At 42.6% G+C, this 57,671-nt stretch carries 53 protein-coding genes (1 of these 53 running past the window's edge); 29 read left to right on the top strand and 24 right to left on the bottom strand.

Features of this window, described 5'->3' with window-relative positions:
• On the bottom strand, positions 1–1,225 hold the 5' portion of the coding sequence (locus R7F67_RS15980; RefSeq protein ID WP_213877351.1) for an MATE family efflux transporter. The gene continues 161 nt to the left of window position 1, outside the view; only the first 1,225 of its 1,386 coding nucleotides appear in the window; the start codon lies at positions 1,223–1,225; its stop codon lies off the left edge, out of view.
• Between the two features lie 120 nt (positions 1,226–1,345).
• Between R7F67_RS15980 and R7F67_RS15975 the strand changes: the two genes are divergently transcribed.
• From R7F67_RS15975 to R7F67_RS15965, 3 genes are all read left to right on the top strand, one after another.
• A complete protein-coding gene (locus R7F67_RS15975) occupies positions 1,346–2,203 on the top strand; it encodes an AraC family transcriptional regulator (protein ID WP_005388028.1) in 858 nt (285 codons plus the stop codon).
• Positions 2,204–2,358: 155 nt separating this feature from the next.
• Positions 2,359–3,546 (top strand): aromatic amino acid transaminase, encoded by a 1,188-nt coding sequence (locus R7F67_RS15970; protein WP_047101084.1) that lies wholly within the window; start codon positions 2,359–2,361, stop codon positions 3,544–3,546.
• A gap of 11 nt (positions 3,547–3,557) precedes the next feature.
• A complete protein-coding gene (locus R7F67_RS15965) occupies positions 3,558–4,241 on the top strand; it encodes an ATP-dependent zinc protease (protein WP_005388032.1) in 684 nt (227 codons plus the stop codon).
• A gap of 130 nt (positions 4,242–4,371) precedes the next feature.
• Here R7F67_RS15965 and R7F67_RS15960 read toward each other — a convergent pair whose 3' ends face one another.
• A complete protein-coding gene (locus tag R7F67_RS15960; protein ID WP_017634623.1) occupies positions 4,372–4,908 on the bottom strand; it encodes a hypothetical protein in 537 nt (178 codons plus the stop codon).
• Positions 4,909–5,062: 154 nt separating this feature from the next.
• Entirely contained in the window at positions 5,063–5,437 is a 375-nt protein-coding gene (locus R7F67_RS15955) for a NirD/YgiW/YdeI family stress tolerance protein (protein WP_318057269.1), read from the bottom strand.
• Positions 5,438–5,592: 155 nt separating this feature from the next.
• Here R7F67_RS15955 and R7F67_RS15950 point away from each other — a divergent pair, with 155 nt between their 5' ends.
• The 4 genes from R7F67_RS15950 to modC all read left to right on the top strand — a co-directional run bounded on the left by R7F67_RS15950 (position 5,593) and on the right by modC (position 9,689).
• Positions 5,593–7,044 carry a cobyric acid synthase gene (locus R7F67_RS15950; protein ID WP_017820165.1) on the top strand — a complete coding sequence of 484 codons (1,452 nt, stop codon included), beginning with the start codon at positions 5,593–5,595 and terminating at the stop codon, positions 7,042–7,044.
• Positions 7,045–7,113: 69 nt separating this feature from the next.
• On the top strand, positions 7,114–7,869 hold the full coding sequence (gene modA, locus R7F67_RS15945; protein ID WP_258475399.1) for a molybdate ABC transporter substrate-binding protein: 756 nt from the start codon (positions 7,114–7,116) through the stop codon (positions 7,867–7,869).
• Positions 7,870–7,896: 27 nt separating this feature from the next.
• Positions 7,897–8,586 carry a molybdate ABC transporter permease subunit gene (gene modB, locus R7F67_RS15940; RefSeq protein WP_064376841.1) on the top strand — a complete coding sequence of 230 codons (690 nt, stop codon included), beginning with the start codon at positions 7,897–7,899 and terminating at the stop codon, positions 8,584–8,586.
• Complete coding sequence (gene modC, locus R7F67_RS15935; RefSeq protein ID WP_054575980.1) at positions 8,583–9,689, top strand: molybdenum ABC transporter ATP-binding protein ModC; 1,107 nt, start codon at positions 8,583–8,585, stop codon at positions 9,687–9,689. Before modB ends, modC begins: the two co-directional genes overlap by 4 nt.
• Before the next feature lie 76 nt (positions 9,690–9,765).
• Here modC and R7F67_RS15930 read toward each other — a convergent pair whose 3' ends face one another.
• On the bottom strand, positions 9,766–10,203 hold the full coding sequence (locus R7F67_RS15930) for a DUF3069 domain-containing protein (protein WP_005376232.1): 438 nt from the start codon (positions 10,201–10,203) through the stop codon (positions 9,766–9,768).
• 273 nt (positions 10,204–10,476) lie between these two features.
• Between R7F67_RS15930 and R7F67_RS15925 the strand changes: the two genes are divergently transcribed.
• Positions 10,477–11,436: a diguanylate cyclase gene (locus R7F67_RS15925; protein WP_213899942.1), complete on the top strand. Its 960-nt coding sequence runs from the start codon at positions 10,477–10,479 to the stop codon at positions 11,434–11,436.
• A 251-nt stretch (positions 11,437–11,687) separates the two neighbouring features.
• On the opposite strand, the gene R7F67_RS15920 is transcribed toward R7F67_RS15925, so the two are convergent.
• Entirely contained in the window at positions 11,688–12,923 is a 1,236-nt protein-coding gene (locus tag R7F67_RS15920; protein WP_318057268.1) for a GGDEF domain-containing protein, read from the bottom strand.
• 253 nt (positions 12,924–13,176) lie between these two features.
• On the opposite strand from R7F67_RS15920, the gene R7F67_RS15915 reads away from it, so the two are divergent.
• The 10 genes from R7F67_RS15915 to R7F67_RS15870 all read left to right on the top strand — a co-directional run bounded on the left by R7F67_RS15915 (position 13,177) and on the right by R7F67_RS15870 (position 23,022).
• Positions 13,177–13,545 (top strand): late competence development ComFB family protein, encoded by a 369-nt coding sequence (locus R7F67_RS15915; protein ID WP_005376241.1) that lies wholly within the window; start codon positions 13,177–13,179, stop codon positions 13,543–13,545.
• A gap of 41 nt (positions 13,546–13,586) precedes the next feature.
• Complete coding sequence (locus R7F67_RS15910; protein ID WP_005376244.1) at positions 13,587–13,868, top strand: HlyU family transcriptional regulator; 282 nt, start codon at positions 13,587–13,589, stop codon at positions 13,866–13,868.
• Between the two features lie 434 nt (positions 13,869–14,302).
• Positions 14,303–15,859 (top strand): Re/Si-specific NAD(P)(+) transhydrogenase subunit alpha, encoded by a 1,557-nt coding sequence (locus R7F67_RS15905; protein WP_053307698.1) that lies wholly within the window; start codon positions 14,303–14,305, stop codon positions 15,857–15,859.
• 8 nt (positions 15,860–15,867) lie between these two features.
• The gene (gene pntB, locus R7F67_RS15900) at positions 15,868–17,244 is read left to right on the top strand and encodes a Re/Si-specific NAD(P)(+) transhydrogenase subunit beta (RefSeq protein WP_005376248.1); all 1,377 of its coding nucleotides are present in this window, start codon (positions 15,868–15,870) and stop codon (positions 17,242–17,244) included.
• A 155-nt stretch (positions 17,245–17,399) separates the two neighbouring features.
• On the top strand, positions 17,400–18,854 hold the full coding sequence (gene vxrA, locus R7F67_RS15895; RefSeq protein WP_025767766.1) for a sensor histidine kinase VxrA: 1,455 nt from the start codon (positions 17,400–17,402) through the stop codon (positions 18,852–18,854).
• Positions 18,829–19,491 (top strand): response regulator transcription factor VxrB, encoded by a 663-nt coding sequence (gene vxrB / locus R7F67_RS15890; RefSeq protein WP_005376251.1) that lies wholly within the window; start codon positions 18,829–18,831, stop codon positions 19,489–19,491. The genes vxrA and vxrB overlap by 26 nt, the downstream gene beginning before the upstream one ends.
• 6 nt (positions 19,492–19,497) lie before the next feature.
• Positions 19,498–20,379, top strand: coding sequence for a DUF2861 family protein (locus R7F67_RS15885; protein WP_005388048.1), 882 nt, complete (start codon positions 19,498–19,500; stop codon positions 20,377–20,379).
• Positions 20,380–20,439: 60 nt separating this feature from the next.
• Positions 20,440–21,561, top strand: coding sequence for a conjugal transfer protein TraF (locus tag R7F67_RS15880; RefSeq protein WP_064354789.1), 1,122 nt, complete (start codon positions 20,440–20,442; stop codon positions 21,559–21,561).
• A gap of 41 nt (positions 21,562–21,602) precedes the next feature.
• A complete protein-coding gene (locus R7F67_RS15875; protein ID WP_005376257.1) occupies positions 21,603–21,764 on the top strand; it encodes a YoaH family protein in 162 nt (53 codons plus the stop codon).
• An 868-nt stretch (positions 21,765–22,632) separates the two neighbouring features.
• Positions 22,633–23,022, top strand: a complete 390-nt coding sequence (locus tag R7F67_RS15870) for a universal stress protein (protein ID WP_017634770.1) — start codon at positions 22,633–22,635, stop codon at positions 23,020–23,022.
• 91 nt (positions 23,023–23,113) lie between these two features.
• Here the strand turns inward: R7F67_RS15870 and R7F67_RS15865 are convergent, their stop codons facing one another.
• The 6 genes from R7F67_RS15865 to R7F67_RS15840 form a co-directional block, all read right to left on the bottom strand.
• Complete coding sequence (locus R7F67_RS15865) at positions 23,114–23,326, bottom strand: hypothetical protein (RefSeq protein WP_005376260.1); 213 nt, start codon at positions 23,324–23,326, stop codon at positions 23,114–23,116.
• Between the two features lie 296 nt (positions 23,327–23,622).
• Complete coding sequence (locus R7F67_RS15860) at positions 23,623–24,462, bottom strand: LysR family transcriptional regulator (RefSeq protein WP_025998628.1); 840 nt, start codon at positions 24,460–24,462, stop codon at positions 23,623–23,625.
• Positions 24,463–25,582: 1,120 nt separating this feature from the next.
• The gene (gene yciH / locus R7F67_RS15855) at positions 25,583–25,894 is read right to left on the bottom strand and encodes a stress response translation initiation inhibitor YciH (protein ID WP_005376292.1); all 312 of its coding nucleotides are present in this window, start codon (positions 25,892–25,894) and stop codon (positions 25,583–25,585) included.
• A 1-nt stretch (position 25,895) separates the two neighbouring features.
• Entirely contained in the window at positions 25,896–26,282 is a 387-nt protein-coding gene (locus R7F67_RS15850; protein WP_005376294.1) for a DUF3319 domain-containing protein, read from the bottom strand.
• A 128-nt stretch (positions 26,283–26,410) separates the two neighbouring features.
• Positions 26,411–27,400 carry a D-alanine--D-alanine ligase gene (locus R7F67_RS15845; RefSeq protein ID WP_017821896.1) on the bottom strand — a complete coding sequence of 330 codons (990 nt, stop codon included), beginning with the start codon at positions 27,398–27,400 and terminating at the stop codon, positions 26,411–26,413.
• A 149-nt stretch (positions 27,401–27,549) separates the two neighbouring features.
• Positions 27,550–28,119, bottom strand: a complete 570-nt coding sequence (locus tag R7F67_RS15840) for an SPOR domain-containing protein (protein ID WP_005390018.1) — start codon at positions 28,117–28,119, stop codon at positions 27,550–27,552.
• 236 nt (positions 28,120–28,355) lie between these two features.
• On the opposite strand from R7F67_RS15840, the gene R7F67_RS15835 reads away from it, so the two are divergent.
• Positions 28,356–30,989 (top strand): bifunctional acetate--CoA ligase family protein/GNAT family N-acetyltransferase, encoded by a 2,634-nt coding sequence (locus R7F67_RS15835; RefSeq protein ID WP_017634151.1) that lies wholly within the window; start codon positions 28,356–28,358, stop codon positions 30,987–30,989.
• Between the two features lie 77 nt (positions 30,990–31,066).
• Here the strand turns inward: R7F67_RS15835 and R7F67_RS15830 are convergent, their stop codons facing one another.
• Positions 31,067–31,954 carry a LysR family transcriptional regulator gene (locus tag R7F67_RS15830; protein WP_017634152.1) on the bottom strand — a complete coding sequence of 296 codons (888 nt, stop codon included), beginning with the start codon at positions 31,952–31,954 and terminating at the stop codon, positions 31,067–31,069.
• 231 nt (positions 31,955–32,185) lie between these two features.
• On the opposite strand from R7F67_RS15830, the gene R7F67_RS15825 reads away from it, so the two are divergent.
• Positions 32,186–34,324, top strand: a complete 2,139-nt coding sequence (locus R7F67_RS15825) for a TonB-dependent hemoglobin/transferrin/lactoferrin family receptor (protein ID WP_053303617.1) — start codon at positions 32,186–32,188, stop codon at positions 34,322–34,324.
• A 334-nt stretch (positions 34,325–34,658) separates the two neighbouring features.
• Here the strand turns inward: R7F67_RS15825 and galE are convergent, their stop codons facing one another.
• Both galE and R7F67_RS15815 read right to left on the bottom strand, forming a co-directional pair.
• Positions 34,659–35,675: a UDP-glucose 4-epimerase GalE gene (galE, locus tag R7F67_RS15820; RefSeq protein WP_005386320.1), complete on the bottom strand. Its 1,017-nt coding sequence runs from the start codon at positions 35,673–35,675 to the stop codon at positions 34,659–34,661.
• A gap of 54 nt (positions 35,676–35,729) precedes the next feature.
• Entirely contained in the window at positions 35,730–37,688 is a 1,959-nt protein-coding gene (locus R7F67_RS15815; protein ID WP_054575990.1) for a diguanylate cyclase domain-containing protein, read from the bottom strand.
• Positions 37,689–38,007: 319 nt separating this feature from the next.
• Between R7F67_RS15815 and R7F67_RS15810 the strand changes: the two genes are divergently transcribed.
• The 3 genes from R7F67_RS15810 to R7F67_RS15800 are packed head-to-tail and all read left to right on the top strand — an operon-like array spanning position 38,008 to position 40,378.
• Positions 38,008–38,763 carry a 5-oxoprolinase subunit PxpA gene (locus tag R7F67_RS15810; RefSeq protein WP_005386314.1) on the top strand — a complete coding sequence of 252 codons (756 nt, stop codon included), beginning with the start codon at positions 38,008–38,010 and terminating at the stop codon, positions 38,761–38,763.
• On the top strand, positions 38,763–39,446 hold the full coding sequence (locus R7F67_RS15805; RefSeq protein WP_053303615.1) for a 5-oxoprolinase subunit B family protein: 684 nt from the start codon (positions 38,763–38,765) through the stop codon (positions 39,444–39,446). The genes R7F67_RS15810 and R7F67_RS15805 overlap by 1 nt, the downstream gene beginning before the upstream one ends.
• Complete coding sequence (locus R7F67_RS15800) at positions 39,443–40,378, top strand: biotin-dependent carboxyltransferase family protein (protein WP_005376316.1); 936 nt, start codon at positions 39,443–39,445, stop codon at positions 40,376–40,378. The genes R7F67_RS15805 and R7F67_RS15800 overlap by 4 nt, the downstream gene beginning before the upstream one ends.
• 28 nt (positions 40,379–40,406) lie before the next feature.
• Here R7F67_RS15800 and R7F67_RS15795 read toward each other — a convergent pair whose 3' ends face one another.
• From R7F67_RS15795 to R7F67_RS15785, 3 genes are all read right to left on the bottom strand, one after another.
• Positions 40,407–41,846, bottom strand: a complete 1,440-nt coding sequence (locus R7F67_RS15795; protein ID WP_033907074.1) for an FAD-dependent oxidoreductase — start codon at positions 41,844–41,846, stop codon at positions 40,407–40,409.
• 352 nt (positions 41,847–42,198) lie between these two features.
• Positions 42,199–44,655: an ABC transporter permease gene (locus R7F67_RS15790; protein WP_318057267.1), complete on the bottom strand. Its 2,457-nt coding sequence runs from the start codon at positions 44,653–44,655 to the stop codon at positions 42,199–42,201.
• Entirely contained in the window at positions 44,655–45,347 is a 693-nt protein-coding gene (locus tag R7F67_RS15785; RefSeq protein WP_005376323.1) for an ABC transporter ATP-binding protein, read from the bottom strand. Before R7F67_RS15785 ends, R7F67_RS15790 begins: the two co-directional genes overlap by 1 nt.
• On the opposite strand from R7F67_RS15785, the gene tesA reads away from it, so the two are divergent.
• The 4 genes from tesA (at position 45,346) to R7F67_RS15765 (ending at position 51,051) form a co-directional block, all read left to right on the top strand.
• Positions 45,346–45,948, top strand: a complete 603-nt coding sequence (tesA, locus tag R7F67_RS15780; protein WP_171342935.1) for a multifunctional acyl-CoA thioesterase I/protease I/lysophospholipase L1 — start codon at positions 45,346–45,348, stop codon at positions 45,946–45,948. The genes R7F67_RS15785 and tesA overlap by 2 nt on opposite strands.
• An 82-nt stretch (positions 45,949–46,030) precedes the next feature.
• Positions 46,031–47,230 (top strand): enoyl-ACP reductase FabV, encoded by a 1,200-nt coding sequence (gene fabV / locus R7F67_RS15775; protein ID WP_171342934.1) that lies wholly within the window; start codon positions 46,031–46,033, stop codon positions 47,228–47,230.
• A 180-nt stretch (positions 47,231–47,410) separates the two neighbouring features.
• Positions 47,411–49,324: a sensor domain-containing phosphodiesterase gene (locus R7F67_RS15770; RefSeq protein WP_017821934.1), complete on the top strand. Its 1,914-nt coding sequence runs from the start codon at positions 47,411–47,413 to the stop codon at positions 49,322–49,324.
• Between the two features lie 71 nt (positions 49,325–49,395).
• Positions 49,396–51,051, top strand: coding sequence for an ABC-ATPase domain-containing protein (locus tag R7F67_RS15765; protein WP_213895335.1), 1,656 nt, complete (start codon positions 49,396–49,398; stop codon positions 51,049–51,051).
• A gap of 79 nt (positions 51,052–51,130) precedes the next feature.
• On the opposite strand, the gene R7F67_RS15760 is transcribed toward R7F67_RS15765, so the two are convergent.
• Both R7F67_RS15760 and R7F67_RS15755 read right to left on the bottom strand, forming a co-directional pair.
• On the bottom strand, positions 51,131–51,751 hold the full coding sequence (locus R7F67_RS15760; protein ID WP_005386286.1) for a DNA-J related domain-containing protein: 621 nt from the start codon (positions 51,749–51,751) through the stop codon (positions 51,131–51,133).
• A 128-nt stretch (positions 51,752–51,879) separates the two neighbouring features.
• Entirely contained in the window at positions 51,880–52,719 is an 840-nt protein-coding gene (locus R7F67_RS15755; RefSeq protein WP_005376329.1) for an isopenicillin N synthase family dioxygenase, read from the bottom strand.
• Between the two features lie 242 nt (positions 52,720–52,961).
• Between R7F67_RS15755 and R7F67_RS15750 the strand changes: the two genes are divergently transcribed.
• On the top strand, positions 52,962–53,558 hold the full coding sequence (locus R7F67_RS15750; protein WP_005376330.1) for a DUF2238 domain-containing protein: 597 nt from the start codon (positions 52,962–52,964) through the stop codon (positions 53,556–53,558).
• Here the strand turns inward: R7F67_RS15750 and cutA are convergent.
• From cutA to R7F67_RS15725, 5 genes are all read right to left on the bottom strand, one after another.
• Positions 53,520–53,852 carry a divalent-cation tolerance protein CutA gene (gene cutA / locus R7F67_RS15745; RefSeq protein ID WP_005376332.1) on the bottom strand — a complete coding sequence of 111 codons (333 nt, stop codon included), beginning with the start codon at positions 53,850–53,852 and terminating at the stop codon, positions 53,520–53,522. The two genes, R7F67_RS15750 and cutA, sit on opposite strands and share 39 nt — an antisense overlap.
• Before the next feature lie 14 nt (positions 53,853–53,866).
• Positions 53,867–54,118 carry a hypothetical protein gene (locus R7F67_RS15740; RefSeq protein WP_005376334.1) on the bottom strand — a complete coding sequence of 84 codons (252 nt, stop codon included), beginning with the start codon at positions 54,116–54,118 and terminating at the stop codon, positions 53,867–53,869.
• Positions 54,102–55,811 carry an SgrR family transcriptional regulator gene (locus tag R7F67_RS15735; RefSeq protein WP_053307684.1) on the bottom strand — a complete coding sequence of 570 codons (1,710 nt, stop codon included), beginning with the start codon at positions 55,809–55,811 and terminating at the stop codon, positions 54,102–54,104. Before R7F67_RS15735 ends, R7F67_RS15740 begins: the two co-directional genes overlap by 17 nt.
• Positions 55,812–55,890: 79 nt before the next feature.
• Positions 55,891–56,124 carry a DUF3389 domain-containing protein gene (locus R7F67_RS15730; protein ID WP_005376338.1) on the bottom strand — a complete coding sequence of 78 codons (234 nt, stop codon included), beginning with the start codon at positions 56,122–56,124 and terminating at the stop codon, positions 55,891–55,893.
• Between the two features lie 6 nt (positions 56,125–56,130).
• Complete coding sequence (locus R7F67_RS15725) at positions 56,131–56,565, bottom strand: hotdog fold thioesterase (RefSeq protein WP_005376340.1); 435 nt, start codon at positions 56,563–56,565, stop codon at positions 56,131–56,133.
• 201 nt (positions 56,566–56,766) lie between these two features.
• On the opposite strand from R7F67_RS15725, the gene R7F67_RS15720 reads away from it, so the two are divergent.
• Positions 56,767–57,555: a M48 family metallopeptidase gene (locus R7F67_RS15720; RefSeq protein ID WP_017634168.1), complete on the top strand. Its 789-nt coding sequence runs from the start codon at positions 56,767–56,769 to the stop codon at positions 57,553–57,555.
• Positions 57,556–57,671: the final 116 nt, after the last annotated feature.

The raw sequence follows: 57,671 nt of genomic DNA, 5'->3' as shown, positions 1-57,671 counted from the left end.
GGGGGATGCCAATAGCCCACTGACCGAACGTGTCGATGAAAATGCTATAGCGAATATCAGCGCCACTCTTTAGTACGCCGCCAATCCCAACCATGTTAAACACCCTCAAAATCATACCTAGCGCCATGACTAAACATACGTTAAGTGCCATGTCTGCATCGGTTAACGGGCTCAGTACCAATAGGTGATGAATCATGGGCGAGCTCAACCACACTAGGAAAAACAGTAAGGTGGCTAAGATTGCGCTGGTTAACACATACCACCACGCTGTTTTCTCGACTCGGTCATAATGTTTTGCACCAATATCATTCCCAAGAAGAACGGATGCAGCGACCGCAAATCCCATAAAGGTTGAAATCAGTACCCCTTCAATCGGTGATAAGAATGAGATGATCGCCAGTTCTGAAACGCCCAATTGACCATAGATGATGCTGTAAACGATCAATCCACCAGTCCAAAGCGCATCGTGGACCAACATGGGTAAAGAAACCTTAAAGTACTTTTTTCGATACTGTTTTAAGCGGCCTTGTACCCAATCGAACTTAGTCGGAATTAGGTAAGCATATCGTTTGTAGAAAAAATAAATCAAGACGGCGGTTTGGAAAAATCGAGAAACAAAACTACCTACGGCTGCACCAAATACGCCCCATTGAGGGAAACCAAATAAACCAAAAATCAAAACATAATTAAGCGCGACGTTAACGACAATGGCGGAGATACTAACGTTGGTTGCCAGTTTGGTTTGGCCCACGGAGCGCAATACCGCTTCAATCGGTACTACTATCGCCGTAGCAATGAGGCTAAAGCCCGTAACCACAAGATAATCACGTGCATAAGTGACGTATTCAGGATCGTCTGACATAAAAGAGACGATCTCTTCATCAAAAATCGCATAAAGAACGATAAACGGCAGCGTCACCAAAATGGAAATAAACCAAGATTGCGCCAACGTTCTGCGAATTCCGGCTAGGTTTCCTGAGCCGTAGTATTGAGAAGCAAGTACGGTAACTGCACCGCATAGGCCAAAGACAACCGCTAGGTTGAAGAAAAAGATACGATTTCCAACTCCAACTGCTGCCGTTGCAGATTCACCGAGTAGGCTTACCATGAAAATATCCACGACGCCGAGCAAAGCAAAAAGCATGGACTGAAGTGAAACAGGTAGGCCAATCGTAATCAGTTTTTGCCAAAATACTTTATCGATGTATTCGCGTGTTAAGAGCATCGCATTTCTCCTTAAAGATTAATGCGAGTAGTTTATCCTCATGATTTGGCGGTGTATTTTTCAAAGGAATCCAAAACCTTTGTAAAACTCTCTATTAACGCACATGTGAGCCAATAAATCATGGAAGATAAACAAGAACGCTACGCGATTTCAGAAAAAACTTATCAAGAGTTTATTGATCACAGTCGAGTATTAGCACTTGAGGAGAGAGGCATTGTGCAGTGCGGCATTGCCACTTGTCGTGACTTCTTCTCTGTTTATCGTAAAAACCAAAAGAAACACATGCTGCTCTATACGGTGCGTGGTAAAGGGTGGCTAGAGAGTGGGACTTATCGATACGATTTGGAACCGGGCTCGTTGATTACAGTACCCGCAGGTGTTGAAAACGGTTTTGGTATAGAAGAAGAACCTTGGCAGATCGCGTGGCTTTTTCTTGCTCCTGATAGAGAGTGGCCGATATTAGAATGTGATGTTCGCTATCAGCTTTCATCTACACCTGAAGTGATGTATGCATGTATCCAAACACTACTACGCAGCATTCACCTTCCAATCGATTATGGTGGTGCGGTAGGTGAGCATAGTGTGGCTCAGTTAGAGCTGATGTTAAACATGCCGCCCTCAGAGTCGATATCACGCAGCCAATTGAGGCTTCGGCGTGTATTTGACCTTGTCCAACGTCAGCTCCATAAGGATTGGAGCGTTGAGCAGGTGGCGGCTCTATATCCATGTTCGGAGCCTCATTTGCATCGACTGACTCAAAAGCAGTTTGGTCGAAGCCCAATGGCACATTTAACGCGTATGCGCATGGAATATGCTGCTAGGTTACTTCGTTCAACAGAATGGCCAATTCAGCATATTGGAGAAATAGTCGGATATCCGACCAGCGCAAACTTTAGTACACGTTTTAAAGCGTGGTCGACCATGACACCAAGAGAGTTTAGAAAAAACGGTAGAGTGGATTGGTACGACGAGGAGTGAATCGTTCTTTTTCTGAACGATAGAGCGCACAAAACTCACCGTAAGCCAGAATTTTGTTCTCTAATTGATGAAATAAGTGAAAAATCATTTCGTCATTTTTTGCGATGGTGTTAACGTGAGGTTCGGTACTTGAATTTCAAAGGGTTATGACTTTCATGTTTTCTAATCTCCCAACTCCCGTATTAGATCCTATTTTATCTCTATCCGTTGCATACCGTAACGATGAACGTCCAAACAAGGTTGACCTTGGCATTGGCGTATACAAAAACAGCGCAGGCGAAACGCCGATTATGAAAGCCATTCAAATGGCGCAGGATGTCGTTGTTGAAACTCAAAAAACCAAGTCTTATGTTGGTCTTGCGGGTTGCGAAGAATTTAATAAAAGCATGATCGATTTGCTGCTGACGGGAACGTCTGCAATGGATCGTGTTGCAGCAATTCAAACGCCAGGTGCAAGTGGTGCGCTGCGTATGCTCGGTGATCTGATGAAGATCGCACAGCCAGATACGACGGTTTGGATTTCCAACCCAAGCTACGTAAACCACAAGCCAGTAATGGAAGCAGCAGGCCTTAAAGTTAAGTTCTACCACTATTTCTCTTCGGAAACGAAACAAGTAGACACCGAAAAAATGATGGATGATCTTGCGAAAGCTGGGCCTTCAGATGTGGTACTTCTTCATGGTTGTTGCCACAACCCAACTGGTGCGGATATTGACTTCTCTGCTTGGCAAGCCATTACAGAATTGTCGCAGAAGAACGGTTTCATCCCATTTGTGGACATTGCTTACCAAGGCTTCGGTGATGGCCTAGAAGAAGACGCAAAAGGCCTTCGTTTTATGGCAGATAACGTTGAAGAGATGTTGATTACTACTTCATGTTCGAAGAACTTTGGTCTGTACCGTGAACGAACTGGTGCAGCGATTGTGGTTGGTAAGAACATGCATGATGTAACCAATGCAAAAGGTAAACTCCTCACTCTAGCTCGCTCGACTTACACGATGCCACCCGACCATGGTGCAGCTTTAGTTAAGACCATTCTGCAAGATGACAATCTCACTTCCGTTTGGAAGCAAGAATTGAGTGAAATGCAACATCGTTTGGTTAGCCTTCGTCAAAGTTTGTGTAACGAGTTGAGAAACAACCATAATACAGATCAATTTGATTTCATTGAGGGTCACAAAGGCATGTTTACTGTGCTAGGCTTTAGTGGAAACCAAATGGCGCAACTGCGTGAAGATTATGGCATTTATGGTGTTGGCGATGGTCGAATTAACATTGCCGGACTTACCGAAACTCATATTCCATACGTAGCGGACGCAATTAAGAAAGTATCTCAAGCTTAATTGGAGTGTGGATGAAAAACTGGAAACTGATTCTGCCGCTTATGATGAGCGGCAGTTTAATTGCTTGTACGTCAACTCAAACGACGCAGGAACCTGTTGAGCCAGAGTCGCCAAAGGTCGAAGAGCCCGTTAAAGTCGAGCCAGAAGTGAAACCTGATGTAGATCCAAAGCCAGAGGTGGAGCCCAAACCAGAAGCGAAACCTGAGAAAAAGCCGGAACCAAAGCCTAAGAAGCCAGTCAAGGTCACAAAAACACCCGATGGCATGTTAATTCTTGGTTCTGAAGAATGGGTTTATGTTCCTGAAATTGACCAGACTTTCAAGGCTAGAGTCGATACAGGTGCGACAACATCATCAATTAGTGCGACTGACATTGTTCCGTTTGAGCGTGATGGTAAAGACTGGGTTAAATTTAAGATAGATTTAGGTGACAAAGACACCAAAGAATTTAAAGTACCCGTTGAGCGCTGGGCTAAAGTTAAGCAGTCTTCGTCAGAAGAGGTGGATAAACGAGCGGTGGTAAAAGCCTACATTACCGTTGGGGATCACAAAGAAAAGACAGAGTTTACGTTAGCGGATCGCGGACATATGACGTTTCCAATTTTGCTTGGTCGAAGCTTTTTTAGAGATATTGCCGTTGTAGATGTATCGAAAAAATATGTGCAAGATAAACCTAAAAAAACCGCTAAAAACTGATGTATTAAAGCTAGTTTCTGCTACAAGCTAATAATTCTTGATTAGCAAAAAAATGGCCTCCAAAATTGGAGGCCATTTTTATTGAATCATATGCTTGCTTGTGATGCCCTGGTAGTCATAGTCATGTCCACTAAAATGCAAAACGAGCAGACATTACAATTTGCTGGCCATAGACACCATTATTTTTAAAATCTGCACCAAGCGATAGTTGCTGAGTTGAGTGGAATCGTGCGCCTAGATTGTAAATGGTATTCGAATCGTCATTATCTATGATTTGGCCGATACGGCCATGTAGCTCAACATTTTGCATAAACCAAATACGAGTGCCAATATTCACTTCCGTGCGCCACTCGTCGCCGACTTTATCACTGCCGTTCTCTTTAATGTTGTGTACCAACATTTGGCCATAAATATCTGCAAATTGGCCTGCTGGCCCATTAAAGCCTATACCGCCAGCAATGTCCCAGTCTCCGCTGAATTCACTGTCTGCGCGAGCAATGAAATGGGTATTCTCTGTAAAGTAGGTATTGAACTCGCCACCAAATGTACCAGGGCTAGTGCCCATGCGAAATTCCATCGTGTTGTAGTTGAAATTATTTGCATGTGCGGAAAGTGGCAAAATAGCACACAAACCAAAGGCTGCAACCTTTAGAGCTTTACCTAGCATGGTGTCTCCGGGCAAGATGAATAAAATGAACAAAAAATTGGTCTGCAAAAAGCAGACCAAGATTGATAAAGCTATCATTTTAAGTGCTTGCCGTCACTATTTAGCTGTAATCGTCACTACATCATGTTGATATGTACAGCAATCGGGGTTTGTTTTACATGACCACGAGTTGTTCGACTTCAATCTCTGGTTTGTTCCCGCCTTCAAATTCGCCAAACAGACGGACTTTAGTCGTGTGATCAATCGGAGTATTTAGCTGAATATCGTCATCGAGTTCGACCATCACTTCACCGGAACCATCGCTAAAGACAAACTTATCCGCGCGAACTTGACGCAATAAGTTACCTTCAACGACCACATCTTTTTCAGTAAACATATTGGAGTCGTTTAGCAAGGCATCCAATTTTTCCACAGTGATAGGACCGTTAAACTGCAAGTTTGATTGGTTTTGAGCGTTATCTTTCGCGAACGCGATAGAAGGAGCAATAACTAAGGCGGCGATTGTTGCGATAATTGTATTCTTTTTCATGTTACATCCTCATCGGTTTGTTTTGATGGGTTCATTAAAACAGGGCTTGTTTGAACCAATGATGATTTCAACATTCATATTCTATTCATTTGCTTGAGTAAGTGGGGACGATGACGTTATGATTGTTCATCTTCCTCTATTCCTTACAAATGTTCATGAAATCAGCGATCCCATCTTTAATGGTTCAAGGCACCACTTCGGATGCCGGAAAAAGTGTCCTTGTGGCAGGTTTATGCCGTGTATTAGCAAGAAAAGGGATAAATGTTGCCCCATTTAAGCCACAAAACATGGCACTAAATAGTGCGGTAACCAAAGATGGCGGTGAAATAGGTCGAGCACAGGCCGTTCAGGCACAGGCGTGTAATATTGAGCCAACTGTACATATGAATCCGGTTTTAATTAAACCTAACAGTGATACAGGTGCTCAGATCATTTTGCAGGGTAAGGCGATTTCCAATATGGATGCGGCTGGCTTTCATGATTACAAGAAAGTGGCGATGGATACGGTGTTAGATTCCTTCTCTCGTCTGACTCAAGAATTTGATTCGATCATTATCGAGGGCGCGGGGAGTCCTGCTGAAATCAATTTACGAGAAGGCGATATTGCAAACATGGGTTTTGCTGAGGCCGCTGATGTACCAGTGATCATTGTTGCTGATATTGATCGTGGTGGAGTGTTTGCACATTTGTACGGAACACTTGCGCTACTTTCTGAATCTGAACAAGCGCGAGTAAAAGGATTTGTTATCAACCGTTTTCGAGGTGATATTCGTTTATTGCAATCGGGCCTCGATTGGCTAGAAGAAAAAACAGGTAAACCTGTACTTGGTGTACTTCCTTTTCTCCATGGTTTGAATTTAGAAGCAGAAGACGCGATCACTGCGCAGCAAGAGTTGCACTCTGAGGTAAAACTGAATGTTGTTGTGCCTGTTTTAACCCGGATTAGTAATCATACTGATTTTGATGTGCTGCGATTGAATCCAGACATCAATCTACGTTATGTAGGTAAAGGCGAAAAAATAGATAAAGCCGACCTGGTTATTTTGCCTGGGACCAAATCAGTGAGAGACGATCTGGATTATCTAAGAAGCCAGGGGTGGGATAAAGATATCTTGCGTCATATTCGTCTTGGTGGAAAAGTGATTGGTATCTGTGGCGGCTACCAGATGCTTGGAAACTTGATTGATGATCCAAACGGCGTCGAAGGCCAACCAGGTCAAAGAGAAGGACTTGGCTTGCTTGATATCACTACGACACTAACTAACAGCAAACAGCTTACAAACACACAAGCACAGCTTTCTCTTAACGGCAAAACAGCCAATGTAAAGGGTTATGAAATCCACGTAGGGCGAAGTGAAGTACGGGGCCTGCAACCTCTTACATTCAGTTCCGGTGAAGCGGAGGGGGCGATCAGCGAGTGTGGCCAAATCATGGGAACCTACCTTCACGGGTTCTTTGACGAGGCAGATGTCTTAAGCCTGGTATCAGAATGGGTAAACGGCACCCAAATCAAACAACAAGACTTTGAAGAGTTAAAGGAGCAAGGCATTAATCGCATCGCAGATGCGATAGAACAACATGTGCGCCTTGATTTTTTGTTTAAATAGCCCATTAACTGATTGAACTTTATATTTAAATAACCTGTTCTTTCGCTTGCCTTGTATTGGAGTATCTCTATGAAAGCATGGAAACAGTATGCTTGCCTTACGGTAGTATTAAGCATTTCATTTTCAGCAAACGCAGCAACGAACCTAAAAGTGTATGCAGCCTCTTCTATGACGAATGCGATTAACGAGATCGCGCAAAACTTTGAAGAAAAGTATGACGTTTCTATCACTCCCGTTTATGGTGGTTCTTCTTCTATCGCTCGACAAATTATCAATGGCGCACCAGCGGATGTACTCATTTCTGCGAACACGAAATGGATGGATTATTTGGTCGATAAAGACGTCATTTATCGTGACAATGTCACAAATCTAGTGCGCAATAGCTTAGTGTTAATTGCTCCTCAGTCTTCAGAATTAACCTCATTTAACTTTTCTGATGCAAAGGCATGGGAGAAGGCATTGCATGGAAATCGTCTTGCGTTAGGCAATCCGACGTCAGTACCTGCTGGTATGTACGCTAAAGAGTCATTGACTACACTGGGTGTATGGAAAGCGGTTCAAACTCACGTCGCACCAGCAAAGAATGTGCGCTTAGCTTTGGCGTTGGTTGAACGTGGAGAAGCGCCTTTAGGTGTGGTCTACAAAACCGATGCTCAGTTAACTGATAAAGTCAAAATTGTCGGCGAATTTGCGAGTGATACGCATGCGGCTATTGTTTACCCGGCTGCAATTGTGAATGATTCTACTGAGTCGGAGCAGTTCTTCCAGTACCTAAAATCGGACGAAGCCGCACGCGTTTTTGCTCAATATGGCTTTCAGCAATAAACCGGCCTTCAATTATAGGAACGAAGCGTGACAGAACTGGAATACCAAGCCTTAATGTTAAGCCTCAAAGTAGGCGCGTACGCAGTACTTTGGCTGATTCCTCTCGGCGTTTTTCTTGCTTGGCTACTTTCTCGAAAAACGTTCTTTGGTAAATCGATTCTCGATAGCTTAATTCATTTACCACTGGTATTGCCGCCAGTGGTAATCGGCTATTTATTGTTGATTTCTTTAGGACGACAAGGGTTCCTTGGAAAGTGGCTCTATGAAAACTTAGGGGTAGTATTTAGCTTTAATTGGAAAGGGGCAGTAGTCGCTTGTATTGTCGTGGCTTTGCCTTTGATGGTTCGTTCAGTACGCTTAAGCTTAGATAGCGTCGACCCTAAATTGGAGCACGCAGCCTCTACGTTAGGCGCTTCTCCTTTAAAAGTGTTTCTCACCGTCACGTTACCACTGACCATTCCCGGAATTATTACGGGCACGATGCTGTCATTTGCTCGTAGTCTTGGCGAATTCGGGGCGACGATCAGTTTCGTCTCTAACATTCCGGGTGAGACCCAAACGATTCCGCTGGCAATGTACAACTTTATTGAAACGCCAGGTGCAGAAATGCAGGCGGCTCGTCTGTGTATCATTTCTATCGCGTTAGCCTTGTCTACATTAATGATCTCGGAATGGCTAAATCGTAAAGCGGCAAGTAGATTGGGTGCGAAGCAATGACGATTAAAGTCCAATTTAAACAAATGCTTGGTGAGACTGACTTCGACATCAAACTTAAGTTACCCTGTAACGGAATTAGTGCCTTGTTTGGACGATCTGGTGCAGGTAAAACGACGTTGATTAACATCATCAGCGGATTGGTCACTCCAAGGCAAGGGTATGTTGCGGTTGGTGAGCATGTTTTGTTTGACAGTGAACAGGGAATCAACCTACCAACGCACAAGCGTGGTATTGGTTATGTGTTTCAGGATTCACGTTTGTTTCCTCACTATTCGGTTCAAGGCAATTTGTTATATGGCGTTAAAGAAAAAGATGACGAGTATTTTGATGCAGTCACCGAACTCTTGTCTATCAAACCGTTACTAAAGCGCTTTCCGGTATCACTTTCTGGTGGTGAAAAGCAACGTGTTGCGATTGCGCGCGCATTGCTATCTAAGCCCAATTTGCTTTTGATGGATGAGCCACTTGCCTCACTCGATATGCCAAGAAAGCGTGAGGTAATGCCTTTTCTCGAGGAGTTGTCGGAGAAGGTAAATATCCCTATTATCTATGTCACACACAGTCTCCAGGAAATTTTAAGGCTTGCTCAGCACCTTGCAATTATTGACCAAGGTAAAATTTCGAGTTCAGGTAAGCTTGAGGAAGTGTGGGCTTCTCATGCTATGCGTCCATGGCAATCTTTCTCAGATCAAAGCAGCTTATTTGAAGGCCGGATTGCTGAACATCATGAACGTTATGCACTGACTTGTATCAACCTTGCACCTAATGTATTCCTGTGGGTGCAAAAGATTGACGGAACACCAGACACGCCAATACGCTTGCAAGTGCGTGCCAACGACGTTTCTATCACGCTCGAGCAGCCCAAGGCGACGTCGATTCGAAATATTCTGCCTGCTATTGTCGATTCCATCGAAGTGTTTAACGCAGCCGATGACAAACAGAGTATTAATGTATCACTCAAGCTAGACGAGAAATGTTATTTGTGGGCAACGATCACACCGTGGGCCCTTGACGATCTCAACCTAAAAGTTGGTAGCCGTGTTTTTGCGCAAATTAAAGGTGTCAGTGTGACACAAAAAGATATGGCACTAGCGCCTCATTAACCGTTTAGACTGATTTACGCTTCATGATCAAAAAAGGCCGCAAAGTGCGGCCTTTGTTACTAGAAGAATGTCGGAATTACTTCGCGAATACTTCTTTGAATTCACGCTTAAGAAGTGGGTCACGACGTGCTTTCTTAAGTTGCTTAACCATGTCTTTCACACAGTTGTGAAGCACATTATCAAGTAGTTGAGCACGGTATTCTTCTTTATCTTCATCTGTCATGTTTTCTGGCAGATTAAGAGTCGGAAACTCTTCCATCACATTAATACCAGCGAATGCTTGGCCTACAGAAACTAGAGCATGAAACTGTTCAAAGTTGTCTAGAATGTTCTGTGCACTTGCTGGCATTTCGTCCCATGATTCACGTACCGCTTCTTCAGACACTTCATGGATAGAGGTAACCATTTCGAACATTTGCTCTGGAACTTCGTCAAATTCGATAACTTTACGTAGCTCTGGAGAAATGCTGGCTAGATCGATTTTTTTGCTTTCGCTGTTAGTTGCTTCTGACATGGTGTGTCTCTCATTACAAAAAGGCGGGAATATTAATACCAAATGCATCAAATAGCTATACCCATTAGTCCGCAAGATGACCAAAGTGAATGAGTTTGTTGAACTTCTGCTCACAGGCCATGATTAGATAGGGTAACGTTCAGTCTAATTGCTTTATGCAATGGATTCCGTGATATTCAAACAAAAATATAGCACTTAATTATGAGTCGAATGCAACAACTCTATGAGTATGGTATATGTTTAATAAAGACATAATTAAAAATGGAACGCGTTATGCAACCGATAGGGACATCGATGCGAATCCTTCTGGTTGACGATGTTCAGCTAGACAGGATGCAGCTGGCTATTCGTCTAAAGCAACTTGGACATATTGTAAAAGCCGTAGGTAGTGGACTAGAGGCGTTAAATACCTATGAGAGTTTTGATCCGGAACTGGTGTTACTCGATATATCAATGCCAGATATGAACGGTTTTGAAGTCTCTCTTCATATAAGAGAAACGTTTCCGGATTGGATCCCAATTATTTTCTTGAGTAGTCACGAAGAGCCAGAAATGATTGCTAAAGCCATAGATGCGGGCGGTGATGACTATTTAATTAAGCCGGTAGATAAACTGGTACTGAACTCTAAACTTATCGCAATGCAGCGTATTGCTCATATGAGACGAGAGCTTAAGCAAGCGACAGCTCAATTGGAGCAGGTTAATCAACTTTTGACTCAGCAAGCGAATGAAGATGGCCTAACCAAACTCTATAACCGCCGTTATATCGACCATAAGTTGGAATCGATGGTTGCATGGCATGGCCGTCACAACATGCCAATGGCTTTGATTCTATTGGACGTCGATTTTTTTAAACCGTTTAATGATAATTACGGTCATATTGAAGGCGATCGTTGCTTGCAAGCGATTGCGAATCAACTCAAGGCTACTTTTTGTCGCTCTGGGGAATATGTAGGTCGATATGGTGGAGAAGAGTTTGTTGTGTTGCTAGGGTGTACCGACACTCAAACAGCAGAAAGAGAAGCCGAGCGTATACAAGAGGCTATGTATTTTCTCGATTACCCACATGATTATTCTAGTGTGTCAAATAGAGTGACAGTGTCACAGGGTGTTTTTGTTTTTCAACCGACAGGGAAAGAAGTGCAATCAGACTTGTATGCAACCGTTGATAAAGCACTATATACCTCGAAGTCTTTGGGAAGAAACACACATACTGTAGTTAATTCTTTTTAAAAACAAAATCTTATGAATGCTACTCTTTTTGTTGCGTTGTCACTTTTTGGTGGTTATTTTAAAGCTAACTCAAAGTAAGATAGGCAAACAGTGCGAACGGAATGTCGCAATCGGGCGTATACCTTATACCTTTGATTAGATAGATGACATCGGGATAGTGGCAACGATGAGTGCAGTTATTATGCTGATGGGGAAGTTCGGTTTTGTTTTAAACCCAGACAAGCTTGTTAACTTTCACGATTGGTTAGGGCCTAACGAAGCTTTATGCAGTTACGTCCCGCCTTTTTCGCTTTGTAAAGTGCTTCGTCCGCTGATTTAACAACGTCCAGAGGAGCTTGCCCATTCCGGCTATCAGCAACTCCGAAACTTGCGGTAACAAAAACCGACTTTCTTTTCGAACTGTTGCTACCACGACGTTTTTGTCCTTGTTTATGGTTCTCAGGGCGAGATTCTTCATCGCGTAATATCATCTCGTATTCTGCAATCGATTTGCGAGCTTCTTCCAAAAAGTTCTTACATTCGTCAGCGTATTTGCCTTTAAAAACGATGGTAAATTCTTCTCCGCCAAATCGATAAACTTTTGCGCCTGGGGTTTTAGTGAGGCGCGAAGCGACCATTTTTAGAACGTCATCACCAGTATCGTGACCGTAGGTGTCGTTAAACTTTTTAAAATGGTCAACATCAAGCATTGCGATTGTGAACTTCTTACCCATGTGTTTTAGATCGAGATCAAGTGCACGTCTGCTCGGAATCAGCGTTAGGCTATCGGTGAAAGCCAGTTGATGGCTAGCGGAAGCGGCATAAATAATGATAAGCAGCCCTGTTAGCGTAAACATGGTGCTTGATATGTACTGCACATCAAAGAAAATGAACGTCGCAGACGCCAATACCATGGCAGAGTAGGTCATCGCATGGATAATTTCATTCTTCTTTAAAACAAGGATTCCAAGAAAACAGACAATACCCACGCAATATAAAACAAGAATTAAAGGCAGTTTAGAGACGGTCGGTACAATAAATAAAATACCGCTTGTCCATTGTTCAAACCCTCCTTCAACGTAATATGCTAGCGTTAGATAAGACCAAAGAACGAACATTGCTAACATCAAGATATAAGTCAACATGGCTCTGGAGTCAAAACCTTCTTTACTAAACAAAAATACCGTAAGAAACGAGACAGGAAGTAACGTGGCTAAAATGGTTAGCTCAAGTAAAGCGGTACCACTTTGAAGCGGGACTTGTAGGCGGTGCTGTATCACGAAATAGGCTAGCAACATTGCCAAGCACACCATGGACTCTCTGCCTTGCTTAAATGAATAACAAAGGAGTAGCGCACAACATAATAGTATGTACGGCAAGTTTGCGGCAATGCCCCAGTTTGCCTGAGTCATCTGAATAATGCTGTCCATGCCCGAACTCACTATGCCCAGTAGCAAAAAAGGGAATGAGAATCTGAAGCCTGATGAAGTCATTGACGATGAGGACATCTATTACAAACTGCCTGAAAATAGTTGACTATATAATTGGTTAGGTAAATCGTTTTATCAATATGGATATTTATCCGTTATTGAATTTCGAACTTTGAGAACTAGCAAGAATACGTCTATTTGTTCCTTTTCCCAAGTATTTTGGAAGACATTACGGCAAAAAGAGAGAGATTGATTAAATTAAGAGCAATCAATAAGTTGTTATAAACAAGTCGTTGCTATACTCATTTCATAGGAAAAAGGAGATTTACAGATGCAGATAAGCTCAGATGTGCACAACTACATGGAAACCTTAGTAGGCCAGGTTCTCAGTTTGCCCGAATTTTTAGAACAGTATGACAACGAACAGTTAGCCGATATTGCTTGCCTTGCGCTTATCCAGCTCAAGCCTGTCTATATCCGTCATGATATTGATTTTTTGTCTTCACTTCCTGAACAAAAATTAAGCCAGTTTAAGCAAAGCGCGGATATAGCGGTGAAAAACGCCGCAGAAATGGTGAAAGAAGACAGGCGTAAGAACCGAGAGTATGATGTGCCTGTAATTTTTTCCCATACTAGTTATGATGATGACAAAGAGTTGGATTGGTATGAAAAACCGATCCTTAACGTTAATATTAAGTAAGAGTCGCTCAGTTGACTAGTGAGCTGACCCAAGGAGGAATCGTGGGATTTTTTTCGCGTTTGTTTGGTGGTAGTGAGAAAACGGTTGAAGCCAAAAATATCGAACCAGTTGAATATAAAGGTTTCCTTATTTACCCAGAGAGCCTTTCAGAGGGCGGACAATATCGCATCGCTGGTCGAATAGAAAAGCATGACAATGATGAAGTGAAAACACATCGGTTTATTCGCTCCGATTTGCTTGGCTCAGAGCAAGATGCCAATGACCTTATGTTGAAGAAATCTCAAATGTTTATTGATCAAATGGGCGATAAAATCTTCGACTAGCAATTTACTGCAATTTGATTCCAGTCATCTTAAAAAGAGCCATTAGTGTATATGCTAGTGGCTCTTTCTTTTTAACGCTTAAATCTCTGTTAAGTCAGTATTTAATCGTTACCTGGTTAGACCTCAGTCTAGTACGGTGTTGCGTTGTTATTTTTCGTGCACAGAGCGACAATCATTCATTACTTAGCGTTATATGTAATGAAATTTAGTATTTAAATTACAAAACACTTGAAGTAATGAGACGCGTTCGATACAAACAGAATAATAACAGGGCTGTTAGTCAAGGTGTTATTGTGCAAATGGGTGTCCCCAAACATCATCTTTCGTTTGCAATTGTCTTGCGTGGTAAACAGATAGAAATAAAAAAGAATTAGAGTAGAGCGACGCTCTGTTTTGGGACTAATTTATTGATATGTATACAAGGAGTATGCGTTTTGCAAATCGGTGTACCTAAAGAGATACTCGCGGGTGAATCGCGAGTGGCTGCATCGCCGAAGTCGGTTGAGCAGTTAATAAAATTGGGATTCGATGTCGCGATTGAATCCCAAGCGGGGGTGCTAGCGAGTTTCGATGATGCCGCTTATGAAGCAGCTGGTGCGAAAATCGTTTCTAGTGAAGAAGTTTGGGCATCTGGCCTTATTTTAAAAGTTAATGCGCCAATTGTGGATGATGAGCAAGGCATTGACGAAATTGCGTTACTGCAAGATGGAACAACACTGGTTAGCTTTATTTGGCCGGCTCAAAATGCTGAGTTGATGGAACAACTTTCAAGTAAGAACATTAACGTTCTTGCCATGGATTCCGTTCCTCGTATCTCACGTGCACAAGCCTTAGACGCGCTATCTTCGATGGCTAATATCGCTGGTTATCGTGCAGTGGTTGAGGCAGCTCATGAGTTTGGTCGTTTCTTTACAGGTCAAATTACGGCTGCCGGTAAAGTACCTCCAGCGAAAGTATTGGTTGCGGGTGCTGGCGTCGCTGGCTTGGCGGCTATCGGTGCTGCAGGTAGCTTAGGTGCTATTGTCCGTGCGTTTGACGTTCGCCCAGAAGTAAAAGAGCAAGTTGAATCGATGGGCGCTGAGTTCCTGACCGTTGACTTTCAAGAAGAGTCAGGCTCTGGGGATGGCTACGCAAAAGAAATGTCTGATGACTTCAACAAAAAAGCGGCAGAGTTATACGCAGAGCAAGCTAAAGATGTTGATATCATTATTACGACCGCGCTCATCCCTGGTAAACCTGCGCCGAAGTTGATCACCAAAGAAATGGTCGACAGCATGAAAGCGGGCAGCGTAATTGTCGACTTGGCAGCTGCTAATGGCGGTAACTGTGAATATACAGTGAAAGACCAAGTTATCATGACGGATAACGGCGTAAAAATTGTTGGTTACACTGACATGGTTGGTCGTTTGCCAACACAATCTTCTCAGCTTTACGCGACAAACCTTGTTAACCTTCTAAAACTGCTGTGTAAAGAGAAAGATGGCAACATCAATATTGATTTTGAAGATGTTGTTATCCGTGGCGTTACCGTGGTGAAAGAAGGTGAAGTTACTTGGCCAGCGCCACCAATTCAGGTTTCAGCTCAGCCGCAAGTGAAACAAGAACAGCCTGTGAAGCCAGAGCCTAAAGTAGAAGAACCTACGTCTCCAACGAAGAAAATTATTGGTGTGGCAGCGGCTGTTGGAGCCTTTGCATGGGTAGCATCGGTTGCTCCGGCAGCGTTTCTTTCTCACTTTACTGTATTTGTTCTAGCGTGTGTTGTCGGATACTACGTAGTATGGAATGTTACCCATGCACTTCATACTCCACTAATGTCAGTAACGAATGCTATCTCTGGCATTATTGTCGTTGGTGCATTACTGCAAATTGGACAAGGTAATGGCGTCGTTTCATTCCTATCTTTTATTGCCGTATTGATCGCGAGTATCAATATCTTCGGTGGTTTCACCGTCACCAAGCGTATGCTTGAAATGTTCCGCAAAGATAAATAGGAGTCACAATGTCTGCAGGATTAGTACAAGCAGCTTACATTGTTGCTGCATTATTTTTCATCATGAGTTTGGCGGGGCTTTCAAAGCAAGAGTCTGCTCGTAATGGTAACTACTACGGTATCGCTGGTATGACGATCGCGCTAATAGCGACGATCTTTAGCCCAGATGCGCAAGGTTTTGGTTGGATCATTATCGCGATGGCGATAGGTGGTGCGATCGGTATTTTCTATGCGAAGAAAGTAGAAATGACCGAGATGCCAGAACTGGTTGCGATTCTACACAGTTTTGTAGGTTTAGCTGCGGTTTTAGTTGGCTACAACAGCTACCTAGATGCGCCAGAAGCAGCAACACATGCTGAGCATGTTATCCACCTTGTAGAAGTATTCTTGGGTGTGTTCATCGGTGCCGTAACTTTCACCGGTTCAATTGTCGCATTTGGTAAGCTGCGTGGTGTGATTTCTTCGTCGCCACTTAATCTGCCTCATAAGCACAAAATGAACCTCGCAGCGGTTGTTATTTCTACGCTTCTTATGATCTACTTCGTAAAAGCAGATGGCAGCATGTTCGCTCTTATTGTGATGACTTTGATCGCGTTCGCATTCGGCTACCATTTAGTCGCTTCAATCGGTGGTGCAGATATGCCAGTTGTTGTCTCTATGTTGAACTCATACTCAGGTTGGGCAGCAGCGGCAGCAGGTTTCATGCTAGCAAATGATCTATTGATTGTAACAGGTGCTTTGGTAGGTTCATCAGGTGCGATTCTTTCTTACATCATGTGTAAAGCAATGAACCGTTCGTTTATCAGTGTTATTGCCGGTGGTTTTGGTCAAGAGATAGTGATTTCAGGTGACGAAGAGCAGGGCGAATATCGTGAAACAACGGCTGAAGAAGTTGCAGAGATGTTGAAGAACTCAAAATCAGTAATCATCACTCCAGGATATGGCATGGCAGTAGCTCAGGCACAATACCCTGTTCATGAAATTACTGATGTACTTCGTTCACAAGGTATTGAAGTTCGCTTTGGGATTCACCCAGTAGCGGGTCGTCTACCGGGGCATATGAATGTGTTACTCGCTGAAGCAAAAGTACCGTATGATATCGTTCTTGAAATGGATGAAATCAATGATGACTTTGCAGAAACCGATACCGTATTGGTTATCGGTGCTAACGATACGGTCAACCCAGCCGCACTGGAAGATCCGAACAGCCCAATCGCTGGTATGCCCGTATTGGAGGTATGGAACGCGAAAAACGTAGTGGTATTCAAGCGCTCAATGAATACTGGTTACGCAGGAGTACAGAACCCACTGTTCTTCAAAGAAAATACATCAATGCTATTTGGTGATGCGAAAGAAAGTGTTGAGTCTATTTTTAAAGCACTTTAACCATTCTTGATTTAAAACTATACAGGGTCAGCAATCGCTGGCCCTTTTTTGTTCCGTTTCAATGTTATAGTAATGCAAATCCTTCTGTTAGCAGATGTCAATTGCTTGTAGATTGATGTATAGTTTTGGCTAATGTAACAAGTGACGGTAACAGTTTGATTAAAAAGTTTTTGCTCGGTTTTGCAACTGTATTGCCGCTTTTTTCGGCACCTGCATTTTCCGATTCACTACCAGAAAGAATAGATACGTTTACAGAGCTATTTAACTATGAAGTAGCTCTTAAGTCGTACGATATTCGTATTCTGCAATCAAATTATCCTACCAAGTTACTTGCGCCAGATTCGCTTCTGCCGCAAACGTCTGACTATCCGTTAAAAGATATCCAACAGCTTTACAGCTTGGCGAATACTTGTCGTGGCAAATTACCATTAAGTCCTTTAATTACTGAGCCTTTAGTATTTACAAGGGCGATTTGTAAAGGGACGCAGCTGACACCTCGTTGGTTCTCGCGTAGTGGTCTCATTCACCCTGGTGGTGGGACGTATGCGGCACGTTATGTGGATAAGTATCCAGAACTCAAACCCAAACTATCTCAGTACATGCATATAAAAGAGCGTGATAACGAGGAAGGGGATGAGTTGCTAGAAAGCTTGAAAAACATGGATGACGACGCCATTAATGCTTTGATTGCAGGCGCGAGCATGTTTATTGAAGGTAACGAACTTTGGTTAAGACGTGGTGACCGTTACTTTGTTTTCGAGAAAGATATCTGGCAAGAGAACGTAGCGAATGCGGGTCTGTCATACGCTCTAGCGTCTCAAAGCAAAAGTTGCTTTGTTAAACGAGGTAATATTTGTTGGGATGTAGAAGATCACTCGCAAGTTTTGCGGATCAGTATGATCATACTGGTAATCGCCAATATTCTTTTGGTGATTGGTTGGGCGGTGTACCGTTGGAATAGTAAGCGAGAAGAACTACGTAGTAGAATGCTCGTGTTGCAAATTTTAACGCATGAGCTCAGAACACCGATTGCATCTCTGTCACTAACGGTTGAGGGCTTTCGTCGAGAGTTCGAGCATTTGCCTGAAAGTGTGTATGACGAATTCCGCAGATTGTGTGAAGATACGCGCCGCCTGCGTCAATTGGCAGAAGCGAGTAAAGATTATTTGCAATCTGATAACCAAATGCTTGCAACAGACTGGGTACCATCCGTTGCAGATTGGTTAGAATTTAAGATCGAAGAAGAATTTGATAGTGCCGTGCTTTTTAACATCAATGAAGATGTGGCTGCTAAAGTTAATGTGTACTGGTTAGGAACTTGTATCGATAACTTGCTTCGTAATGCGCTTAAGTACGGTGTCGCACCGGTTGAATTGGATGTCTCAACTAGTGAAGAAAAAATAGTATTCCAAGTCCGAGATGCAGGAGGCCTAACGGCTAAAGATTGGGCAAATTTGAAGAAACCGTTCGTAAGTAAGAGCGGGTTAGGACTTGGATTAACAATCGTTGAATCTATGGTAGGCCGCATGGGCGGAAAAATGTCCTTAATGGGACCACCTACAACTTTTATATTGGAGATACCTTGTGAAACAGACACTGCTTCTCGTTGAGGACGATAAAAACTTGGCTGACGGCCTGTTAGTAAGCCTGGAACAAGCAGGATATGAGTGTTTACATGTGGAGCGTATTGCAGACGTAGAGCCACAATGGAAAAAAGCTGACTTGGTAATTCTCGATCGCCAACTCCCAGATGGTGACTCTGTACAATGTCTCCCAGAATGGAAACAGATTAAAGACGTACCAGTTATCTTGTTAACGGCACTTGTTACCGTAAAAGATAAAGTTGCAGGCCTTGATTCCGGCGCGAACGACTACTTAACAAAGCCTTTTGCTGAGGCGGAGCTTTTTGCGAGAATCCGTGCACAGCTACGAGCACCGGATTCAGCAGAACAAAGCAACGCTGATAAAGTGATTACAAAAGACTTAGAGATTGACCGCTCGACTCGTGAAGTGACTTATAAAGACGAGCTAATTACGCTTACTCGAACAGAGTTTGATTTGCTGCTATTTTTGGCGTCAAACTTAGGTCGCGTGTTTACTCGTGATGAGCTGCTTGACCACGTTTGGGGTTACAATCACTTCCCGACAACACGTACGGTTGATACACATGTACTACAGCTTCGTCAAAAACTGCCAGGACTGGAAATTGAAACACTTCGTGGTGTTGGCTACAAGATGAAAGCATAAGTCGTAATGAAAATACTACTCCCTGTAGTTGTCTCATTAGCGTTAGTGAAACCAGTCCATGCGATGGACTGGTTTCAAACTAACACGCCTTTAACACAGGCACATCAACACTTACTTGAAGATGATCTTGCGGGTATGTTCAACTCTCTTGTTGAACTCTGGCAAACGGAACCAAGTAAAGATTTGACTCCTCACCTTAATGATCTTCTTGGTCAGTCACTATCTAAAAACTGTGGCAAGGCTCTCACTGGTGTAACGCTGCCTGATTGGATAAGTGGTGTGAACGTTATTCGTCAGACTATTCAAAGCCCTGGGCGAGATACATTTAGATTGGTGATCAAGCTAAGAGCTACAACTGACATCGAAAATATTTCATTTAATCGATGGGTGGATGATTCTATATCCGCGGACAGTTCATTCAGCTATGAACAACAGCCGAACGGGACAGAACTTGCCAACGAGCGTAGTTACTCGAAACGCTATAACTTAACAGGCAAGCTTGAAGCTGGTTTATATCACTTAACCGTTGTTTCTACTGATAAACAAGAGTATCGAACTTGGGTAATACTTGGAGATTCAAACTCTTCTCAATATGTTCGTTGGACATCTAAAGAGAATTGGAAAGTAGAAAAGAGCGCACTTCGTAATCCCCATTGTCCATTACCGCAACTTGAAGTTGGTTTGTATGACTACATTGATGGCCAGTACGAGCAAATGTGGAAAAAGACTTATGAGTCTAACTATCCAAATTCATTGGAGCTAGCGGGTGTCCCAAACGATAGATACGTATTGGCGGTAAGTATCAATAGTCGCCGTTGGCAGGGCGATATAATTGTTGAGCAGGCTCAAACTATTAGCCGAACCTATGATCTTTCCCAGGAAGAATAGTTAAAGAAATACTACTTGTGCCGATAAAGGTTCAGGACGAACTAAAATCACAAGTGTAGTATGAAAAACAAATATAAAATTCTTGCCACTTCTGTTGCTACTATTCTTTTCGCTAATGCTGCCTCTGCTGCTACTTATGCGATAGAGGCTCGTAGTGATGCAATGGGTGGCGTTGGTACCGTATCAGCAACTTATCTAACTGCGCCTTTTTTCAACCCCGCTCTTACTGCGATTTATCGTCGAAATGACGATGCAGGCATGATCGTGCCAAGTTTTGGTGGCAGCTACGATGATCAATATGATCTAGTTGATGAGATCGAACGCATCAGCAAATTAACAGACGTCGATGAAATCAAAAAATCGATGGATGCTATCGATGGGAAAAAGACAGACTTTGATCTTGGTGGTGTCGTTGCCATTGGTATCCCCAACAAATTCTTATCTGCAACTGCATACGGTAAGCTATACACTGAATCATTCGTACAACCAAATGTTGATACCTTAGGTACTAATCCATTAGATGATAGCTATGTACAAGGTGTTTCTATTGGCGTGGCTGAAGCTGGTATTTCACTTGCTAAATACACTAATTTCATGAACCAACACCTTTCTTTTGGTGTTACTCCTAAACTTCAGCGTATATACACGTACTCATACGCCACGAGTTTTCAGAATTTTGATACTAAAGACTTACGTGAAAATGAGACCGCGGAAACGATGTTTAACTTAGACGCAGGCGCACTTTGGTTCTTTGGCCCATATCGTCTCGGTATTTCAGCAAAAAATTTGATTGGAAGAGACGTTAAAACAAAATCATTCCAGTATGGCAGTGATACGATAAAATCATACGAATATAGCATGCGTCCTGTATACACTGTTGGGGCTGGGATTGTTGCCGATTACTTTACGATGAGTGTTGACTACGATCTCAACGAAGAAAAACGTTTTTCATCCTTTGATGATAATACGCAAATGATTCGAGCTGGTATTGAATTTGATATTTTGCGTCAAATGGCATTACGAGCAGGGTATATGAAGAACTTAGCTCGAAGTAATGACGAAGGAACCATGACTGCTGGTATCGGGTTGTCTCCACTTAAGTTGTTCGAATTGGATATCGCAGCTCAGTACACAAACGAGAACGCTATGGGGGCATCCATTAATTTCCTTGCTACCTATTAATTGAATCGTTATAGTCAGCTCCTCAAAATGAGGAGCTTTTTATGTTTGACGATTTACCCCCTCTATCTCACCAAGAGCAACAACAAGCTGTAGAGAGAATTCAAGAATTGATGGCGAAGGGCACAAGTACTGCAGAAGCTATCAAAATTGTTGCAGAACGGATTCGATCTGAGTACGCAGAAAAACAACAGCAACAAAACTAATCAATTCATGGACAGGGCATACGCCCTGTTTTTTTGCCTTTCTATTTTCTATTCCTTTACATTCCCAAACACCACCCTGGTTACGCTGTAACTACAATTTACTATACCTATATGATTTTAATCTTGTTCAATTACCTTTAAGACTAAATAGTGAGTTGGTAAAATTTTACCTCATTATGTTAACCTTGGTTTGCATAGTGCAGGTAATTAGACATTTTTTAAAGAACTTATAAATTAAACTCTATTATATCAATTGTTTACCTCGGTCTTTTAATCTGCCAACCATATTGGTCGCGATTGATCTTGTAATTTAATTACAAAGCCCAAGAGAGCTTCGTTCTCAGACAGAAGATTATGCTAAAAAAAAAGAGACACCGTAACTTATAACGATAATTAAACTAGAGTTATTAAATAAGCGATATAAGAACAGTAAGCACTCGCAGACATATGTAATAGATGAATCGAAATTCATCTTATTGAGCTGCTTTTTTAGCCGAAATACGTCTCCTGGATTTGAGCGGAGCGTTACATATTGAATATGCTTAATCTAAAGTAGTTTTACTAAACTAGGCGACGTTGAAGTGGGTAATATGAATCCTCAAGAGTAGTAGAAATCAAGAGCAGTAACGCGCATTACAACGTAACGTTTCCTGGCATCCTTCCTGTTAAATAGTCCGATAATTAGAGAAGAAATTGGAAAAACATCGTTTATCTTTGGATGAGAGGAAGCAACAAGGTTGCAATGAAAACTATTTGCCTGTTTTAAACTAAACTCCTTTAACTATCATGTAGCAGTAGTTTTGATGTTGTGTTCGCTCTATGTGGACTAGACTTAATATGAGAACAAAAACTAACCTAGGGAGGAATGATGGGTTATAAGCACGTTTTGGTTGCTGTCGACTTATCTCAATCTAGCCAAGCCGTTATCGAAAAAGCAATAATGCAAGCAGATAACTCAAGCAGCAAACTCTCATTTGTTTACGTAGATGTTGATCGGATAGTCATGGAAGCGAAGGAAGAGCAAGAATTGGAAAGAAGGCTGCAAGAGCTCGCTGATAAATGCTTATACCCAGTAAACGAGACTATGGTAGTAATCGGCGATCTTCATATAAAACTATCGGGAATCGTCAAAAAAGAGGGGATAGATTTAGTTGTCTGTGGCCATCATCACAACTTATTGAGTCGCTTTTTTTCATCGATACCAAAGGTTGTGAACGAGGTTGAAGCTGATTTATTAATCGTCTATTTAGATGAGTGATCGACAACTCTTGTTCGCACTCATCATTTTTTTGTCACTAAAAAGCCGAACATAAACGTTCGGCTTGGTATATCGGTGAGAATAAAAGTTTTTAGCCAGGAATGATTGATGCCTCATGAGATAAAACAGATGCAGACTCCGCGTTTGACTGCAGATCAAAATGTACGTTAACTTGCACGCCTTCTCGCTCAAAAGTGACATCATCAAAATCGGTCATAGCGATTTTGAATCCATTTCTAGCAAAAAAGCCAGTCACCATAGTTCGCTGCTTAATTTCTAATGCAGACGCGAGTAGCTTATCCATGGCATTCTCCTTGGTTATTGTGGGGATATGGGTAGAAGATACACATAGATTGGTATGAAATCAATTTTATATAAAGTTGCTTTTGATGAAAATTTTAATGTAAGTCAATCTATCGTTTACCCCACGTGATTTATTCCACGCAAAACCTTGATAACAAGACGGCAGAGCACCTCACATTGTGATAGCAAGCATAAAGATGGGGGTGTTAATAAATACCGCCGAAACAATATGTTACAAAGATTAGCGTTAGGCCTAGTTGAGTAGACAACGCAAAATTCTAAATCTGAACAACCGCCCTAAAATGACTCACTCTTCAATACTTGTGATAACTCAGACCTAATAAAAGTAGATATCTCAGCTAGCTTTCTTGGCAAAGGGTTTTGATAAGGGTAGGCAATATACATGGAACGTTCTATATCAAAAGTTTGCGATATTCGGATGTTTTTGTCTATATAGTTACTTTTAATAAGATAGTTTGGAATGACACCAACCCCAACTCCCTCAGAAACAAAGTTTATTAAAATAGAGGTGTTATCAACTTCGATAACATCAGTATATTGATTTTTAATTGATTCCTTATTCGAATGATGTTTGTAGATTAATAGTGTTTTGTTGTTGGCATTACTTACCCTAGATATCAAAACATCACTATAATCACCAATTTTATGTGCAATAAGAGTGTCATCAATAACATTATTAAGCCTAATCGCTAAATCTACATTGCTTTCTAATAAATTTTCTACATTGTTACTTGACGATATTTCAAAATCAACTTTTGGATATCGTTCTTGTAAGTCTTTAAGAACAGAACCAAAAATAGAAGAGGCTATAGAGTTGGGCATTGTGATTTTAAACTTTCCATCAATGCATTCACTCAACGAGCTAGCTCTGTAATTTAACTCGTGCAAACTCTCTAACGTCTTGATAGCAAGCTCTCTAATGCTTTCGCCATGATCAGTTAAAACGAGTTTCCTTGTTGTCCTGTGGACGAGTGTTACACCAAGTTGTTTTTCTAATGCTGCTAGCTGCCTGCTGACTTGAGCTTTCGACTTTCCAAGTTCTTTTGATGCCTCTGTAAGAGAGAGGTGTTTACAAATGGCTGCAAAGCAGATCAACTCATTGTTCATCAATTCCATGATTGTTACCTTTTTGCAACTCTGAGTCACGTTGTCTTTTAACTGGTGGGAAAGTATAACTTGCTTCATCGGAGGGGGACAATGATATTTAAAAGCCGCCATGAAATAAAGGCAGACTACTATCTTAATAAAATCATATTGGATATTAAGTTAAACCGATATCCTAAAGAAATTAACTCAATCGGATTAAATATAGAAAATAAAGATTTAAAAATAAAGAATTTGTCTCGTGAAATTACTAAGTTGGATTCGGTTGATTTAATTGTTGATTGTGCATCATTGATAATGACTCATTACATATCGAAAAAAAGTAATAATAAAAGTTGAAATTGATTTTTTAAATTATAAAGTTAAACGTGTAAGGATATTAAAATATGAAGACTGCAATACAAAATTCGAAAAGATCTGTTTATCAGAAAGATACATTGTATAGAATAATAAATAATATTAGTACTTTGTATACCAAATCACTAGTAAAATTATTTGGTGAAGAGTTGAGAATCCATCATTGCAAACATAAGATTAATGTAAGAACCACTAACGAGTTGAGTGAACATATGAAGAAAGATCTAGGTATAGATTGAAAAGTAGAGAGTTTACATCTGTTAGATTCCTTGTTCCTATAAAGATAATCTAGTACTTACACGTTAGGGTTAAGCAAACGCGTATCCATGTTGACTCATATTGAATGAGCAAGATGCAAAACCAACGTGCATGGTGTCGGACGTAACCAAAGATACAGTTCAAGTGGTCGCTGTGGTGGAATCGAAGTTCATGGCCCATACAAGACAGCTGATGAAGCTTGCAAGGAAGCAAAAGCCAAATACGGTGTAACTAAACTGACTTCACCAATGCTAATCTTCTAACCCTTAAGTTCGCATTATATGTGTTATGTTAAATTGTATGTCGTCGTACGCTAAATGCTGTCTGAGTATGCTCCTATTCCCCTGCAGATTTTAAATTTAAGGGCCTTACTGTGAGCATTAAACATAATCGTTATTTACCATAAAATAGCTAATATCGATCTATCAATCTACGATTGCTTGCCCTTCAATTAGCAACTTATAAAAAATGGCGTCTATTTCTTTAGACGCCATTTTTGTTTACTGGAAATATTAAATTAGCCACCGGCTAATTTGACTGTCATGCCTTTCTTTTCAAGATGTGCCTTGATCTTGTCTCTAGCATCACCTTGAATCTCGATATTGCCATCTTTTACAGAGCCACCACAGCCACAGACTTTTTTGAGCTCTGCCGCTAATAACTTTAAAGGTGCATCATCCAAGTCTAAACCTGTAACAATGCATACGCCTTTACCTTTACGGCCTTTCGTTTGGCGCTGAATCCGAACAACACCATCGCCTTTAGGGCGAGATACTTTTTCTTCTTCCGGTTTAATTCGACCGGTTTCTGTTGAATATACCAGAGTCATTCTATTGTTTCTTTTGTTGTTGAGCTTGCATCGCTTTTTGCTTTGCAACCAAATAAGCTTCGATATGGCGTTGAATAGCGGCTTTACTGCCCTTAATCAGTTTACCATTAAACATACAGTACCAAGAGTTAGGTTGGCCTGTATCGTTTTGAATAGTATAGCCGTTAAAGACCTCTGATTTTGCAACACCAGTTTGCTGCACTCTTTGTCCGAGTGAAGCAAACTCTTTGGGATCAATAATCGATGCGGTGTCACACCACCAATCAATGCTTTTCTTTACCGCCGTCAAACTGCCCTGTAAAACGTGGTTCTTGATTTTAACCTTCCAAACACTGCCATCTGATCCGACTGACTGCAGGTTAAAACCTCTATAATTTGAAATCGCCATACCACTGAGTCATCTGTTTAATGCGTTGATATAATCATAATTGCTACTGAGCAATATTCAAATACGGCTTGAATAATCCTTGCTCTAGAAAACAACTTGTATCATAAAACGCGTCTCGATAACGTTAATCACTTTGCACTGTTTATACAATCTTCCAAGAACTCATGAAATTTGTGCCCGTTGTTTTGAAGCATTTTAGGGAACATTGAGATCGGAGTCATTCCTGGAAATGTGTTTACTTCGTTTAAGTAAATCTCATCATCTTCCGTTAGGAAAAAGTCGATACGAGATAAATGACGAAGATTCATTTGTTTAAATACCGTCTCTGACGCGTGTTGGATGGAATCTAATTGTACTTGAGTTAGATTCTTCGCCTCAACTTCTGTGAGCGAGTGACTTGAACTGCTGTACTTTTCATCGTACGAGTAAAAAGCACCATCAGGCGCGATGACCTCGCCTGGCTTAGTGATATGTAGTTGGCCATTCATCTCATATGCAGCAACTTCAAGTTCTCGAGGTTTTACTGCTTTCTCAACCAACACTTGGTCAGAAAACCCAAAAGCATCATTTACTGCATTAGAAAGCTTGTCTTTTTCTGTGACACTGTAACAGCCAACGGAAGAGCCTTGGCGAGCGGCTTTAACAAAAACTTTTCCCCACTTTTCAAAGGCTTTATGAGCTTGAACGTGAGCTTCTTCATCGTTTCGCGTTAAGAATAAGTATGGCGTATTGGGTATGCCGATAGCGTCGTACCAAAGCTTAGATGTGATTTTATTGAAACTATTGCTACTCGCTTCTGGCCCGCAGCCAAGATAAGGAATACCTGCGATTTCAAACAGAGATTGAATGTCGCCTGTTTCGCCAGGAAAACCATGTATACAAGGCACGATGAAATCAATGGTTTGATTAGATTCACTTGAGCACAACTGCTTGGTATTGAGATCCAGGTAAACCAACTCACCTTGGTTGGTCATCCAACCTTCGTTTTTTATTTCTACGCGTGTAACGTGAACGTCTTCAATAAGATTTAGTTGTTGTTCGACAAAGTTTGCAGACAATAATGAAATCTCGTGCTCAGAAGAGCCACCGCCGCATAGTAAAAGAATATTTTTAATCATGAATCCATCTTTCCGTGACCTACAAAAGATACTATTTATTATGATAAACCTTTGAAGTGTGACGTACAGTAATTTTAATGTGAGGAATGTTGTTCGAATAGGATTTGAGCAAATAAATAAGGGAGCTATTCGCTCCCTTATTTTATGTGTTAATTTAATTTGTTAAGCGTTGGGTAAGCTGAGTTTTTGATTGCATCAATGCTTTTAACAAATGGCCTTAACTGCTGAAATTGAGCTGGCAAAGTCGAAATCGCTTGCTTGGCTTCTGCGCTTGTTGCGTAGTCTCCGTATAAAACTGAGAACCACTTAGTACCGTTTACAACTTTGTAGTTTTCCCAAATTGGCTGACCGTTCTGTGGCAGCTTATTTGCAAACTGATCGACTTTAGCTTGGCTACCCACAGCTGCGACTTGAATGGTATAGCCGAATCGTTGAATGCCAGCTTGCTTTTTACTTGGTGGTACGATCTTAACTGGCTTCGCCTGCTCTTTTGGCGTTAGCTTGACTACTTTCTTTTCTTCAGGCTTTGCCGTCATTTTCACAACAGTTGGTTGTACGTCTTTTTCTACTACAGCGTTTTCAGACGCCATAATTGGTTTAGAGATACGATCTGATTTGTAGTCCTCTCGGTAACTTTCTGAGGTCACATCCGTGATGTAAGTTTCAGATGCACAAGCAGAAAGCAGAACTGACAAGCCGATGATTGCGATTTTTTTCATGAAGTAACAAATGCTCTGGATAAATATTACGATAAATCATGCCGATAGCAGGGCCGTTTATCAAGCATCAAATACAATAATCTGTGATTTTGATGTGATGAATAACACAAACTCCATAAGCATCGTACACATTTTCTGCAATGTCTGGTCTGAAGATGTTTTATCAGTAAATTATTCGTTTATGATTGATATGAAACCGAGAAGCCAACGTGACTTACAAACGGCTAGGAGTCAGCATGAATAAACTAAATAAACTCTTTAAACCCAACTCTGTGGCCGTTATTGGGGCATCTCAAAAAGCATTGCGAGCAGGACATGTTGTGATGCGCAACCTTCTACAAAGTGGATTTGGTGGCGCGATTATGCCAGTAACGCCGCGATATAAAGCCGTATCTGGCGTGATCGCTTACCCTGATGTAGCTTCCCTGCCCTATACGCCAGATATTGCAATTTTGTGTACGAACGTTTCACGTAACGAGCAATTGCTTAAAGAGCTAGATGAGAGAGGCACACCGTTTGCGATTGTTATCTCTGATGACCCTAAGCCTTTAGATATCTCATCATTGAACATTCGAGTTTTAGGCCCAAACAGCTTAGGTATCATTCTTCCTTGGCACAATTTTAACTGCACGTTTTCCCCTGTCGCAGCTAAACCCGGAAAAATTGCTTTCATCTCACAATCCGCGGCGGTTTGTACCACGGTTTTAGACTGGGCAAATGATAAGAACATTGGTTTTTCTTCGTTCATTTCAATTGGGCGTGGACAGGATATCGATTTTGCAGATTTGCTCGACTATTTGAGTATGGATGGAAACACAGAAGCTATTCTGCTTTATGTTGATAATATCCAAGACGCTCGCCGATTTATGTCTGCTGCGCGAGCCGCTTCACGTAACCGACGTATATTGGTGCTAAAAGCGGGCCGCTCTAAAGAGATGAATACTTTTAAGCAGCAAGACGGAGATACACTTGACGTAATTTACGATTCTGCTATTCGCAGAACTGGTATGTTACGAGTCAGCAATACGCATGAGCTTTTTGCCGCGGTTGAAACACTCACGCATTCTGTGCCACTTCGTGGAGAGCGTTTAGCGATCATCACCAATGGCGGCGGCCCTGCTGTTATGTCCGTTGATACTTTGATTGAACGTGGTGGCCAACTCGCAACGCTTGATGACGCTTCCATTGAGCAATTACAAGCAGTACTTCCATCCAACTGGCGTGCTCGAAATCCAATTGATCTGTCTGGTGACGCAACCCAAAAACGCTATATTGATACCATTAACGCACTGATGAATAACGACTGTGCAGATGCGATATTGATTATGCATAGTCCTTCTGCTGTTTCTGATCCTCTTGAAACTGCTCAAGCCGTTATTAATGCAATCAAATCTCACCCTCGGCATAAGCATTTTAATATCTTGACCAACTGGTCAGGAGAACAAACGTCGAGAGAAGCGCGACTGGCCTTTACTCAAGCAGGCATTCCAACCTATAGAACACCTGAAAGTGCGGTTGTAGCATACATGCACTTGGTCGAATACAGACGAAACCAGAAACAACTAATGGAAACGCCAACGACGGCAGAGCCATTACATTCAGGAAGTGTGAGTTCAGCAAAAGAATGGGTAAACGAACGACTACTGGATAAAAACACAGTCTCCTTAGATACGCATCAAACTAGCCCATTATTTAAGCTGTTCGGGTTTAACGTTTTGCCGACGTGGATTGCATCTGACGACATTGAAGCCGTTCATATGGCAGAAAATATTGGATATCCTGTTGCGGTTAAATTGCGTTCTCCAGACATTCCTCATAAATCTGATGTTCACGGTGTCGCTCTAAATTTAAGAAACAGTCGAGAAGTTTCCAACGCAGCGCTATCCATTTTAGATACCGTAAAGCTCAGCTACCCTTCCGCCAATGTACATGGGCTGTTGGTACAAGGGATGGCAAAGCTCGGCAGCGCTGAAGAGCTACGGATTAGTATTGCAGTAGATAAAGTCTTTGGACCAGTGATCTTGCTTGGTCAAGGCGGCTCTGAGTGGAATATCGCCCAAGATGCCGTCGCTGCACTTCCTCCTTTGAACATGACGCTTGCGCGCTACCTTGTCGTTGTTGCCCTAAAGTCTGGAAAGATTCGCCTGCAGAAACACAAAGATGCGCTCGATATTACTGAGTTGTCGAAGTTCTTGGTTCGTATCTCCCAAATGGCAGTTGAGTTACCAGAAATACAAAAACTGGATATCCATCCAGTGCTAGTGTCCGGAAGCGATTTAACTATCCTTGATGCAGATGTCACACTGTGTAAGTACGAAGGAGACGCCCAAAAACGGCTAGCGATTCGCCCTTTCCCGGCAGAGTTTGTCGAAACGGTGACGCTTCGAGATGGCCAACCTATCCTGCTTCGCCCTATCTTGCCTGAGGATGAGCCGCTGCATGCTCAATTCATTAATAGCGTATCGAAAGAAGATCTCTATAAGCGTTTCTTTTCTGAAGTTGGAGAGTTCAACCATGAGGCTTTGGCAAACTTTACTCAAATAGACTACGACCGCGAAATGGCGTTTGTTGCGGTAGCGTTTAATACTGACGGACCGTCTATCATAGGGGTAGCCCGCGCATTGATTACACCAGACAATAGTGACGCTGAGTTTGCTATTTTGGTTCGTTCAGATTTGAAAGGAAAAGGTTTAGGCAAAGTGCTGATGCAGAAAATAATCAGCTATTGCAAAATTAAAGGCACAAAGCAAATGTCTGGAATGACCATGCCAACAAACAGAGGAATGTTGATGTTGGCTCAGAACTTGGGGTTTGAGATCGATGTCCAGTTTGCAGACGGTACGGCAGATATGGTGCTCCCTTTAAATTGAAAAGCGCAGCATTAGCGATGACTTTTACTTCTTACATTCGATAATCAATGGGAATCTAAGAAGTAAAAGTTACGTTGTTACTTTAGTTTCCAATTCTTTTTTAAGTACTGAATACACCAGGATTTTGCCTCACCCATAGTGTTCCGGCGCCATGCCAAAATAATATCCATCGGCTGTTCTTCAGTGCCTTCGATTCGTTTCAATACACCACTATCAATAAGAGGTTGTGCAATTTGGCTTGGTAATGTACCAATGCCTAAACCTGCAGTTAGCGCTTCTACTTTTGCCGTAAAGTTGGTGACGGTCAAGCGAGGCTGTTTTTGAATGATATTAATTGAGAGCGCTGGTTGCTCACGTGCGGTATCTGCAATAGCAATAATCCGATACTTTTCTCGCGCTGCTTCATCAAACTTACCACTACGCTTGTGAACATAGTGATCAGCGGAAGCTACCCAATACATACTCATTTTACCAATTTTTTCTGACTTAACTTCTTGAGGAAGCGTATCCAGTGATGGGCAAATCAGTAAATCAGCTCTCCCCGTATTCAACGACTCCCAGCTACCAGCCAGAATCTCCTCTTGCAGCCTGACTCGAGTTGAGCTGACCTCGGCCAGCGCATCAACCATCGGGAAAAAGTTGGATATAGGAATAATGCCATCGAAGGCAATGGTAATATCCAGTTCCCAGCCATTCGCCAATAACGTTGCATCGTTCACTAACTTTTCACTGGCTTGTAAAATGGCTCTTCCTCTTTCAAGAATAAGCTTACCTGCTTCAGTAAAATGGGCTTTGTGACCAGAGCGATCGAAGATAATAATGTCTAAGTCTTGCTCGAGTTTCTGGATTTGATAGCTCAGCGATGACGGGGCTCTGTCTAACTCATTCGCAGCAGCAGCAAAACTCCCTCTTCGATCAATAGCATCTAGAATATGGAGTGCTTCTAACGTAATTGGACTCTGCACATGGCCTCTCTTAATGTGACATTCATCACATTCGTTGTATTTGGATGAACTTATCAAGAACTAACGACAAATAATATAACATATTGATAACTAAAGACTAGGAATGCTCATAGCCTAAGAAGAAGATTCAATACAAATCAATAAATGACAATGGTAATGATAGTAATTACCATTTAGATCCATTAATATCCGCGTGTTGTTACCTATTATGGATCTAAGGTATTGAAGCCAATGTATAAAAAATCAATTTTGTCAGCCTCCATTTTAGTTGCCCTTTCCCATACTGCTTATGCGGAAGAAGCTTCTAAGTTTGAAGAAGTCGTTGTGTCGGCCACCCGTACCAACCAAACCATAAACACTGTTGCTGCTTCTGTTGCTGTTGTATCAGAGAAAGACATCGAAGAAAACATGGTAAAGGACTTGAATGATCTATTCGAGTATACGCCAGGGGTTACTGTTAATGGCACTCAACGCCAAGGCGTCCAAAGTATTAACATTCGCGGGATGGAAGGTAAACGAGTTAAAATCTTAGTAGACGGTGCATCTCAACCAGGTGTATTCAGCGGTGGACCATATTCGTTTATCAATTCTAGTGCCGTTACTGTCGACCCCGATATGCTAAAGAGTGTCGAAATTGTTAAAGGAGCAGCTTCTAGCCTACATGGTAGTGATGCAATTGGCGGTGTTGTCGCATTCGAAACAAAAGATCCGAAGGATTTCCTCAAAGATGGTAAAGACTTTGGTGGTCAAGCTAAACTCTCTTATTCATCGGAAGATAACTCTTTTAGTGAGCATGTAGCTTTAGCAAAGCGTTTCGGTAATACAGAAGCACTTATAGCCTTTACACGCCGTGATGGTGCAGAGCTACAAAATTTCTCTAAGGCGCCTTACGATAACTATTCTGTGGACAACCAAGATTATTACAAAAACGATCTATTGGTAAAACTTCAATCTCAATTGAATGACGCTCATCGCTTGGAGTTCTTGGGAGAAGTTATTTACAACGAGACTGACTCAGAGATCGCACATAAAAGTTACAAAAACTTCAACGCTGAAGACACAACCAAGCAAAATCGCATTGGGCTCAAGCACATTTGGTTTGCAGATGCAGCTATCTCGGATACGATCACGTCCAAGCTTACATGGATTGGTAAAGAAGAAAACGGCGTGTCTAATCGCTTTATCGAAGCCAGCCCAGGTTACCCACCTTACGTACCGCCTAGTGGTGACAACCAACAGAAAAAAGATTACGAATATACTGAAGACAAATTTGAATTCGAAACTCAGTTAGATAAAGAGATTCAAAATCACTATATTGTTTACGGAATATCGTACAAACATAGTGACATCAGTAATACCAATCGCGAGTTTAATTCCGATCCTGGCACGCCAGATACTGTTTACGTTTACACACCGGATGCAAAAGAAGAAAGCTTTGGTTTATTCTTGCAAGATGAAATTTCGCTTCTTAATGACAAGCTAATTCTGACTCCAGGTGTGCGTTACGATTACTTCTCTACTAATCCTTCAAATACTTCTGAAGAGTCATTCGAGAAGTTTAGCGACTCTGCATTAACTGGTCGTTTAGGAGCAACTTACTCTGTATCGCAACCTGGCACGATCTTCGCGCAAGTGAGCCAAGGGTTCCGAGCGCCATCGTTCGACGAGCTTTACTACACCTACGATAATCCGGCTCATGGCTATACCAACCGCCCTAACCCAAATTTGGGATCTGAAAAGAGTTTGTCTTATGAACTTGGTTACCGTCATAACACTGCAGCGTCTGCAACTGAAGTAGCGTTCTACTACAGTGATTACAGTGACTTTATTGAGCAAACGTCATCAAACAATGGTGGTTTAACTGAATTCACAAATATCAATATTAGTGAAGCAAACATTAAAGGGGTTGAGCTCTCTAACCGTCTTGATTGGCATGCCATTGCTGGTCTTCCATCAGGCGTGACAACTCGCTTTGTTGCAGCATACACAGAAGGTGAAGATGGTGATGGTAATCCTTTGAACAGTGTAAACCCATGGAATGCCGTAGCTGCTGTAAATTACGATTCACCAAATGCACTTTGGGGGACAAGCCTAAAAGTAAACTACACGGCTAAGAAATCGAACAGTGATATCAACTCTGATGGTGATAAAGGCGGAATCAAAGACCAAGTTGCTTTGCCGTCTGCGACAGTCGTTGACTTAACGGCGTACTACAAACCAATGAAAGATATAACCATTCGTGCTGGTGTTATGAATCTAACGAATGAAGAATACCATCTTTGGAACGATGTTCGCGGTAAGACTGAGTTAAGTCGAGACAAAACGCAAGCTGAGCGTAATTACAACATTAGTGTTAAATACGAGTTCTAAACCTTAAAAACACAAAAGCCAGCGTAATGCTGGCTTTTTTATGGCTTTCATTTCAAAAATGTAAAGAAAAGTATGAAAAATGAAAGTTTACTGTTTTGCCATCTCTTTTTTCACCATTACTGCTGCTGCAATGATGAAAGTGATGATCAGACCGAGTTCCATGAACTACCCCAATAGCTACGAGAAAATTTATAACCCAAATTAAGAGTCGGGCATAGTCTAACAGCTCTATATATACTTGCTACCTTTTAACCAGTAATTTACGATTTTTTCCGATTTGGATCAAAAAAGACGCAATTATGCGCCTTTTTGTTACTATTATGTAAATTAAAGATTAGGCATCTGGATAACCTTGAGGGTTAGTAGACTGCCAGCGCCATGTATCGCCAGTCATTTCTTCTAGAGTACGAGTTGCTTTCCAACCTAACTCATTCATCGCTTTTGATGGATCCGCCCAACACTCTGCAATATCACCTGGACGACGCTCAACAAGTTGGTATGGGACATCTTTACCACTTGCGGCTTCAAATGCTTTCACCATGTCCAGTACACTGTAGCCGTTACCAGTACCGAGGTTATAGATATGAAGGCCAGCTTTGCTACCTACTTTTTCTAATGCAGCAACGTGACCATCGGATAAGTCCATTACATGAATATAATCACGTACGCCTGTGCCATCTTTGGTCGGATAATCACTACCAAACACAGAAAGGAACTCTCTGCGCCCTACCGCAACTTGAGAAACAAACGGCATTAAGTTGTTGGGAATACCTTGAGGATCTTCACCTAGCTCGCCTGTTGGATGTGAACCTACCGGGTTAAAGTAACGAAGAAGTGTAATGCTCCAGTCAGGGTTCGCATTTTGGAAGTCGGTTAAACACTCTTCTACCATTAATTTGCTGCGCCCATATGGGTTAGTTGCGCTAGTTGGAAAGTCCTCAGTGATGGGTACAGATGCAGGATCACCGTATACAGTCGCTGATGAACTAAATACCAACGATTTAACTCCGGCTTCACGCATTGCATCAACCAATACTAACGTGCCATTAACGTTGTTGTCGTAATACTCTAGAGGTTTTGCTACAGACTCACCGACGGCCTTTAAACCTGCAAAATGGATAACAGCTTCAATATTGTGCGACTTTAGTGCTTCTACCATCGCCAATTTGTCTCTGATATCGGCTTGAATGAAGGTTGGCTTTACACCACATACCTTTTCAATTCGATCTAATACCGTAGATTTACTGTTGTACAGGTTGTCTAGAATTACTGGCGTCATGCCAGCTTCGATCATTTGAATACACGTATGACTACCGATATAACCCATACCACCCGTAACGAGTACTTTCATTTTATTATTCCTTCTGACGCGAATCGGGTTAGTTTAAAGCTTTGACGTTACGATTTAAACTGTCTCTTGTAATTCGCATCCCATTAATATTGCTTGGCCTTTCCCGGCTTTCTTTGCTTGATACATTGCCGTATCCGCACTTTTTAAAACTCGAGTAGCATCGCGCTCATTTACGCCGACTAATTTTACGCCGATACTAACGCCAACTTTGAGTAAGTGACCTTTGTACTCAATTGGAGCACATATGCTCTCGAGCAACTGTTCTGCTATTCGGGTGACCACTTTTTGATTGGCGGGATTAACCAACATGACAAATTCATCACCAGAAAGTCTTGCGATTAAATCACTATGTCTCGTCGCAGATGTTAGACGCTCGGAAACTTTTTTCAAAACTTCATCACCTGCATCATGACCGTAGGTATCGTTAACTTCTTTAAATCCATCCAGATCGAGGTACAAAACTGCAAATTCGTCACGCAAGTATCCAGAGCGTTGTACTAGTTGTTCCAACTCTAAATGGAACTTAGATCGATTGGCTAACCCCGTTAAAGCATCGTGATGAGCTAAATGCTCCAATCGTTCCATCTCTTTTGCGCCGGAAAGGTCGGTAAGAACAATAACCAGATCATAGAAACCATAGTCTTCACACTTAACGATACGATTGACTCGAGCAAACATCGGTACAAACTGACCAATATGGTTCTTCTCGATAACTTCACCTTGCCAAACGCCATAATTTTCTATCGACTCGATGATACTAGGCATCATTTCCTGTAACTTGCGCCACTTTAGCGTTTGGATGAATGACTTCCCAATAAGCTGATCCACCTCTAAGCCGACTAATTTAGTGACGGCAGGGTTTGCCATCGTAATGACACCGCGATGATTAAGAACAATGAGACCATCTTGGCTGCTTTCAAAAACGCGTCCCGCAACACGTTGCCGGTTTATGGCTTCTTCAATTTCGGTGATATCTTGAATCGAAAACAGTAAGTATTCATGTGTCGAGAGGCGACGACTGGTTAGGCTCAACTGCTGTTCGTTATCTGCATTTTTGAGGTGAATATCATCGCACTCTAGGCCTCGACTCAGGATCTGACTCAGCTCATTCGGTGTTTTAGTTTTAATTAAATCACGAATATTGGCATATTTAAGTTCATCTATTTTTTTTTGAAATATTTGCTGAGTCGCCGTATTACAATGAATAACACGTCCGGAATTGTCTGTAATAACTAATGCATGCTGAACAGATTCGATAACCTCTTCTGAAAATGCGCGCTTTTGTTCTAGTGTGTCTAGCGAATGTTGCCGCTGCTTCTCACGTACTGTTAACCTATTCATCATTTGATTGAAAGAGCTCGCGAGGTCTCCAATTTCATCCTTGGCGTAATAGCGAGCTTGATTTTCCGTGTTTCGTCCGTGTGTCACATTCTCTATTACGCGGTTGAGTTCCATCACGGGCTTGAGAACAAGCCTCTCGATACTTATGTAAAAAACAGTGCCACCAGCGATCAGAAACAGAAGAAGTAAAGCGCCATCTTGAAGTAAAGATTGTATGGCTTCTACGATTGGGCGATGAGAAAGCGTGACTCTAATGCTACCAATGACATAGCCATCATGGATAATCGGCTCTAGAACATAAAGAAATTTGGTTGATAAGGCATAGCCTAGAGCGTGCAACCTACTTCTTTCGGTTTGACTGGGAACGGGTGCTAGTGCCCCACTTATCTCCATAACAGCGAATGGTTGGTCATCTTGGTCATAAAGTTTGACCCGCGTTACATTTGGCTGGTTTAAAAAGTTGGCGAGAATAGTTTGAGCTTTTTGCTTGTCCTTTGTCGTCAGCGCATCTTTAATTGAGAAAGAAACGTTGTTAATCAACTTTCTTGTCTGCTCGACCAGTTCATGCTTAGACGATTGGTATACAGTATACGAGGTGTAACCTTTTGAGATAACAAAGATAGCCGTTAAAAAGACCAGAAGAGGCCAAATAAGCTTCGCTCGTAATGACATATATATTCCTGTCGCAGACAACCACAAAAATGACAGAAGAACCATTATGCAATCTATCACCCATGAAGGGCGACAAGATTAACACGATGCTAATGCAAAATAACCTTAAATTCTCAAAAATTGGATGGAAAAGAAACGAAATACCTTAAAATTCGGATCAACTCAAATAACGGCAACATCTTTATGGACTAACGTGATCTTTTTCGTCAGCTATCTGCTCAAAAAGCTTCGTTTTCATGATAGAAGAATGAAGTGAGTCACTGAACCTAGATGCATTTTCCTGCATCGTAAACCCATTGCTTGTGTAGAAATAAAACGTATGACATTGAATAAACAGCAACTTACATTGAACTGTGATATGGGCGAGAGCTTTGGCTCTTGGAGTATGGGCGCAGATGAAGACGTGATGCCCCATGTTGATATGGCGAACATCGCGTGTGGTTTTCATGCCTCCGACCCTAATGTCATGCACGACACCATCACCCTAGCGAATGACAACGATGTTGATATTGGCGCACACCCAGGTTACGCCGACCTACAAGGCTTTGGCAGACGAAGCATAAGCATGACGGGTGATGAAATTACGAACATGGTTATATATCAGGTTGGTGCTTTACAAGCATTATGCCGGGCGCAATACACAGACATCAGTTACATAAAGCCTCATGGTGCTCTATACAACGACATGATGAAAAGTGATGCGATATTTAGAGCGGTAGTAAAGGCGGCAGCACTGTTCAAAGTACCGTTAATGATCCTAGCTTCACAGGAAAACGAAAAATACTTAGAAATCGCAGACGATTATGATGTTCCCTTGCTATTTGAAGCATTTGCAGATCGTTTATACCAAGATGACGGCTTACTGACTCCTAGAACACAGCCCAATGCCGTGTTAAAAAGCGAGCACGCGATACTTGAGCAAGTCCGGACCTTAGCTGACTCTGGGCGTGTCAAAACCGCTTCAGGCGGTTACATATTATTGGAAGCCGATACAATTTGTGTTCATGGTGACAATGAAGAGTCGATCGCGCTGATCCAAAAGATCCGCCAAAGCCTATACGCTGGAGGAAATTAATGCATAAAGAGAAATTTAATATCTCTTTGATCTCCGAGTGCAGTATTTTCATTAAGTTTGATGAGAGTATTTCTGAAAATGCAGTCGGAGAGCTTGCTCGCAGCATAAGAGAAACTTTCGCTTCAATTGTTATGAACGTTGTCCCCTCCTATCAAACTATTCTCATTGATTACTTACCTTTTCGAATCAACGAAAAGAACTTAGTCAATGAGCTGCAACAAATCGTGAGCCAGTTTGATACTCAATCACTTAAGCTTTCCCAGCCGAATCACATTACTATCCCTGTATATTACTCTGAAGAAACCGCGTTAGATCTATCTCGTTTTAAAAAGCGAGGTCTGTCATTAGACGATCTTATTACCCTGCATACGAAAACCGAGTACGCGGTTTCTGCAATTGGCTTTGCTCCAGGCTTTGCATTTCTCTCTGACGTTGATACTCAATTGCACATGGCAAGGCTTGCCACACCAAGAACTCACGTGCCGGCCGGAAGTGTCGGAATCGCAGACTCTAAAACGGCCGTCTATCCATCAGATAGTCCTGGCGGATGGAACATTATTGGTAAAAGCCCGCTTGCGCTCTTCTCCGACTTTCCTCCTTTTATACCGTTTGAAGTGGGTGACAAGGTCACCTTTAATGCTATTTCAAAACAAGAGTTTATCGATTTAGGAGGCGTACTATGAGTTACGGTGGATTACTGGTGGAAAAGCCAGGACCGCTCTCTTTAGTTCAAGACTTTGGTCGTTTTGGCTTGGCGCATGTCGGTGTGACTCAAGGTGGCCCGGTCGACGACTATGCTTACAGTTGGGCCAACCATTTGCTTGGTAACGTAGTCAATTGCGTTGCGATTGAAATTACTTTGGGTAACGCTTGTTTTATTGCCTTGCATAACTGCCACCTTGCTATATGTGGCGGTGATTTAAATGCAAAAATAGATGGTGAACCTATTTCAAATTGGTCTGACTTTACGTTGAAAAAAGGACAGAAGCTTCAGTTCGGAGTCGCAAGGAATGGGCTTCGCTCCTACCTAGCGGTTAAAGGTGGATTCAATGTTGCTCAGCACTTAGGAAGCGCATCGACCGTCTTGCGAGAATCTCTAGGTGGTTATGATTCAAATGGTGGCGCTTTGAAAGCTGGTGATATTCTTCCCTTTGTCCCTCATAACTTACCGAAACGTAAACCAAGGCAAATGACGTTTCGCTTTAAGCCAGATTACAACTTACCCATTAAGCTGAGAGTGATTGAAGGCTATCAGAACGAGGACTTTGATGAAGACGCTCGCCAAGCATTTTATAACAAAGCATTCATCATCTCCCCAAATTCGAATCGCATGGGCTACCGTCTTGAGGGCAATAACATTCGTCCACCTTACGAAGGCGTCCTATCAGAGGGAATTGCATTAGGTTCAATTCAAGTACCTAGCGATGGTAACCCTATTGTGCTGCTCAACGATCACCAGACTATTGGCGGGTATCCTAAATTTGGCTGCGTAGCCCGTATTGACTTACCTAGACTAGCACAGGCGAAACCCGGACAAAAAGTCAATTTTGTGAAAGGAGATAGACTAGGCTTGCAAGAAGTATGGTGCCAATGGGCTCAGTTTTTTGGGTATTAATACAACCACTGAGCCCAAACACAGCCGATTATGCAGGCATACCATAACGCACTGCTAAAGCTTGTGGATAGCCTCGCTCTTGAGTGAGTTTAATCGCGTACTGCTCGACCTCTTGTTCAGACCACTTTACAGCGACCGGATGCTGTGTTTCCACATTTTGGTTAGGATCGATGTCAAACCAGAATTGAAGCATTTTTTGCGCTGCGAGTAGTGTCGATGACGCTTTTACCACCTCTATTCTCGCGTAGTGGTTATCTTCAAAAGTCACATCTGCCGCTCTGAGTACTGGGTCTGTTCCGGGAATTTGCTGAGCGCCAAACAATGCTTTTCCTCCTTTTACAGCAGAGTGATAGTCGGGAATAAACTGCGCCATGTGTTTGATGGCGTTGTTCGTTCGCTCTTCTAACACTTCTTCTCTCCAGCCGTAACGGATCTTCGAGAGTAAAGGCATAGGCAGTTCAGGTTGAGCAGATGAGTTCGTGCTCTCCACTAAACCATCTTCAAACAGCGTGATTCCTTTTGTCATACCATGAAGTTGAAAGTAACCATCGCCATAAGGCGTCAATTGAGCCATTCCTTTATCGGTTCCACGCGGGCCATGAAAAATAACTTCTGGCCATTGTTGTTGACAGTCTGCCCACCTCGTAACGTAAGCGGCTTTAAACTCCACCAACCTGTCTCGCTTGGCACCAACTGTGTTGTCAATTGAGCCTGTTTCAAAGCCACACGCGTTAACCAAGTAGTCGCATGTCATCAGGTAATCGATACCTTCACGTTCATAGCCAAGTTGCCAGTGTTCCCCCATCCAATCGGCTTGCTTAAACGTTGCTTGTGTGAAGACCGAAGCATTAGGAAGCGTATCTAGTGTTAAGTTGGCAATTGCGGCGAGGCGAAAAACACTCCAACCATATTCTTGAACTGCGACAACCGGATACTTTAGCGCTTCAAGATCAGCATGTTGAGCAAAAGGAATGCACCACTCATCGAAGTTTGTAGGATGACTTGGTTGAGTACGTTGCGCGAGAGCTTCTAGCTCCGCTTTTGAATACAGTTTGTAGTATTCGCTTGGCTCGCCGAGCACTTTATTACTCTCATCTTTATCAACGAGCGTCTGATAAGCACTTTTCACAACCTCTAATCGCGGAATTAGTGTGGATGGGTCTCCACCATCGGAATGAGGAACCGCGATGATTGTCGGACGAATATTCAGTGAAAGCGGATACAGGCGAACAGTATCAATAGATTGTGCTAACAAGTCTAAGCATTGTTGCTCGGAAATCTCTCGATATAAATTACCACCAGCATGCAAATGACAAATGGGTGGACCATTTACTAGTGATACGCCCTTCTCTATTACGGAAACTTTAAAACCCAGCTCCGCAAAATGAATTGCTGCTGTTGCACCTGCTACACCGCCACCAACAACAGCGATATGCTTATCTTTATAACTTGGAAACTCAGACTTCATTGCTTCACTAAAAATTTTATAAGGAAAATTCTTTACTAACGGTGAATTCTACTCGTGTTTGGACTTGATTAAAATCACAAAAAGTTCATGGGTTTGCGAAATATCCAACAGCGCCTGTAAAGTGCATTAAAGTAGAAAAAATTTGCGAAAAAGTACTTGACGACATGGTTAAGAAGACACTTTTTTGTGTCTATGTGAATAAGAATTTCACTGTAAGACCCATGGCGCAAAGCCTGCAGAAACACCCCACTTTTTACCCCATTTAGTTATCCCAAAAGTTATCCACTGTTTTTGTGGATAACTAAAATAAAAGTGTCATAGAGTGTTCCAAACTTGATAACACTCGCTGCGATTAAGTGTTTACTGGCGTTAACAATCTTTTCAACAAACTCATCACTACAAGTGCCAACGTAACAAATGTTGCAAGCGGTAAAGCTATCCACAATTCGGGGTGAATTTGTGCATTGAGATCGAATCCATATGTCATGACTGCGGCCACACAAACTTCCGCAGCGAATACCGCAACACCACTAGCAATCAACGCCATAATTCCGTACTCGGCCCACAGGGTTGTGTTGATCCGTTTCTTACTTGAACCTAATGTGCGATACAAACGAATCTCTTGTTGGCGTTGGGACAAGCTTAACCTCAGTAGCGTAAAGATGAGCAGCAGACCAGCAACAACGCCTAAAAGAGCAAGGATGGTGATTGCTGATACGATTTGCTGAATCAAAGCCTGAATTTTCTCGCCCATAGTTCGGATATCTAAAACAGAGACCGTTGGGTGAGCACGTGACATTGACGTCAACAACGCTTCATTTCCTTCTTCAATCCTATAACTGATGAGGTAAGAACCAGGTAAATTAGCCATCACGTCAGATGAGAAAATAAAATAAAAGTTAGGCTTCATGTCACGCCATTCGACATAACGGATGGTATCTACTACTGCATCGTAATTCTGACTGTTTATTACAAAGCGCAGCGTATCACCGAGTTTGATGCCTAAGTCATTTGCTACATCCGCTTCTACAGATACACTCCCTTTGTTTGTCCATTCACCCGAAAGCACATCATTATATTCTGGTAGGGTATCTCCCCATGTCAGGTTTAGCTCTCGACGTATCGCGTCAGAACCTTCTCCTTCGTAATCAATCTCTTTGACGTTTTGACCGTTAATCTCTGTTAGTCGTCCACGAATTATTGGATAAGCTTGTGACCGCGTAACTCCATTTTTATCTAGGGTTTCTAGGTAGTTATCGAGCTCATAATCACCAATGTTCAAAGCGAACACATTTGGCGCGTCTGCAGGTAAGGTTCTCTCCCAATCCGCGAGAATATCGCTGCGCACAAGCCAAATGATAGACAGCAACATCAAAGATAATGCCAAAGCACCAAACTGTAGGCCGCTGGTTACTGGCGTCCGGTTGATACGACTCAACGCAAGCTTCATTGCAGGATGGGTTGACACACGTGCAAACAGCTTTGTGAGTATGACGCTAACTGCTGCGAGTACCACAAACAGTACCGCTATACCAGTGAGCACGATCCAAACTAAGGTGTTATCTGCATACAGTAAAAGCAATGGAACAACGGGAACTAGAACAAGTAACATTCGCTTCCAAGAACGTTGCGCTTTACCCTGCTGTAGCACTTCTAACGCGGGAGTTTTAATCAAGCCTAACAATGGTATACCGAGAGCAGGCACCGTAATCAAGACTGCTGAGATAAATGCCACCAAAAATGGTGTGACACCGTAACCAGGGAGTGGATCGGGTAATAAGTCTTTGAGTGGAATGCGTAATAAATATTCCAGCCCGCTCCCTAACAATAGACCGACGACACTGGCACTAATGAGAAGGATTGTGACTTGAATAAATAACCACTTTTCAATCCATCGGCGACTCGCACCAAGACTTTTCAACATCGCGATAGTTTGTGTCCGGCTGTTCACGTAATTTTGACAAGTAAGAACCAATGTTGTCGCTGCCATAATGATGACAATCGCTACGGTCAACGACAGATACTGCGTCGTGCGTTCAAAAACCTCATTACTACGACTGGCAGTATCTTGCGTGCGCCAGCGATCGCTCGGAGAAAGCTGCGTATCATCTTGTAAGCTCTTTAGTGTTTTATCATCGGCTTGTAAAAACAGACGGTATTGAACTCGGCTCCCAACTTGAATTGCTCCTGTTTTATCTACGTCACTTTGATGAATGTATGCAGAAGGCATTTGCTGAAATGGATTAAAGCTCAAGCCTGGTTCCATCAATACTGCGCCTGATACAGTAAACTCGGCATCGCCTATCGTGACACTGTCACCTGGCTTTACGCTTAGTTGAGTCATAATCCGCTCATCAAGCCAGAGTTGGTTCTCTTTAACGCGACCGGCTGGATTATTTTCAAGAACGAGCTCTCCCATTAAAGGGTAATTATCATCCACCGCCCTTACAGAAATAAGCTGCATACCATTATCGCTAAATGCCATAGTGGCAAAGCGTGTCATCGTCGAACGTTCAAGGCTTTCAGTCGAGGCTAACAACGTGTCCGGAATGGGATTAGCAGACACAAACACCGCATCTGCCGTTAATGCATCCTTCCCTTGCTTGACGATCACCTGCTCCATTCGTTCTGCTAATGCAGAAAGCGCAAAGATACTCGCAATCACGAGAATAAGAGCAACGCTAATAGGCCAAAGGTTCCCCTGCCTTATTTCGCCGAAACTCCAACGTATCAAACTTTTATTCGGCGAGTGCTGTGTTGTACTGTTTTGCTCTGTGGATGTTGCTTCACTTGATGATACTGCAGACATTATATCTCCTCCTTAAGCTCACCCGCCTCCATACGATAGATACGGTCACATCGGCTTGCTAGATGACCATCGTGTGTTACTAAAATCAGAGTTGTCCCGTGCTGTTCATTAAGATCGAATAGCAGCTCAATCACTTTGTCTGCGGTTTGATGGTCAAGATTGCCGGTAGGCTCGTCTGCGAACAACAGCTCAGGCTGTGTCATAAATGCACGCGCTAGCGCAACTCGCTGTTGTTCACCACCAGATAACTGGCTTGGTAAATGGTCGACACGTTTTTCCAATCCAACAGCAGCTAATAATTCCGCTGCTCTTGCTTCATCTTCGGCTTCACCACGTAAAAGACAAGGAAGCGTGACATTACGTAATGCACTCAAACTCGGGATTAACAAGAAACTTTGGAAAACGAAACCTAAAGAGTCAGCCCGAATTTTCGCACGTGCTTCATCGTCCAGTTTTGATAATTCATGACCTAATAAAGTAATTTCGCCTGATGTCGGCGTATCAAGACCAGCTAGCAACGTCATCAATGTTGACTTACCTGCACCGGAAGTTCCGACGATGGCGATTTTTTCTCCTTTTCGGATGTCAACATTTACGTCTTTGAGGATTGTTAATTGTTCTTGATTAGTAGAGACTTGTTTAGAAACCAAATTGGCTTGAACAATAGGTGCATTAAGTACAGGTGTTTGCATGATTCGTATACTTTCCTTAGTTCTATTTTTTTGTTTTTCCGCTACTGCACATGCGAGCGAAAAGCTACTTGTCTTGGGTGATAGCTTGAGTGCAGGCTATCAGATGCCGATCGAAGAGAGTTGGCCTAGCTTACTCCCTGATGCGTTGTCAGAACATGGTCAAGATGTAACAGTTATTAATGCCAGCATTTCTGGCGATACAACCGGCAATGGCTTAGAACGGTTACCTCAGTTGCTAACTCAGCATAGCCCTGACATGGTACTTATTGAGTTAGGTGCCAACGATGGCCTAAGAGGTTTCCCTCCTAAACTTATTACGTCGAATCTTTCAAAAATGATTACCATGGTAAAAGATTCTGGTGCGGACGTTGTCATGATGCAAATTCGGGTTCCACCTAATTATGGTAAGCGCTATAGCGATATGTTTTACGATATCTACCCTAAGCTTGCACAGCATCAACAAGTTGCCTTGATGCCATTCTTCTTAGAGCATGTTGTCACCAAACCAGAATGGATGATGGATGATGGCCTTCACCCAAAACCAGATGCACAACCTTGGATCGCTGATTTCGTTGCTCAAGAATTAATTAAACATCTCTAATTTTAATGGTCTAGCTCAATAAGTTTTACGTAACTTTACGTTAATCTATTTTCAATTCCACTCATCGAGGATAGATAACAACATGCGAATAGAACCGTTAATTCAAGGTGTTGTTGCTCGCTCTGCACACCCCAAAGGGTGTCATGCATCTATTAAAGAGCAAATTGAATACGTAAAACGCGCCCCACAGATCAAAAAAGGCCCAAAACGGGTTTTGATTATTGGTGCCTCCTCTGGTTTCGGCCTAGCGGCCCGAATAGCCCTAACGTTCGGTGGCGCTAACGCCGATACCATTGGCGTCTCATTTGAGCGTGGCCCTTCAGAGAAAGGGGTTGGGAGTGCGGGTTGGTATAACAACGTCTTTTTTAAGAAGGAAGCAAATCAAGCCGGGCGTACCGCAATAAATATTGTTGGCGATGCATTCTCTGGTTCGGTGCGCAATCAAGTGATTGAAGCCATTGAAACGTACTTTGAGGGTGAAGTTGACTTAGTCATCTATAGCTTGGCAACCGGTGTTCGACCTAAACCTGAATCTGATGAGTTTTGGCGCAGTGTCATTAAACCGATTGGTGAACCTGTCACTGGCGCTTCTATCATGCTGGAGAACGATAAGTGGATAGAAACCACCTTAACGCCTGCAACAGAAGAGGAAGCCAATGCCACCATTAAAGTAATGGGCGGCGAAGACTGGGAAAGCTGGATTGACACACTCATCAATAACGACTCTATTGCAAACGGCTGCAAAACCATCGCCTTTTCTTACATGGGCCCTGACATTACGCACCCAATTTATCTCGATGGTACGTTAGGTCGAGCGAAAATCGATTTACACCAAACCAGTCATTCATTAAACCTCAAACTCGCCAACTTTGACGGCGGTGCTTACGCAACCGTGTGTAAGGCGTTGGTGACGAAAGCCAGTGTATTCATCCCTGCGCTAAGTCCCTACCTGTTAGCGCTTTATAGAGTGATGAAGGAAAAAGGTACTCACGAACGCTGTATTGAACAAATGCAGCGACTGTTTACTACGAAGTTATACGATCAAGAGAAAGTGCCAGTTGACGGTGAACGCTTGATTCGAATAGATGACTTGGAACTTGAACCGCAAGTTCAACAAGAAGTCCACGCTCTTTTAGAACAGATGAATGCTGATAACTTTAGAGAGATTGGTGATTACCAAGGTTTTAAAGATGAGTTTATGAAGCTCAATGGCTTTAACTTTGAAGATGTCGACTATTCGCAAGACATTTCTATTGAATCGTTAATGTCGCTTAAGCCTTGATGCTTGTTACCTGTTTCAAGGATGAGATATGTGACAACTATTCCTAGTCCTGAACACTTTTCAGGACTTTTTTTTGTTTCGAGCCCTAGCCACCCTATACTTAATTAAAAAGCGAGAACAAAATAGAGCAGTCTGCATTTTTAATTCACAGGAAGTGAAACCACGTAAAGGATGACCTATATGGGGAGATTGCAAACATTAGACTACGAAATCCCTGAGTCTATGCGAAGAAGTTGGCAAGAAATCGTCAACTTACTGGCTCAAATAACACACGTACCCACCACATTAATTATGCGTATCCATCCGGATCGCATAGAAGTAAATACATCTAGCGAAACTCTAGGTAATCCTTATCGTACTGGCGATGCAGAGCAGCTTGGTAACGGTTTGTATTGCGAGCAAGTTATAGAACAGAAAGGCGAGCTTGTAATCCCCAATGCGCTTGAAGATGAAGAATGGCAAAATAACCCAGACATCAAACTAGGCATGATTTCTTATTGCGGCTTACCGCTATTCTGGCCAAATGGGGAGTCATTTGGAACAATCTGTATGCTTGACTCTGAGAGAAACGAGTACAACGATAGTTACCGTCAGTTGCTTGAAACTTTCAAAGATTCAATCGAAGCACAGCTTTCAGTTGTGTACCAACAACATAAACTTCAGCGACTTAACACCGAGCTAAAGAGTCGAATTGAAAATCGTACCACGGATTTAGCCCAGTTAAGTTACTCCTTAACACAAGAAATTGATCGCCGTAAAGCCGCGGAAAAACAAGTGAGCTACCAAAAAACACATGATCAGGGAACTGGATTTCTAAATCGTTCTGCACTTGAGAACATTGTCCAATACACCTTACAGTCCCTTGATAGTGATCAGCAATCGCTTGTGGTCATCAACATTGGTTTTAGTAACGCTCGCAGTATTCAGACAAGGCACGGGTTCGAGGTCTTTGACAACATTTTAAAAGAATTTCACTCCAGATTAACCAGACACGGTGCTAGCGGATTTATCACTGGTAGACCAAGTTCGAATGACATGGTTTTATTGATTTGGGGAGAGGATATTGAAGCTCGGTTAAATCAACTATTAGATGATATCACTAAAATTAGCGTAGATGGATTTGTCTTCAACAAAACAGAAATACATTTGCACACGTATATCGGTATAGTTCAAGCTTACAAAGATTGCAGCAATGCTAAGCGTATCCTTCAACATGCATGTTACGCGATGCTTCTATGTAAAGAATCCGGCGAACCTTTTAGTTATTTTAGAGAAAATCATTCGGCGGATCTCAATAGTCACAATGAACTGGAAAGTTACCTTTTACAAGCAGTGCGTAACGACGATTTAGTGTTGTACTTTCAACCTCAAGTAGACTCCAAAACACGTAAATGGATTGGCGCAGAAGCCTTGCTTCGCTGGAGACATCCAATACTTGGCGACGTTTCCAACGAAGCATTGATACATATGGCCGAACAAAACGGGCTTATCTTTGAAGTTGGCTCTTTTGTTCTGCGTACCGCGATAGACAAAGCGAAACAATGGTCTGAGTTAATCGATAACTTCAAAATTGCCGTCAACGTTTCTCCCATTCAATTACAAAACGTAAATTTTGCAGAACAAGTGCAACACCTACTCGACACTTTCCATTTGCCAGCACACTTTCTCGAACTCGAAGTAACCGAGAGCGCTCTAATTGCTGATGAAATAGTAGCACGCACAACGTTAAATAAGTTGCATAAACTAGGTGTGACATTGTCACTTGATGATTTTGGTACAGGATATGCTTCGTTCAGCTATTTAAAGAAATATCCGTTTGATGCCATCAAAATTGATAAAAGCTTCGTCCAGCAAATGGAAAAGTCAGATGATGATCGCGAGATCATTTGTTCAATCATACACATTGCAAAAAAACTGGAACTCCAAGTAGTGATCGAGGGCATTGAATCCCACCAACAAGAGCAGTTTCTTATTGGTGAGGGTTGTGATATCGGACAAGGTTTTCTTTATGGTAAACCTATGCCTTGTAATGAATTTGAGCAAAGTTTGTTTAATCAGCGCCTTTCTGGCGGGCAATACGCCTACTCTTCCTAAGCATTCTCTTTACTATGAGGGCGGTGGTTTCTATAATCGCCGCCCGCTTCTATTAAAAGGCCAATATCTTCATGGATCAGTTGACTGCCACGCTTAAGAAAATTGAAAAGCAGAACTACCGAGCTTATCAGCAAATCAAAGGTCAATACGACTTCACTGATTTCACTTTGTTTATCGATCATGTACAGGGTGACCCTTATGCATCGGCGTCACGTTTTCGTGCGACTCGCGCATGGTCTTTGACTGGTCTTGAGTGGCTAAGAGACGAGTCTCCTGCATTTCAAAGAGCTGCACGTGATTTTATTGCGCGTAGTTTTGAACAGTTTGCTAAACAAGAAAACTCAGTATCAATTTCACTGACAGGCCAAACTGTACTGGATAGCACCGCGGTGTTGTTTACTGAAGAAGGTATTGAACTGCGTTTTCGAGTTAACTTACCAGCCGAAGGTCGTTCAGTATTGGGGAAAAAAGCCAACAACATACTGACTTTCCACCTGCCTAAGTTTATCCGTCGAGCAACTTTAGAGCGTGAACTCGACAAAGCCGCTTTAATTAAGCACTGCCAAGTTGTTGAAGACCAAGATGCCCTACGAGAACAGTTAGAGGCCAATAACTTAGTCGCGTTTGTCGCAAACGGCAGTATTCTTCCTCGAATTGCAGGTAATTGCGACCTTCCAATGAAAGAAGCCGTTGAGTTTAAAGCCCCTGAATCTCTACAAGTCACTTTACATGCGCCAAACAAGGGCCATGTCACAGGATTAGGAATTCCAAAAGGTATCACACTGATTGTAGGTGGTGGCTTCCACGGTAAATCTACCTTATTAAATGCAATAGAGCGTTCAATTTACGATCATATTCCAGGAGATGGCCGCGAATACATTGTTGCCGATAACAAGGCTATGAAGATTCGTGCCGAAGATGGCCGATGCGTACACCACTTGAACCTGTCGAACTACATCAACCATTTACCGATGGGTAAAGATACGGCGGACTTTTCTACTCAAGACGCGTCAGGCTCAACGTCGCAAGCCGCTTGGCTTCAAGAGTCTATTGAAGCGGGTGCAGGCACATTATTGATTGATGAAGATACTTCTGCTACCAACTTCATGATTAGAGATGAGCGTATGCAGGCATTGGTGGCAAAAGGTGATGAACCAATTACTCCTCTCGTCGACCGCATTGGTCAATTACGAGATGATCTTGATATCTCTACCATTATCGTTATGGGTGGGTCTGGCGACTACTTAGACGTTGCCGATACCGTCATTCAAATGCACGACTACCAAGCCGTTGACGTGACTGAAAAAGCGAAAGAAGTTATCGCTCAGCACCCTACTCAACGTCATAACGAGTCGGAAGAACGTTTACAGACCTTCCCACCTCGAGCACTAAACCGCGTTGCTTTGATGAATATTCTGACTGACGGCAAGTTCCGTGTTAATGCGAAAGGCAAAGAGTCACTTCGATTTGGTAAAGAGTTTACTGATCTTAGTGCTTTGGAACAGATAGAGTCAGCCGATGAAGTCAACACAATTGGCTGGTTATGGTTCCAAATCGCTCAACTTCCAGGTTGGTGTAATCATCCGGCGAAGGAGATTGAAGAAATGCTGTCTGGTGAGTGGCATGCCGTTCTTCCTAAGCAAGGCGACTTAGCCAAACCACGCACACTAGACGTTATGGCTGCCCTCAACCGCATGCGAAAATCTCAGTTTAAGCCATCATGCTAGTTTTGATACGCTGACAAAGACAGTTCAATCAAAAGGCAGCTATAGTTAGCTGCCTTCCTTTATCTTTATTCTTAGCGAATCATTCGTTTCTCAGTACATTCCACGCTTCACAAAGAACTCTAAATCTTTCTGCATTGCCATTTTCCCGATCAGGATGCCAACGAAGCGCGAGTTTTCGCCATTGTTTTCTAATTTCCGCAGGCGTAGCGTCAGTGTTAAGTTCAAATAGTGACAGTGCCTTTGTCTTATCTACGCTGGCTACTGACGAACCACCGATGAACTTTTGATAAGTTGTCCAAAATTCATTCAACAGTCGACGCACTTCATCTTCGTCCGCTTCGTAATTGCGCCAATCTAAGTAATACTCACGCAAAGGATCATGAATATCGATCTTATGCCTCAAAGCTTCCATCGAAGACATGAGCTGAATATCCATGGCTTCGACTTGAAGCCAGCTATCCGGATACAGAGTGTCTTGCAGTTGATATAATGCATTCATGATCAGGAAATTTCTTTTGAATAAATCCTTATCGGGAGAGTCGTCCAGCTTTGAAATATAACCTTGTTCACCCAACGAGCTTGCCAAGGTGTGCACTTTCCAATTAGAGGGCTGTTTTCTCAGAATTTCTAACATTGGCCAAAGCAGCGGATTTTCTATTGCATGAGGCTCAATACTATTGACAGTACGTTGTCCTTCCATTCATCCTCTCTGACACGAGTTTAGGGCCCCATTCACGGCACAAAAAACATAGTTTCCACTTTGTAGCATAAATGCAAAAAGGCCGATAGTCATTCACCATCGGCCTTTGTAAGGAGATCACGTAAAGGTTAAATAACCCCTAGCTCACGTAAACGTTCCATAAGGTAGCTATGTGCAGTGTAGCGCTCAGATAACACCACTTCCGGCTTTGGATGCAGGAACAACGGTAATGAGATACGTGACTTTTCTTGACGGCCACCCGTAGGGTTGATTACACGGTGAGTCGTTGAAGGGAAATAACCACCTGACGCTTCTTGAAGCATATCACCAATGTTGATGATTAAGTTCCCGAAGTCACATGGTACATCGATCCAATCACCCTCTTTACTCTTTACTTGCAGTCCAGGTTCATTAGCAGCAGGCAAAACCGTTAACAGGTTAATGTCTTCATGCGCAGCAGCGCGAATAGCGCCGGGCTCTTCTTCGCCTGTCATCGGTGGGTAGTGAAGCACGCGTAGTAATGTTTTGTCGCTGTTATTGATCATTTCTGACAACGCGATAGAGAACTTCTCTTGAACGTCCTTAGGTGCGTACGCTTCAACCCAACCTAATAGCTCTTGAGCAAATGCATTGGCACGCTCGTAGTACTCTAAGATTTCAGCTTTAAGCTGCTCTGGGATCTGCCCCCAAGGGTAAACATGAAAGTACTCTTTGATGTCTTTCACTTTGTGCCCTTTCGCCACTTCAGACACAGAAGGTGGGAAGTAGCCATCTTGGGTGTCTACGTTAAAGTGAAAATCATTCTTTTGATCTGAACAGAAAAACTCATGCCAGTTTTTGTAAATTGACTCTACAAGCTCTTGTGGAATCGGGTGGTTTTTCAACACACCGAACCCCGTTTCGCGTAGAGAGGTAACGAACTGTTGAGCAGCATCGTCAGCAAGATAATCGACAGTTTCCAGTTTCATGGCTTTACTTCTTTTTTATTAGACTGAATCATGGATTCTATGGATGGGCATGTTGTAAATCAAACTTTAATGAAAACTGCACGCGCAAACGTTTTAATGTTGAGCAGTTTGCCAATAAATCAACATTTTCAGTGATCAAAAAAACCATTAAAACATCAATTGCACAGCGTTCAATTAAGTGCAATCATTAACACAATCTATGGAGTCCCACTGTAAGATAAATTGAAGGATCAAGTAACTCTATGAAAAGCACCTCGACACTCTTAGGATTAACGATTTTTTATGCCATCGTGTTTTTATTTTCTGCGTTGGAACCTAACTCACGCGCAGTTTGGTTTGCGGAGATTATCCCGGCGATTGGTATTCTTGTTGCTATTTGGGCGATTTCGATTCGCTATCAGTTCAGTAATACGGCTTACTTTTTAATGTTCATCTGGCTCTGTTTGCACACTATCGGTGCGAAATATACGTTCTCCGAAGTGCCGTTTGACTGGTTTAACGACATGATTGGTTCAGAGCGAAATAATTTTGATCGCGTTGCGCACTTTTCAATTGGCCTTTACGCATATCCGATCGCTGAATACTTGATAAACAAAAAACGGTTCAACAAAGCGTTCTCTTGCTGGTTTGCTTTGTTTGCTATCATGTCACTTGCTGCTGGCTATGAGATTATCGAATGGTGGTATGCGGAGTTGGCTGGTGGCGATGAGGGAATTGCCTTTCTGGGCTCGCAAGGTGACATATGGGACGCCCAGAAAGATATGTTGTGCGATACCGTTGGTGCAGTGTTGTCGTTATTCTTAATGTCGGCTCAACGTCGATTCTCTCAACCATTCTAAATAAGGGTTAAACCCATCAACAATTGGAACCTGTACGATTTGAGCTACCTCGTATTCGTGCAGGTTTTCTATTTTCTCTTCCACCAATTCATAAAGTTCTCGACGAGTTTTGATCACCAGCAACCATTCGTTGTCAGTACAAATCTCCCCTTTCCACACATAGTGACTTTCAATAGGCATCGTTTGAATACACGCGGCTAATTGAGCATCTAGCAAACCTTTAATGATCTGATCTCGATTTTTTTCATTACTGGTTGTACTTAAAACCATGCAATAGTCATGTTTCATACTCATTTTCTAGCCCTTTATTATTTCATCGTCACTTTGCCGCCAATCATTTTGTAAGCGGGGGTTCCTCTTACTAAAGTGTCTCTTGCAAACTCTTGTCCGCAAGCGGGGCAAATACATGGGGTTTGTGTGAAATCGTCAACAATGCGCTCTTTGAAGCATTTAACCAGTGCGCCTTTCCCGCCTTTACGGTACTTAAATAGTTGAGTTTTACATTTAGAGCAAAAGATATCGACGGTTTTCGTCGGTTGTTTTTTATTCGGTTTCGCCATGGTTACTTTCTATATCCGGTTTGACCCATACATTATTAAAATCAAACCAACCTAAGGCATTACACTTTGCATTTTGTAACGCACCGCTGTGGTCTTTATTCACGCCTAGCCAGCAGTGAAACATAGGAATCACCTGACAGCTTTTTACTAATTGTCGTCCTAGCTCACGCGCAGGAAAGTCTGTGTGCATGCCGGCACGCCATTGATCGACAAGTTTAGCCCATTCACTAAAATCGTAACCTGAACTGAACTTCTCAATATCACTGTAATCCAGGAGCCAGCCCGCCAACGCGTCATTTCGGTTCGTTGCAATGCCCATAGCTTTCACCCAGATATCCACTTCCTCCGGTGCGGGCGGTTGAGAATCATAACGAATAAACTCAACCTCTATACCGTGCGGTTTTAAGAGTGTCTTGATGGCCTTGGCAACTACTGGAAACATCGGATGCTTTTTCTGATACGCTACGGAAATTACCTTATTAGCCTGTGGTACGCTGCCCGCTTCCGCTGGCCTGAGATCAATCCAACCGGGCTTAAGGCCAAAGGCTTGCAATACTCCCAGTTCCATCACTTTATCTTGTGGAACATGCGCGTAAATCTGGTGACTGTTGAGGGTTTGCGAGAGGAACTCTGCCCAACGTGGATCTTTTGCAATCCCGGTGTTTTTGTTTAGTAATAGGAATGTACATCCAGGGTCCAGCTCTACTTCATCGGATGAACCTTGTTTATCCATCTTCGGCTTTGACAGGCTTGGATAAACCATTGAAGAATAGGCTTCATCGATTACCCACACCTCCACTTGGTCAAGTAAAGGGCGAAAACCAAAGTAGCCATCAAAAGCAGTCAAAATAAGACGCTTATCATCATTCATTTTAACTTGGAACGGCCCAGTCCCTATCGGTTGTCTATCGAAGCTTTCAGAACGCAAAGCACTCGGTAGCAAAATTTTTGCTTGCGACTCACTCAGAGCCAGAGGCAGGTAGCGATCAGGACGGACGAGCTCAATATCAACGGTCCACTCTTGTGGCGAAGACACCCGCTTTATGTGAGAAAACAAGTTCAAGCTATTTAACGCAAGCACACTTTCAAGAACACAACTGGTTGTTAACGGTTCACCGTTATGAAAGCGTACTCCACGACGAAGATAAAAACGCCAATGTGTATCAGAAATTGCTTCCCACGTGTGGGCTAAATCTGGTTGAAGTTGTTCATTTTCATCAAGGCGAGTGAGTCCGCTAAAAATTTGTCTGGCGATGTGCTGTTCAGAACGCCGCATCGGTTTCTGCGGGTTTAACATCGACAATGGTCGATAATAAGGCAAACGCACGACCTGCTCGCCCTGTCGATGCTGAAGCCCTAAATAACCTTGGATAACCTGCGTCAATCGTGCCGCATCGTTATCAAGCGCATCTAGAGCCTGACCGATTTTCCCTTCATCGAGATAACGCCTGGCGAGGTTTTCGCTGACATCGCTTCGATTACGTTTAAAAACGAGTTTCGAAAGTTTTCCTCGACCCGCTGCCGGATGCCACTCAATCCAGCCCTCTTCTTCAAGTTTATTTAGAACAATACGAGCATTACGACGTGTACAAAACAACGCTTCGGTGATGTCTTCGAGCTGAACGTCCGTATCGTGACCGGAAAATTTTTCAAACAGTGTTTCGAACTGAACACGTAAACGAGGGCTACTCATAAAGAGGAAATTCTTATCTTGTTGTCGATAAGCTAAGTTTCCTCATTTTTACCAAAAAGTGCAAACATCACACTGTAGATTATTGAATATCGATACCAATTTCTCGCGAAAGTTCAGCCAGTTGTTCCTCGTTGTCCAGCTTGATAGACCATTTGCACTCTGCTCCATGAGATAAAACAACGTTCGCTCCTCTACCCAGCAACTGAATTGCATCGGTTTGCGCTTGCAAGGTTACCATTGCACTACCGGAGAGCTTAATCACTATTTCACGCTGGGTTGCAATGATTTTTCCTAATGAAAACTCAATCACCATCTTAGTTTATACCGACTTTGTTTTGTGTTGTTTCACAGCGATGGTCAAGCGACTGGTACACACTAAACGGCCTCGCTCATCAGTGATATCGATTTGCCACACTTGCGTTGAAATACCCAGATGAAGCGGTTTTGCCGTACCAATCACATGACCACTTCGCATGGCTCGCACATGGTTCGCGTTAATATCTAAACCGACGCAGTAGCTGCCTTCATCGACAGAGAAGTTTGCAGCCAATGAGCCTAATGTTTCTGCGAGCACGACTGATGCACCACCGTGAAGCATTCCTAAAGGTTGATGAGTAAAGCTGCATACGGGCATGGTTGCTGTAAGGGAGTCGTCAGTGAAATCTGTATATTTAATTTGTAGGTGCTCGATCAGGGTATTTTTTGACGTGGCATTCAGAATCTCTATGCTTACGGGCTTTTTCCATATACTCATTGTTTTACTCTTAGTTTCACAAACTGGTTTGTTAGGTTGTAACGATGTGCTAGGAAGCTAGCATAGACGCTACTTGGGCATAACTTCAAGACGTAACATCTCACCCTCTTTATTAATCAGATGAATAACTTGATCCATGCATCATGTTACTATTTGGGTATATACTATTGCTTCAAAACAAAAAATTAAATGGAGCCTGTTATGAAGGTATGGATGAAAGCCTCTGCTCTTTTAACTATCGCGGGTTTAACAGCGTGTAGCGCATCACCGACGGGTCGCAACCAGATCCTGATGTTTTCAGATCAGGAAATGTCATCGCTTGGCGCTAAATCTTTCGAACAAATGAAGAAAGATATCCCAATCAGCAAAGATCGCAAAACGAATGCCTACGTTCAATGCGTTGCCAAACACATCACTGACACCATTCCCGCTCAATCTGGATTTAAAGACTGGGAAGTCGTTGTTTTTGATAGTGAACAAGTCAATGCGTTTGCTCTACCAGGTGGGAAGATCGGCGTGTATACCGGGCTTTTAGATGTCGCGAAAAACCAAGATCAGTTGGCAACAGTTATTGGTCACGAAGTCGCTCACGTCCTCGCTGACCACAGTAATGAACGTCTTTCACAAAGTCAGTTAGCAAATGCCGGGTTGTCTCTAGCAAACGTTGCCATTGGAGCTTCCGAGTACAAACAGTATCAACAAATGACGATGGCGGCACTTGGTGTCGGTGTCCAATACGGTGTTATTTTGCCATACGGTCGTACTCAGGAATCTGAGGCTGATATTGTCGGGCTGGAATTCATGGCAAAAGCAGGTTTCGACCCACGTCAAAGTGTCGATTTATGGAAAAATATGAGTGCTGCATCAGGTGGTTCTCAACCACCTGAATTCTTCTCAACCCACCCATCGCACAGTACGCGCATTAAAGATTTACAAGCAACCATAAATAAGCTGCCTGCGTATAACGCGAAAGCACCAAGATGTGGCTAATTCATTGCTACTATCGTCTACCTACTTAACTTGCCAAATAGTAAATTACCACCTTCTAAAGAAGGTGGCTTTGTGTGAGCCCCCTAAAAGGGGGCCTTTGTTTAGTCCAGCGCCAA

The sequence above is a fragment of the Vibrio sp. YT-17 genome, from assembly GCF_033337375.1.
Taxonomy (GTDB): Bacteria; Pseudomonadota; Gammaproteobacteria; order Enterobacterales; family Vibrionaceae; genus Vibrio; species Vibrio alginolyticus.
Note: the sequence above shows the minus strand (reverse complement) of the source record. Positions and strands in the feature narration are given on the sequence as shown.

Coding starts and splice junctions, on each gene's coding strand:
- R7F67_RS15735 (WP_053307684.1), bottom strand. CDS start 55,811: ATGAGTAGCCCTCGTTTACGTGTTCAGTTCGAAACACTGTTTGAAAAA.
- R7F67_RS15885 (WP_005388048.1), top strand. CDS start 19,498: ATGAAAATACTACTCCCTGTAGTTGTCTCATTAGCGTTAGTGAAACCA.
- R7F67_RS15740 (WP_005376334.1), bottom strand. CDS start 54,118: ATGGCGAAACCGAATAAAAAACAACCGACGAAAACCGTCGATATCTTT.
- R7F67_RS15720 (WP_017634168.1), top strand. CDS start 56,767: ATGAAGGTATGGATGAAAGCCTCTGCTCTTTTAACTATCGCGGGTTTA.
- R7F67_RS15765 (WP_213895335.1), top strand. CDS start 49,396: ATGGATCAGTTGACTGCCACGCTTAAGAAAATTGAAAAGCAGAACTAC.
- R7F67_RS15760 (WP_005386286.1), bottom strand. CDS start 51,751: ATGGAAGGACAACGTACTGTCAATAGTATTGAGCCTCATGCAATAGAA.
- R7F67_RS15975 (WP_005388028.1), top strand. CDS start 1,346: ATGGAAGATAAACAAGAACGCTACGCGATTTCAGAAAAAACTTATCAA.
- R7F67_RS15845 (WP_017821896.1), bottom strand. CDS start 27,400: ATGATTAAAAATATTCTTTTACTATGCGGCGGTGGCTCTTCTGAGCAC.
- pntB (WP_005376248.1), top strand. CDS start 15,868: ATGTCTGCAGGATTAGTACAAGCAGCTTACATTGTTGCTGCATTATTT.
- yciH (WP_005376292.1), bottom strand. CDS start 25,894: ATGACTCTGGTATATTCAACAGAAACCGGTCGAATTAAACCGGAAGAA.
- R7F67_RS15925 (WP_213899942.1), top strand. CDS start 10,477: ATGCAACCGATAGGGACATCGATGCGAATCCTTCTGGTTGACGATGTT.
- R7F67_RS15750 (WP_005376330.1), top strand. CDS start 52,962: ATGAAAAGCACCTCGACACTCTTAGGATTAACGATTTTTTATGCCATC.
- R7F67_RS15770 (WP_017821934.1), top strand. CDS start 47,411: ATGGGGAGATTGCAAACATTAGACTACGAAATCCCTGAGTCTATGCGA.
- R7F67_RS15915 (WP_005376241.1), top strand. CDS start 13,177: ATGCAGATAAGCTCAGATGTGCACAACTACATGGAAACCTTAGTAGGC.
- R7F67_RS15835 (WP_017634151.1), top strand. CDS start 28,356: ATGAATAAACTAAATAAACTCTTTAAACCCAACTCTGTGGCCGTTATT.
- R7F67_RS15965 (WP_005388032.1), top strand. CDS start 3,558: ATGAAAAACTGGAAACTGATTCTGCCGCTTATGATGAGCGGCAGTTTA.
- R7F67_RS15850 (WP_005376294.1), bottom strand. CDS start 26,282: ATGGCGATTTCAAATTATAGAGGTTTTAACCTGCAGTCAGTCGGATCA.
- R7F67_RS15785 (WP_005376323.1), bottom strand. CDS start 45,347: ATGCAAACACCTGTACTTAATGCACCTATTGTTCAAGCCAATTTGGTT.
- modA (WP_258475399.1), top strand. CDS start 7,114: ATGAAAGCATGGAAACAGTATGCTTGCCTTACGGTAGTATTAAGCATT.
- R7F67_RS15970 (WP_047101084.1), top strand. CDS start 2,359: ATGTTTTCTAATCTCCCAACTCCCGTATTAGATCCTATTTTATCTCTA.
- R7F67_RS15755 (WP_005376329.1), bottom strand. CDS start 52,719: ATGAAACTGGAAACTGTCGATTATCTTGCTGACGATGCTGCTCAACAG.
- tesA (WP_171342935.1), top strand. CDS start 45,346: ATGATTCGTATACTTTCCTTAGTTCTATTTTTTTGTTTTTCCGCTACT.
- R7F67_RS15865 (WP_005376260.1), bottom strand. CDS start 23,326: ATGGATAAGCTACTCGCGTCTGCATTAGAAATTAAGCAGCGAACTATG.
- R7F67_RS15825 (WP_053303617.1), top strand. CDS start 32,186: ATGTATAAAAAATCAATTTTGTCAGCCTCCATTTTAGTTGCCCTTTCC.
- R7F67_RS15880 (WP_064354789.1), top strand. CDS start 20,440: ATGAAAAACAAATATAAAATTCTTGCCACTTCTGTTGCTACTATTCTT.
- R7F67_RS15920 (WP_318057268.1), bottom strand. CDS start 12,923: ATGTCCTCATCGTCAATGACTTCATCAGGCTTCAGATTCTCATTCCCT.
- R7F67_RS15930 (WP_005376232.1), bottom strand. CDS start 10,203: ATGTCAGAAGCAACTAACAGCGAAAGCAAAAAAATCGATCTAGCCAGC.
- R7F67_RS15950 (WP_017820165.1), top strand. CDS start 5,593: ATGAAATCAGCGATCCCATCTTTAATGGTTCAAGGCACCACTTCGGAT.
- R7F67_RS15870 (WP_017634770.1), top strand. CDS start 22,633: ATGGGTTATAAGCACGTTTTGGTTGCTGTCGACTTATCTCAATCTAGC.
- R7F67_RS15840 (WP_005390018.1), bottom strand. CDS start 28,119: ATGAAAAAAATCGCAATCATCGGCTTGTCAGTTCTGCTTTCTGCTTGT.
- R7F67_RS15875 (WP_005376257.1), top strand. CDS start 21,603: ATGTTTGACGATTTACCCCCTCTATCTCACCAAGAGCAACAACAAGCT.
- R7F67_RS15810 (WP_005386314.1), top strand. CDS start 38,008: ATGACATTGAATAAACAGCAACTTACATTGAACTGTGATATGGGCGAG.
- R7F67_RS15790 (WP_318057267.1), bottom strand. CDS start 44,655: ATGTCTGCAGTATCATCAAGTGAAGCAACATCCACAGAGCAAAACAGT.
- R7F67_RS15860 (WP_025998628.1), bottom strand. CDS start 24,462: ATGGAATTGATGAACAATGAGTTGATCTGCTTTGCAGCCATTTGTAAA.
- R7F67_RS15955 (WP_318057269.1), bottom strand. CDS start 5,437: ATGAAAAAGAATACAATTATCGCAACAATCGCCGCCTTAGTTATTGCT.
- R7F67_RS15800 (WP_005376316.1), top strand. CDS start 39,443: ATGAGTTACGGTGGATTACTGGTGGAAAAGCCAGGACCGCTCTCTTTA.
- modC (WP_054575980.1), top strand. CDS start 8,583: ATGACGATTAAAGTCCAATTTAAACAAATGCTTGGTGAGACTGACTTC.
- cutA (WP_005376332.1), bottom strand. CDS start 53,852: ATGAGTATGAAACATGACTATTGCATGGTTTTAAGTACAACCAGTAAT.
- galE (WP_005386320.1), bottom strand. CDS start 35,675: ATGAAAGTACTCGTTACGGGTGGTATGGGTTATATCGGTAGTCATACG.
- fabV (WP_171342934.1), top strand. CDS start 46,031: ATGCGAATAGAACCGTTAATTCAAGGTGTTGTTGCTCGCTCTGCACAC.
- R7F67_RS15795 (WP_033907074.1), bottom strand. CDS start 41,846: ATGAAGTCTGAGTTTCCAAGTTATAAAGATAAGCATATCGCTGTTGTT.
- R7F67_RS15805 (WP_053303615.1), top strand. CDS start 38,763: ATGCATAAAGAGAAATTTAATATCTCTTTGATCTCCGAGTGCAGTATT.
- R7F67_RS15725 (WP_005376340.1), bottom strand. CDS start 56,565: ATGAGTATATGGAAAAAGCCCGTAAGCATAGAGATTCTGAATGCCACG.
- R7F67_RS15815 (WP_054575990.1), bottom strand. CDS start 37,688: ATGTCATTACGAGCGAAGCTTATTTGGCCTCTTCTGGTCTTTTTAACG.
- R7F67_RS15960 (WP_017634623.1), bottom strand. CDS start 4,908: ATGCTAGGTAAAGCTCTAAAGGTTGCAGCCTTTGGTTTGTGTGCTATT.
- R7F67_RS15730 (WP_005376338.1), bottom strand. CDS start 56,124: ATGGTGATTGAGTTTTCATTAGGAAAAATCATTGCAACCCAGCGTGAA.